The sequence below is a fragment of the Bacillota bacterium genome, assembly GCA_012837335.1.
In the GTDB taxonomy this organism is placed as follows: Bacteria; Bacillota; Limnochordia; order Darwinibacteriales; family DTU012; genus DTU012.
This window is the reverse complement of record DURM01000009.1, coordinates 1-57,671: the sequence shown is the minus strand read 5'-3', so window position 1 is coordinate 57,671 and position 57,671 is coordinate 1. Positions and strand designations below refer to the sequence as shown.

Annotated in this window: 46 protein-coding genes (1 of these 46 running past the window's edge); 5 read left to right on the top strand and 41 right to left on the bottom strand. The window is 43.6% G+C overall.

Features of this window, described 5'->3' with window-relative positions; translation table 11 throughout:
- The 3 genes from GX019_01380 to GX019_01370 all read right to left on the bottom strand — a co-directional run.
- Window positions 1-161, bottom strand: the 5' portion of a protein-coding gene (locus GX019_01380) for a DUF134 domain-containing protein (GenBank protein HHT35806.1). 220 nt of this gene lie to the left of the window's left edge; 161 of the gene's 381 nt are visible here — the first part of the coding sequence; it begins with the start codon at window positions 159-161; the stop codon falls past the left edge of the window.
- Window positions 162-221: 60 nt separating this feature from the next.
- Window positions 222-494 (bottom strand): DUF5320 domain-containing protein, encoded by a 273-nt coding sequence (locus GX019_01375; GenBank protein ID HHT35805.1) that lies wholly within the window; start codon window positions 492-494, stop codon window positions 222-224.
- Window positions 495-678: 184 nt separating this feature from the next.
- Window positions 679-1,443: an N-acetyltransferase gene (locus GX019_01370; GenBank protein ID HHT35804.1), complete on the bottom strand. Its 765-nt coding sequence runs from the start codon at window positions 1,441-1,443 to the stop codon at window positions 679-681.
- A gap of 339 nt (window positions 1,444-1,782) precedes the next feature.
- Here GX019_01370 and GX019_01365 point away from each other — a divergent pair, with 339 nt between their 5' ends.
- A complete protein-coding gene (locus GX019_01365; GenBank protein HHT35803.1) occupies window positions 1,783-3,024 on the top strand; it encodes an MFS transporter in 1,242 nt (413 codons plus the stop codon).
- Between the two features lie 96 nt (window positions 3,025-3,120).
- Here GX019_01365 and GX019_01360 read toward each other — a convergent pair whose 3' ends face one another.
- The 3 genes from GX019_01360 to GX019_01350 all read right to left on the bottom strand — a co-directional run bounded on the left by GX019_01360 (window position 3,121) and on the right by GX019_01350 (window position 5,030).
- A complete protein-coding gene (locus GX019_01360) occupies window positions 3,121-3,735 on the bottom strand; it encodes a hypothetical protein (GenBank protein HHT35802.1) in 615 nt (204 codons plus the stop codon).
- 123 nt (window positions 3,736-3,858) lie between these two features.
- Window positions 3,859-4,464, bottom strand: a complete 606-nt coding sequence (locus GX019_01355) for a nucleoside deaminase (protein ID HHT35801.1) — start codon at window positions 4,462-4,464, stop codon at window positions 3,859-3,861.
- A 116-nt stretch (window positions 4,465-4,580) separates the two neighbouring features.
- Entirely contained in the window at window positions 4,581-5,030 is a 450-nt protein-coding gene (locus GX019_01350; GenBank protein ID HHT35800.1) for an NUDIX domain-containing protein, read from the bottom strand.
- 258 nt (window positions 5,031-5,288) lie between these two features.
- Between GX019_01350 and GX019_01345 the strand changes: the two genes are divergently transcribed.
- The gene (locus GX019_01345; GenBank protein ID HHT35799.1) at window positions 5,289-5,669 is read left to right on the top strand and encodes a Uma2 family endonuclease; all 381 of its coding nucleotides are present in this window, start codon (window positions 5,289-5,291) and stop codon (window positions 5,667-5,669) included.
- Between the two features lie 5 nt (window positions 5,670-5,674).
- Here GX019_01345 and GX019_01340 read toward each other — a convergent pair whose 3' ends face one another.
- Both GX019_01340 and GX019_01335 read right to left on the bottom strand, forming a co-directional pair.
- Window positions 5,675-6,142 (bottom strand): GNAT family N-acetyltransferase, encoded by a 468-nt coding sequence (locus GX019_01340; GenBank protein HHT35798.1) that lies wholly within the window; start codon window positions 6,140-6,142, stop codon window positions 5,675-5,677.
- A 203-nt stretch (window positions 6,143-6,345) separates the two neighbouring features.
- Complete coding sequence (locus GX019_01335; GenBank protein ID HHT35797.1) at window positions 6,346-6,966, bottom strand: cyclase family protein; 621 nt, start codon at window positions 6,964-6,966, stop codon at window positions 6,346-6,348.
- 118 nt (window positions 6,967-7,084) lie between these two features.
- Between GX019_01335 and GX019_01330 the strand changes: the two genes are divergently transcribed.
- Window positions 7,085-8,329, top strand: a complete 1,245-nt coding sequence (locus GX019_01330; protein ID HHT35796.1) for a DUF1593 domain-containing protein — start codon at window positions 7,085-7,087, stop codon at window positions 8,327-8,329.
- A 47-nt stretch (window positions 8,330-8,376) separates the two neighbouring features.
- Here the strand turns inward: GX019_01330 and pelA are convergent, their stop codons facing one another.
- The 24 genes from pelA to GX019_01210 form a co-directional block, all read right to left on the bottom strand.
- Window positions 8,377-11,226 carry a pectate lyase gene (gene pelA / locus GX019_01325; GenBank protein HHT35795.1) on the bottom strand — a complete coding sequence of 950 codons (2,850 nt, stop codon included), beginning with the start codon at window positions 11,224-11,226 and terminating at the stop codon, window positions 8,377-8,379.
- Between the two features lie 104 nt (window positions 11,227-11,330).
- Complete coding sequence (locus tag GX019_01320) at window positions 11,331-12,578, bottom strand: radical SAM protein (GenBank protein HHT35794.1); 1,248 nt, start codon at window positions 12,576-12,578, stop codon at window positions 11,331-11,333.
- Between the two features lies 1 nt (window position 12,579).
- A complete protein-coding gene (locus GX019_01315) occupies window positions 12,580-12,858 on the bottom strand; it encodes an N-acetyltransferase (GenBank protein ID HHT35793.1) in 279 nt (92 codons plus the stop codon).
- Window positions 12,859-13,011: 153 nt separating this feature from the next.
- Complete coding sequence (gene uxuA / locus GX019_01310) at window positions 13,012-14,082, bottom strand: mannonate dehydratase (protein ID HHT35792.1); 1,071 nt, start codon at window positions 14,080-14,082, stop codon at window positions 13,012-13,014.
- Between the two features lie 23 nt (window positions 14,083-14,105).
- Window positions 14,106-15,371, bottom strand: a complete 1,266-nt coding sequence (locus GX019_01305) for an anaerobic sulfatase maturase (protein ID HHT35791.1) — start codon at window positions 15,369-15,371, stop codon at window positions 14,106-14,108.
- Between the two features lie 87 nt (window positions 15,372-15,458).
- A complete protein-coding gene (locus GX019_01300) occupies window positions 15,459-16,544 on the bottom strand; it encodes a Gfo/Idh/MocA family oxidoreductase (protein ID HHT35790.1) in 1,086 nt (361 codons plus the stop codon).
- 31 nt (window positions 16,545-16,575) lie between these two features.
- A complete protein-coding gene (locus GX019_01295; GenBank protein HHT35789.1) occupies window positions 16,576-17,727 on the bottom strand; it encodes a Gfo/Idh/MocA family oxidoreductase in 1,152 nt (383 codons plus the stop codon).
- 131 nt (window positions 17,728-17,858) lie between these two features.
- Window positions 17,859-19,145: a sulfatase gene (locus GX019_01290; protein ID HHT35788.1), complete on the bottom strand. Its 1,287-nt coding sequence runs from the start codon at window positions 19,143-19,145 to the stop codon at window positions 17,859-17,861.
- A 131-nt stretch (window positions 19,146-19,276) separates the two neighbouring features.
- Window positions 19,277-20,215, bottom strand: a complete 939-nt coding sequence (locus GX019_01285; protein HHT35787.1) for a family 43 glycosylhydrolase — start codon at window positions 20,213-20,215, stop codon at window positions 19,277-19,279.
- Between the two features lie 129 nt (window positions 20,216-20,344).
- Window positions 20,345-21,259 carry a LamG domain-containing protein gene (locus GX019_01280; protein HHT35786.1) on the bottom strand — a complete coding sequence of 305 codons (915 nt, stop codon included), beginning with the start codon at window positions 21,257-21,259 and terminating at the stop codon, window positions 20,345-20,347.
- Window positions 21,260-21,385: 126 nt separating this feature from the next.
- Window positions 21,386-22,453, bottom strand: a complete 1,068-nt coding sequence (locus GX019_01275; protein HHT35785.1) for a LamG domain-containing protein — start codon at window positions 22,451-22,453, stop codon at window positions 21,386-21,388.
- A 76-nt stretch (window positions 22,454-22,529) separates the two neighbouring features.
- Window positions 22,530-23,564, bottom strand: coding sequence for a LamG domain-containing protein (locus GX019_01270; GenBank protein ID HHT35784.1), 1,035 nt, complete (start codon window positions 23,562-23,564; stop codon window positions 22,530-22,532).
- Between the two features lie 82 nt (window positions 23,565-23,646).
- Window positions 23,647-27,624 carry a hypothetical protein gene (locus GX019_01265; protein HHT35783.1) on the bottom strand — a complete coding sequence of 1,326 codons (3,978 nt, stop codon included), beginning with the start codon at window positions 27,622-27,624 and terminating at the stop codon, window positions 23,647-23,649.
- Window positions 27,625-27,662: 38 nt separating this feature from the next.
- A complete protein-coding gene (locus GX019_01260) occupies window positions 27,663-28,934 on the bottom strand; it encodes a family 43 glycosylhydrolase (protein HHT35782.1) in 1,272 nt (423 codons plus the stop codon).
- A 109-nt stretch (window positions 28,935-29,043) separates the two neighbouring features.
- Entirely contained in the window at window positions 29,044-30,408 is a 1,365-nt protein-coding gene (locus GX019_01255; protein HHT35781.1) for a LamG domain-containing protein, read from the bottom strand.
- Between the two features lie 92 nt (window positions 30,409-30,500).
- On the bottom strand, window positions 30,501-31,853 hold the full coding sequence (locus GX019_01250) for an extracellular solute-binding protein (GenBank protein ID HHT35780.1): 1,353 nt from the start codon (window positions 31,851-31,853) through the stop codon (window positions 30,501-30,503).
- Window positions 31,854-31,957: 104 nt separating this feature from the next.
- Window positions 31,958-34,087: a DUF1282 family protein gene (locus tag GX019_01245; GenBank protein ID HHT35779.1), complete on the bottom strand. Its 2,130-nt coding sequence runs from the start codon at window positions 34,085-34,087 to the stop codon at window positions 31,958-31,960.
- Window positions 34,088-34,132: 45 nt separating this feature from the next.
- Entirely contained in the window at window positions 34,133-35,059 is a 927-nt protein-coding gene (locus tag GX019_01240; GenBank protein ID HHT35778.1) for a carbohydrate ABC transporter permease, read from the bottom strand.
- Between the two features lie 49 nt (window positions 35,060-35,108).
- Window positions 35,109-36,044, bottom strand: a complete 936-nt coding sequence (locus GX019_01235; protein ID HHT35777.1) for a sugar ABC transporter permease — start codon at window positions 36,042-36,044, stop codon at window positions 35,109-35,111.
- A complete protein-coding gene (locus GX019_01230; GenBank protein HHT35776.1) occupies window positions 36,041-38,863 on the bottom strand; it encodes a hypothetical protein in 2,823 nt (940 codons plus the stop codon). Before GX019_01230 ends, GX019_01235 begins: the two co-directional genes overlap by 4 nt.
- 36 nt (window positions 38,864-38,899) lie before the next feature.
- Window positions 38,900-41,206, bottom strand: coding sequence for a CehA/McbA family metallohydrolase (locus GX019_01225; GenBank protein ID HHT35775.1), 2,307 nt, complete (start codon window positions 41,204-41,206; stop codon window positions 38,900-38,902).
- Between the two features lie 347 nt (window positions 41,207-41,553).
- Window positions 41,554-42,390 carry an AraC family transcriptional regulator gene (locus GX019_01220; GenBank protein HHT35774.1) on the bottom strand — a complete coding sequence of 279 codons (837 nt, stop codon included), beginning with the start codon at window positions 42,388-42,390 and terminating at the stop codon, window positions 41,554-41,556.
- Between the two features lie 150 nt (window positions 42,391-42,540).
- A complete protein-coding gene (locus GX019_01215) occupies window positions 42,541-44,301 on the bottom strand; it encodes a glycoside hydrolase family 2 (GenBank protein HHT35773.1) in 1,761 nt (586 codons plus the stop codon).
- A gap of 141 nt (window positions 44,302-44,442) precedes the next feature.
- A complete protein-coding gene (locus GX019_01210; protein HHT35772.1) occupies window positions 44,443-44,769 on the bottom strand; it encodes a thioredoxin family protein in 327 nt (108 codons plus the stop codon).
- Window positions 44,770-44,885: 116 nt separating this feature from the next.
- Here GX019_01210 and GX019_01205 point away from each other — a divergent pair, with 116 nt between their 5' ends.
- Window positions 44,886-46,751, top strand: a complete 1,866-nt coding sequence (locus tag GX019_01205; protein ID HHT35771.1) for a hypothetical protein — start codon at window positions 44,886-44,888, stop codon at window positions 46,749-46,751.
- Entirely contained in the window at window positions 46,751-49,213 is a 2,463-nt protein-coding gene (locus tag GX019_01200; GenBank protein HHT35770.1) for a hypothetical protein, read from the top strand. The genes GX019_01205 and GX019_01200 overlap by 1 nt, the downstream gene beginning before the upstream one ends.
- A gap of 35 nt (window positions 49,214-49,248) precedes the next feature.
- Here the strand turns inward: GX019_01200 and GX019_01195 are convergent, their stop codons facing one another.
- The 9 genes from GX019_01195 to GX019_01155 all read right to left on the bottom strand — a co-directional run bounded on the left by GX019_01195 (window position 49,249) and on the right by GX019_01155 (window position 57,400).
- A complete protein-coding gene (locus tag GX019_01195; GenBank protein ID HHT35769.1) occupies window positions 49,249-49,998 on the bottom strand; it encodes a methyltransferase domain-containing protein in 750 nt (249 codons plus the stop codon).
- Window positions 49,999-50,141: 143 nt separating this feature from the next.
- The gene (locus tag GX019_01190) at window positions 50,142-50,591 is read right to left on the bottom strand and encodes a DUF386 domain-containing protein (GenBank protein HHT35768.1); all 450 of its coding nucleotides are present in this window, start codon (window positions 50,589-50,591) and stop codon (window positions 50,142-50,144) included.
- 61 nt (window positions 50,592-50,652) lie between these two features.
- The gene (locus GX019_01185; GenBank protein ID HHT35767.1) at window positions 50,653-51,912 is read right to left on the bottom strand and encodes a hypothetical protein; all 1,260 of its coding nucleotides are present in this window, start codon (window positions 51,910-51,912) and stop codon (window positions 50,653-50,655) included.
- Between the two features lie 167 nt (window positions 51,913-52,079).
- A complete protein-coding gene (locus GX019_01180; protein ID HHT35766.1) occupies window positions 52,080-52,703 on the bottom strand; it encodes a hypothetical protein in 624 nt (207 codons plus the stop codon).
- Window positions 52,704-52,724: 21 nt separating this feature from the next.
- Entirely contained in the window at window positions 52,725-53,576 is an 852-nt protein-coding gene (locus tag GX019_01175; protein HHT35765.1) for an AraC family transcriptional regulator, read from the bottom strand.
- A 146-nt stretch (window positions 53,577-53,722) separates the two neighbouring features.
- Window positions 53,723-54,085 carry a hypothetical protein gene (locus GX019_01170; GenBank protein HHT35764.1) on the bottom strand — a complete coding sequence of 121 codons (363 nt, stop codon included), beginning with the start codon at window positions 54,083-54,085 and terminating at the stop codon, window positions 53,723-53,725.
- 80 nt (window positions 54,086-54,165) lie between these two features.
- Window positions 54,166-54,975 carry an ABC transporter permease subunit gene (locus tag GX019_01165; protein ID HHT35763.1) on the bottom strand — a complete coding sequence of 270 codons (810 nt, stop codon included), beginning with the start codon at window positions 54,973-54,975 and terminating at the stop codon, window positions 54,166-54,168.
- A complete protein-coding gene (locus GX019_01160; GenBank protein ID HHT35762.1) occupies window positions 54,972-55,790 on the bottom strand; it encodes an ABC transporter ATP-binding protein in 819 nt (272 codons plus the stop codon). The genes GX019_01165 and GX019_01160 overlap by 4 nt, the downstream gene beginning before the upstream one ends.
- 218 nt (window positions 55,791-56,008) lie before the next feature.
- Window positions 56,009-57,400: an MATE family efflux transporter gene (locus GX019_01155; GenBank protein HHT35761.1), complete on the bottom strand. Its 1,392-nt coding sequence runs from the start codon at window positions 57,398-57,400 to the stop codon at window positions 56,009-56,011.
- Window positions 57,401-57,671 lie beyond the last annotated feature (271 nt).

Sequence of the window (57,671 nt, the reverse complement as noted above, 5' to 3'; positions counted from 1 at the left end):
TCTTCCTGAGTAAATCCCTCTAAGTCGATCAGTCTAATCGTTTCATACTCATCAACCGTCATCAATACAAGCTCCCGCCCAACATTAGGCACACCTAAAGGACCAAAACGGTTGGATTCAGGTAAACTACACACTCTTCTCCATTTCATAGGTCTGCCGATAATCACCACCCCCAAACATTTAAGGGCAATCGGAGCGTCCTCCGATCACCCCCGGTCCTGTTATAACCTTTTTAACTGTTTTTCAATGAGCTTAACCCGTTCTTGCAGGATGGTTTTTTGCTGTTCCAGCAATTCTTTTTGGAATCCGGGATCTGTGGGTGCTGAATTGGCAGCAAAGACTCCGCTGTAACCTAATCCAAATCCCCTCCCGAAACCGCAGCCAAAACGCGGTCTAAATCCAGATTCGTACCCTGCCCAGCCTGCGCAGTAACCCATGCCTCGTCCGGTAATGGGGCCGGCACCAAGCGGGCCAGTTCCATCTCTTCTTGGCACAGCAGTCACCTCCTTATGTTTTTGACATATGTCATTTACCTATAGTATACATTATTATTGACATATGTCAATAATTGCATGCAAAAATCCCTCGGTGCTTTAACTTGCTTAACCGAGGGATTCCACTAGCTATAGATAAAGCCCCACATGATGTGAGGCTTGAGTGAGTTATTATCAGCAAAATCTAGATACCTGCTGCGGCAGAAAAACGTGAACTCAGCACTATGGTACTTAAGGGCATTACATCAGACACTTTTGGGCTGACACCTGCTTCCATCAGAATCTGTTCATCGGGTTGAATCCGGACAAAACTGAATCCTGCGGCAGCATAATACTCTGCCAGACGGTTGAGGTCAGTAATGCAGTTGCTGTTTCCATTTTCATATTTACTGTCAATTGGATCTGCCAGCAGAAAGATCATGTCGGAACTGCATTTTGGCACTATTTCCAGAACATACCTGCACAAATGCATTCCGATGCGCTGTCCTCTAAACTTGGGGTGAACATCCAATCTGTCAAGGATGTAAACACTTCCTTCATTTAAAGCATTTCCATAAAGAGCATTGGCAGCAACTTCATCAGCTCGGATGCCGATTGCTTTACTGTCTTCATCAAACCGTGACAGCCATTCGCTCCAGCAGATGCCCATGTTTTGACGCCATCTAGCTGGATATTCCTTCACAAATATCTCGGCAATGATAACTACTGGCTCGCTCTCTCCACTGAGCAGATATCCAAGCTGCTTTAATTCTTCAATACTTAGGTTTGGGATTTGTTCGCTCAAAACCTTCCAAGAGATGACCAACCGCAGATTATGCTCGATGCGTCCGTATTCATAATCCGTCTCATATTGGACAAATCCCAGAAAACTTGAGTAGGTAGAATGTTCGATAGTTGGTTTAACCTCAAAGATACTACCTGCATAAGCAAATTTCACCGTTAACGGCATAAATTTCAATCTTCCTTTAATGAGGTATTCTCTACTCAACGTTTTTTTGTATTCAATTGTGGTACACGACTAGGCTGTTAGCTGCATTATCACTGCAGCAATCTGCTTGCCCGTCTCACCGCCCCTATCTTTATTCAGCTGCCTAAATCAAATATATCATGCTGTCAGCTATTATTCCACCTGGATATATCAGGCTAATACAAGAAATTTCCTGCAAAAGTATCCATTTAAACAAAATATACCTAACTTATGACAGCACAGCTCTTTATCTTGCGCTCCTTGACTAGGATCGGATTCTTAATTATGATTGAGTCATATTGGGAACGGAGGATGCTGTTTATGGGAACTTCTACATACAAAAATACTCTCTACGCCTGCTATCAAGGTTATATTACTCAGGCTATAGTTAATAACTTAGCTCCACTGTTGTTCGTAATTTTCCAGCAGCAGTTCCATCTCACCTACGAAATGGTCGGGCGGCTGATTCTGATTAACTTCACTACCCAGATCATCGCTGATATCGCCGCTGCAAGGTACAGTGACCGAATTGGCTACCGCAAAGCTGTTGTGTTAGCCCACCTTTTCTGCGGCACCGGTTTAATACTGCTGGGTCTTTTACCGCTGGTTATGCCTACTTCTTATTGGGCTTTGGCAATCGCAGTTGTTATCTACGCCATAGGCGGTGGTATTATTGAGGTATTAATCAGTCCGATCGTTGAATCGCTGCCGGGAGAGGCTAAAGCCTCTGCCATGAGCCTGCTGCATTCATTTTACTGCTGGGGTCAGGTAGGTGTTGTGCTGGTCACAACCGTCCTGTTAAAAATGATCGGACCACATTATTGGTATCTTCTGCCAATAATGTGGTCGATAATTCCCTTGATTAATATGTATAACTTTACCCGGGTACCCCTCCGTGACCCTGTTCCAGATACCGAACGCATCCCCGGAAACAAGCTTCTGAGAAACAGTGGTTTTTGGGTAGCACTGCTGTTAATGGCCTGCGCTGGAGCATCAGAATTAACGATGGTGCAGTGGTCATCCCTGTTTGCCGAGCAGGGCTTAGGTGTACCTAAGATCCTCGGCGACTTGGTGGGTCCCTGCTTATTTGCGGTGCTGATGGGAATCGGCCGCACTTTATATGGCTGGTACGGCCAGAAACTGCGGATTGAGCGGGCGCTGCTTGTCAGCAGTCTATTCTGTACATTCTGCTACGCTGTCACTATCTTCAGCCCTTATCCGCTGATCTCGCTGTTAGGATGCGCTTTATGCGGTCTCTCGGTCAGCCTGATGTGGCCGGGCACTCTCAGTTTAACCGCTGCTAGAATACCAAGGGGTGGAACTTTGATGTTCGGGTTGCTGGCAATATTCGGTGATGTAGGCGCTGCTATCGGACCTTGGACCGCCGGAATTGTTTCCGACTATGCCGCCCATTCAACAATTCTCAAATCGCCGGAACTGGGGCTAAAAGCGGGTTTAGGAGTTGTAATGATCTTTCCGATCCTGATGATTATCGGAATTTTATTGCTTAAAAAAGCCAACAACAATGAAAACGTTAAACAGATGACCTCACCAGCGATATAGATGACTCGAGTCGCTGGGTTTATAAGAACAAGCAAGATATCATGGACTCAATCAAAAAGAGCTGGGCGGTACCAGCTCTTTACTATGTGGGCAAATCTAGTAAGGAAATAAACCCTGTACTTCGGAAATAATTCGGGTGATAAAGTATCTATCCTGGTCTTTTCCTACAGCGAGAGTAACAATATACTCGCCGGCAGGACCTGCAGAAGTAGTCAACTTAAAGAGCAGATCAAACTCCATCTGGGTTTCACTTATCTTCCGTTCGCTTCGAACAGCACATTCACTTACCCAAGGGCTGGAGGTGCCAGTTACCCACATCAGTTCTTCGTATTGATTGCGGAGCCTAGACCTAAGCTCCGGCGATAACACTGCAAACTGCGCTGCTCCGTTTCTGGTTTTTACACCTTCAGCCCACTTGTCCGCAGCTTCCCGAAAAGAGCGAGGAGCGAAAGCCCCTTCCAAAAGCTTTAACTGTCTCTGCAAAAGTTGGAGACCGGATAGCTCACTATCTGCCTGAGCAGATCCAATAATGACTGTCGTCAAAACTATCAGCAACACTACCTTAATTACCGGTTTTGCTCTTAACAAGTCCTTCACCTCCGAATACTCTACTGCAGCGGCAATCAACTTATGATGCCGCAAGCCAGATCCCATCTGTCCATCATGACAATCGATAGAAAATGTGATATCCGGCAGAACCTCAAGAATCATGCGGTGAATGTTGAGATACAGCTCTACTAGAAAGAGATCCTAATCTGCAGGTACACTTATAATCCGTTCGTCAGAAGGTCTATCAAGTTGAGGTTGCTGATCATCTGAGATCATCATTTCACGTCATTCCAGAGCTTGGACTAACTCAGAAGTCTCAAGGGGCTTGTTTATTATCAGCCTGCCGGAATCTATCAACTTGTCCAGTTTTTCAGCATAAGCAGGATAGCGCTTGTGCATCCGAGCAAATGCAGGATGATTTGGTCTAAGGTCCCGTTTAATTGAAATGTAATGCAGCGAAAAACATAATTCTTCAACAATGCCGTCGGCAAATACGGCGACTACTCCTTTTTGTTTTAGGTAATCATCTTTCTCAAGCAATCCCACACTGCCCGCGTGAGGGTCGGCTGAACCAACCATTACTCGTCTAATCTTAGACATTACTATCGCACCAATACACATTGGACAGGGTTCGACTGTAGTATATAGAATCAGATCCTTATCCTTCTGCCTTTGTAGAGGCAGATTATTAAGAGCATTGATCTCTGCATGAGCAATTGGTGTCATCCTAATTGTGTTGCATGACTCCAGATTATCCCTAAGCTGATTTCTGCCGCGTGCCACTACATTGCCATTATCTTCCAAAATAACCGCAGCAATGCCAAAGGAACCAGCATTATACGCCTCCACCGCTAGATTAATGCATTCTGTCCAGCTACCTAAAGCTTTCACTGCATTCACATCCTTACCCTATTTTGTACCAAACCAATTATCATTCATCGCTCTATTCTTTTACTGAAGCCAGCTCGCGATGTAAGCCGCGTTTGCGTTTTCACCAGAAAACACCTTCATTTACTTCCCTCCTGCAGCCTAAATGTTTCTGCTTTTGTAATGGTTTGCTTCAGCCAGATCGGAGCGGTTGAGCTTCTGAGTATCTCATCACAGGACATCCACTGTACACCGGCAACTTCATCACCTGATAAAGGCATCGGTTCACCAGATTTATGCTTGCAGACAAATACTATATCAACAACGGGTTCATTTTTATCAGTTAAGAAGAATTTGCTCTCCAGGTAGTGCAGTTCATCCCCAACCTCGACACCCACTTCTTCAAGAACTTCCCGTCTCAAAGTTGATTCCAGCACACCATTGGCTGCATCATCTACCTCTACTTTACCTCCTACTAAAGACAGCAAACCCGGCGCATGTTCTTCTTTCTCACTTCGTTTGATAATCAGCCACCGATCTGCTTGATGTATTGCTGCTTCAACAATTACGATATAAAACATAGTTTCCATCACTTTACCCCCTTGACTGCTGCCTAATTCTCTGATTTAAAATAATATTCACGAAATCCGTGTCAGAATCCTTCGAGGACCGCTTTATCAATCTAGATGATTTCGTACTATCACTCAACACGATTCGTACGATTATTTGACACATTTTGTTCAAATTATTTATAATCGCATTAAGAGGTGAGTCTATGTCTAAGCAGAGGGAACCGAAAAAAACTATTACCGCTACAGAGTTTAAACAGAACCTGGGTATTTACTTAGATCTTTTACGCACCATTTGATGTCCTTTTGTACAAAGAAGGATTTAAAGATCCCGATGTGGTTCAGCCCGACCTCCTAATTGCCTGCGACATTGATGACACCACTCCCGACGACGAGCGCTATATGGGAACACCGACGTTGGTGGTAGAAATCCCTTCGTCCAGTACGCGCAGAAATGATATGGCTTATAAACTGAACAGCTATATGCTCGGTGGAGTCGAAGAATACTGGATTGTAGACCCTGAAGCAGAAACCGTAATGGTTTATACTTTTAATGATTTTGACATAATTGAGTTTAAAGTATACTCCTTAGAACAAGAAGTTCGGTCATTGGTATTTGACGGCTTAACCGTTCAAGCTAGTGAAATCTTTAAGCGCTGAAATAACTACAATACTTTTACCATGATTAAGCAGGGATTTTCAGGACCCCATATTTCTTTTATGGCCTCCACAGGAATAAATCCGACTTTCGTGTAGAAACGCCTGCTTTTTTCATATTCAGCTGATTCCCTAGTCTCGTCCAGCGTCTTAACCTGCAGCAGCTTATACCCCTGCAGCTTTAACTCTTTGCATATAAAACTGATTAGTCTTGTTCCTATTCCTAACCAGTGATACTTGGCCATTAACCCAATTAGATATAATTCGGCTGTGAACTTAGTAGTTTCTTTAATTGAGGCGAAACCAATTATATTCCCATCCAAAATCACGGCAACAAAAGGTTTTGCCCTTACTCCCTGCGCATAGTGCTCATTTGCTTCCGGAATACCAAACCAGAGGGGAAGATCAAACAAAACTTTTCTGCATATACTCTCTTTTAGTTCTGGATCGTCAATATAAGTAAACTTAATGTCCATAACCTGCTCCTTCCAGCATCTGTCTTTCAAATTCTCTCTGAGTTTAAAAAATCTCTGATTCTATCACCGGCATCTATTTCATCCAACCTTAACAAACCATCAACAGCATATGATTCGGCTTTGTCTAAAAGGTGCCACAGTTTAATTAGGAACGAGCATACTCCTTTGCTGTACCAAGATGAACCATAGGCAGAGGCATCCAATCACCCCTTTACTCTTGCCACTACTCTTGCAATGGACGAATCTGCTTTAATATTCAATGGCAGGGCAATTACTTCAAAAGACTTGTAATCCAGTAATTGATCGAGCCTGGTTAAATTCTCTATGATCAGAACTCCATGTTCAAATAGGTATTTATGAACATCAAAGGGATCTTTGTCTGGTGAAGGAGTGTCCAGACCAATCATTTTTACTTTGTTCTTCACAATTAGCTCAGCAATATCTAGGCTCAGCACTGGATATTCGCAGAAATAAGCAGGTTGGCCAAAAGTCTTACTGTGACCAGTATGAAAAAACACGATCTGCTTCCCGTTAATAATCTCCTCGTATTCACTCTTTCCGCGAATAACGTTTGGCTCTGCCGAAACATCGATCACACAACCCTCGCCAATAAACGTGCTTAAATCAATTTCGTTTAAATAGGTTTGGCTGGCTGTTAAATGCATCGGCCCATCAATGTGAGTGCCGGTATGCATATTGATGGACAGGTCATAATTGTTGTAGGAGTCTGAAGTAAAAACTCTCGCATGTGTAAGCCTGGTTGCAGAATCACCGGGATAAACCGGCATCTGGTCAGTAATTTCATGAGTAAGATCAATAATCATGCCTATCTCCTCTCTGGTAAACCATTTGCTAAAAACATGTTGAATTAGTACTCTAAAACTATATAATTAGAGACGAGTAGCTCTATTTATCGCTAGACACGAAAGGGGTGCTCTTTTAATGAACGATTACGAACCACTAAAGGGTGGTGCGCTTACCGGTGAGCGGTACCGTGTAATTGTCTCAACAGATATTGGCGGCAGTGACCCAGACGATTATCAATCAATAGTTCACTATCTGCTGTATTCTGATATATTTGACACCGAGGGTTTACTCTCCTCGCCATGGGGGGAAGGAACTGTCCAGGATATTCTCGATGTAATTGATGCTTATGATAAGGATTATCCGAACCTGATCCGCCACTCCAAGACTTATCCTACTCCAGAATACTTAAGGTCAATTACAAAACAAGGAGCAATCGATGCTGCTCCTTATAAAGGCTATTCCAAGCCAACCGAAGGTTCCGAATGGATTATCCAATGCGCGAAAAAAGACGATCCGCGCACCCTCTATATCCTTGTTTGGGGTCTCTTAGACGATGTAGCACAAGCACTGCATGATGATCCAAGCATTCAAGCTAAGCTCCGTGTATATTACATTGCTGGGCCGAATAAAAAATGGGGTGTTAACTCTCATGCTTATATAGAGCGCAACTTCCCCAACCTTTGGATGATCGAGAACAACTCAACCTACCGCGGCTGGTTTGTGGGCGGCGATCAGTCTGGAGATTTAGGCAACCAAACATTTGTGAATGAACATATCCAAGGACACGGCGCCTTAGGCGAATTCTTCTGCCGGTTCCTCGATAACACAATCAAAATGGGCGATACACCTTCTGTTGCCTATCTTTTAAGAGGCAATCCGGAGAATCCGGAAAGTCCAAGCTGGGGCGGACAGTTTATCCCGGTTCATTCCAGGCCAAATACTGTATTTCATGGCAATACCACTTTGGACGATGTCGTAGAGCTGTTTGGACTTGCCGAATTCGTTTTCAAAGGTCCACATATTGATATAGATCCGGACACCCCCGCTTTTACAATGACAATCGCCCGTCAGGACTTCATGGGATATTATACCGGTGATGGAGAGTATCGGATCCGCTTTATGCCAAAGAGTATCGGTGACTGGTCATACGTGGTTTCCAGTGATATTCCAGAATTAAACGGTCTAACAGGACAGTTCCGCTCGGTGGCGGAGTCACAGGTAAGCCGCGGCAGAGACCCGCTGCGGTTTGCTAATTGGTGGTCTGATATTCTTGATCCTGAGCTGAAAGACGGCGAGATCTCCGGGTCAAAAACAGTTAATAAGTGGCGCGATCAATTCCTCCGGGACTTCCAAAAACGGATGGATCGCTGTACAGGCTGAAAAAACCTCACCCTCTCCTAAGCGAGGGTGAGGTTCTTTATCACCTGCTATTCAGCTGTCAGATCATTTTTCCGCAGCCATGCCCGATATGCATCAGAGAGGTTGGCAGCGTAGCTGCCCACAAATTGATATCCATTGCGGCGTTCATGACTTAAGTTAGCATAGCTGGCTTTGATATCCATAACTGTTCCTTCCGGACGAATGAGTTCGCCTTGAGGACCAACAATAATTGGATGAAGATTGCCATCGGCATCCCTATAGAGGTTGCGTAAGTTTCCTCCACCAGGATAATGTTTACCCGGCATTGCGCCTCTCACGATCGGTCTATAGGTATCCACCTCGCGCGGATTGGGCCGGAAGGTTGGTTCTCTGCGGTCAAAGAACAGCGGTTCAAAAGTATCAATGTCAATAAACCTTGCCCACAGGCCCCTAGCGTTAGGACTTTCAACGAGCACCCGATCGCTTCCCCAAGGTGAGGAACCTGTTGTTAGCGCGTAGCCGCGAATTTCCACATGCTCGAAAAACTTAACCGCAGAATGGATCGCTCTCTGTACCCGCTCCCAAATAGTAAGCTCTTCACCCAAGACATTGTCCTGATCTAAGCTGATCAGAAACTCTTTATCAAGACCCATCAAGAAGTTAATAATCCCGATTGACTCCGAACCGCTGATTGAAGGCGGCTCATAATCTCTGGCCCATGATGGTTCCAGAGTTACCCGATCATGCTGTGCGCACCACGCAGTGAGCATTCCCTGCTTTTCAGAGTAAATTTGGGTATCAAGAATACAGTCAATACCCCGAATTAAGGAGTCTTCAATTTTGGCATATGTTTCTTCATCGATACTGAAGAATTGATCAGGATTGGAGTAAATATCCCACCACAGGCGCAGCACTTGGGTCATAGCATTATCATTATAAGTGATCTCGCCGTGATATGAACTTGGCTGGTTCATCCGCTGTGGAAATCCACCGTTCGGATACTGGGCCTTAAGCACACCGTTTATGCCGAGCAGATAAGCATCTCTATAGCGCTCGATCTTTGTTGCTTGATACATTCTGATCAGATAGCGGATCTCAGGAATGGTAACCCCATTATCCAGGGATGCATCAGTGTTATCTTTTTGCGAAAGCAGCTGGCGCTTCAAGGTTTCTGTCATCTGAACACTCATATCGATGTTCTCAACCCAGCCGCCGCTGTTCCTCTGGTATATCAAGAGATTATCAGCTAAGCGGATCGATTCGGCGGAACCATACCACGCTTCATTCTGACCATTCATCGCGCCGTGAGCAACTTTTCCAGGGAATACATAAGCACCGGTACTGATGATCAGTACACTGCTTTCCTCATCCCATCCGGCTGATACTCCCAGGGCTGATGCAACCGGCTGAGCAGGAATATACAGCACATCATCAATGATCACAGGCGCTGCCAGCATCGCAGTGCTTTTATCGCCTACCAGCAGTTCAGCGCTGCCAACACGCAAAGCAGCTGTGTTTTTGCCCCTTGTAGCTGCAATTGTTTGTAAATCTGCCGATAGCTCCCACTCCACATCTTCGCCAAAGATTGCTTCAGCTGTTTGATATGGTATCATCAGCACTCCGTTAACCAGAAACGGTGCGGCGGAGGTGTCTTCAGCCAGTACTGGTCTTAATTTGTCATTAAGATACATTTCCGGATTGTTCTCCATTAAGACTGCACGTTGGAATGGATATCTCCACTCGGTTTCATAATAGGCTCCCCACTCTTTTCGGCCGGCAGGATTGCGAACCGTTAATTTCACAACATTGGTCCGCACCGGGTCAACACCATCAGCAGAGATCTCGCAGAATAGATAATATGTACCGAGATCGATGTTCTCCGGTACAGCGTAGACCGGTCCCACTGCACCGCTGATGAGTTCCGCATCTGCACCGCTTACACTATTGGACCTATACCACTGATAGCTGAGTTCTGAATCGACTCCGATTCCTGTCGCAGTAACACTTAATCTAGTATTTTCGTCAATCATACCGGCTACAGCAGTGATATCACTCGGTTCTTCATCAATTCGAATTCTGCCAAAGCCGGCAAATTCACCAGCACCGGTATATATGCTGATGTTAGCAATCTGAGCAGTCCAGGATGAGCCGCCACCCTTGGTAATTCCACATACTGCCATTAAACCGACACCATTGTCTTCTCCGGGGAGATCAGCCGCAAAAGTGCGGGAGTACCCTGCGTTCGGGCCTTCAAGCAAGGTTAACGTTACAACTGCGGAGTTGGAGCTATAATCCAACACAGCAGAAACATTAATCCACTGATTGGCAGTGAAGTTAGGATCAGCAGCAGTCACAGCAACTGTATTTTCAAGATTAGCCGCAGTAATCTGCCACGAATCATCTTTTTCAACTATATTGGCAATGTTTTTCTTAAAATCAAGGTAAAGTCCGCCTTCTCTTCCATCTGCCGCATCGACTGATAGAATTCGGAATATATGGCGGTTATCGGAACGCCTCAAGTTTGTATCAATATTTACTCCGGTTTCGAAGAAAGCTACCGCGGCACCTCTTGTTGCATTGCCGAAATTGGAAGGCAGGTTTACATCGAATTCCAGCTTATACAGCCCTGCTCGGTCAGCACCTTGGAGCACTCTGCCTGCTGCGCGACCGGCAGTGCTGGATTTTCTCAGTGTAAGGGCTCTTCCCACCATCGGATCGTCACCAATAGATTGGTTTTCAACCGGAAATCCGTTGCCGCCAAACATTTCGGCAAACCAGATGTCCTCGTCAGCAAAATCTGTTCCATCAACTTTGGTCCAAACCACGTCAGAAGCATACACCGCTGCCTGGGTCAGAACACAAACTAGAAATACTGTCAGAATTATTCCTTGTCTCAGCCGTCTGCTCTTGCGTTTCATAAAGCTCCCCCTTGCTTAAAATTTGATTTTATTTCCGAAGCAATATTAAAGTTTACATTAAATTAATTTTTGACACCAACTGCTGTTTTCCTGCCTGCTTACTGCTAAAGTATTATTTCCTGGGGAAATGCTTCACAGCGAGCGATATGCCACATTTTATCGATGTAAGCGGTTGTGTAAATCTGCTCAAGATTATGATAATAATATGCAGCTTGATCTGTTAGTTTATAGAAATCTTCGTGTTTGTAAATCAGCCCGAGTTTTTCCAACAGCCAAAACTCAAACCCGTATATCTTCTCCAGGGGCTCACCAACAACCGAGTGGAACTGCTCCGGTGACAGGCTCATAGAATAAGCACTCCAGAACAAATAATAGGCCGCCCGCTGGTACCGAGTAAACTCAAGGGTGAGCATTGTGGGCAGCTGCCCGGATCTGACTCTCTCTATATACGCGGGAATTGAGAAGGTGTTAATTTTAAACTGATCCCGAAGCAGTGAAGCAGCAGACACCCCGAAGCCCAAGAAGAAGTCTCGTGTAATCGAAGAATACTTCGGAGTTCCCGGTGCGGCAAAAGTCCACACCGAAGTTCGCTCTCTGCCTGCAGCTCTGCAGTGCTCTACCAGTGCCTGGAGCATTTGTTTTTTACTCCGCTTTGAGAGCGGCTTATATTTGTTATCCGCAAAGGTAAAATCGATGAAAGGATAGGTTGAAACTTGGGTAGCCCCATACTTAAATGCAGTATCCACATCCTGCAGCAGGGATGCTGTTGTTTGTCCAGGAATGGCAAAAATCAAATCTACATCGACTGCTGCAAAACCGGCATTACCTGCTAATTCCAGTTCCGCCTCTGCACTCTTTCCCATCCGCCCTAGATTGGCTAAACACTGTTTATCAAAAGACTGCACACCCAAACATACCATATTCACACCTGCATCTTTGAGCTTAGAAAGATTGGATGGGGTCAGATCTTCCGGATGGAGTTCGATGCCGATGCCTTCAGTTATAACAAAATACCGCTGGATGGCATTAATGATCCGTTCCAGATCATCAATCAGCAGGGCAGGTGTGCCTCCACCGAAGTAGAGGCTGGTCACCTGCTTTTTCCCTGCTGAAGCTTTACCCACAAGCTCTATTTCTTGGAGCAGCGCCTTGAGATATAATTCCACAAGCTCTGATTGATACTTGACTCGGCAGTAAGGACAGAAGCTGCACAGTGAGCGGCAGAACGGGATGTGCACATACAAACCCAGATTGTCCAAACAATGGTAATCAAGGTGATTGCTGTATTCGCTCTGAAATCGGAAAGGTTCAAAGCTGCGGGTAAGATACATTCGGATCAGCGAGGTCAGCATTTTAACTGCTCAGCAAATCATGGTAATCGCTGTTTTTTTCCATCTGGTCCTTCACAAACGAACACTGAGGAATAACCTGAAGATTTTCCTCTCTTACCCATTCAATAAACCTTTCAAGCAGCAGCTTAGCAACACCTTGGCCTCTCAGCTCATTAGAAACATAAGTGTGATTGGCTATCACCCGATTGCGCTCCGAAGGCACCCAAGTGATTTCTGCCAGTGGATTTGCTTCTGAATCGCCGATATAGAATTTATTTGTACCTTTTTTTATCTCTAACATTGATCGTTCAACTCCTTTCACTTTCCTGTGTAGTTAATGAAATGTTCCCCGTGCCCATATCAGATCCCTTTCTCTCCAAGCTATGCATAAGTGCTAAAAAAAAGAAGATATCAGCCAGCTCCATCTGCTGTAAGCTGATATCTTCTAGAAAATCTACACCATTTTGCTCAGCGCTTCCCAGATTCCGGTTAAGTACATTGCTCCAAGCGCTCGATCGTATAAACCATATCCAGGCCTGCCCTTTTCGCCCCAAATCATTCTACCGTGATCTGGTCTGAGATAGCCATCAAAACCTATTTCATACAGGGCTTTCATAACTTCAAACATATCCAAAGAACCATCGCTGGATAAATGTGATGTCTCGTGGAAATCACCCGGAGCGTAGATCTTTAGATTCCGCACATGAACAAAATGAATCCTACCTCTTTTACCAAATTCCCTAATCATTGCCGGAAGGTCGTTATCCAAATTAGCTCCCAAGGAACCTGTGCATAATGTCAGTCCGTTGTGGGGAGAATCCACTAGGCTGAGCACCCTGGCTAAATTGTCTCTGTTAGTAATAATCCGAGGCAGACCAAATACAGACCACGGCGGATCATCCGGATGAATTGCCATCTTTACACCGGTTTCATCACAGACAGGCTTCAGCCTTTCCAAAAAGTATTTGAGGTTATCAAACAGCTTGTCCTCGTCCACTGCTGCATACTGGCTCAACACCTGCTTCAATTCCGCCAGTCTTTCCGGTTCCCATCCCGGCAGAGAAAATCCCTGCGAGCCTTCTCTGAACCGTTCAATAATTTCCACCGGATTGGTATCTATAATCTTATCCTCATGATATGCCATAGCATAGGAGCCATCCTCAAGCTGCATGGCCAAATCAGAGCGGAGCCAATCAAAGACAGGCATAAAATTATAGCAGATCACCTTTACACCTACACTGGCGAGATTTCTAATGGTCTGGATGTAATTGTCGATATATTGATCCCTGGTGGGCAGTCCCAGCTTAATATCTTCGTGAACATTTACGCTTTCCACGACTTCAAACTTAAGCCCGCTCTTTTTGACATCATCAGCTAAAGCGCGAATTTTATCCAGCGGCCACTCTTCTCCAACTGGCACATCAAAAAGGGCTCCAGCTATACCACTTACCCCAGGGATTTGGACGATATATTCCAAACTAACATGGTCGTCATCTCGGCCGAACCAGCGCAAAATCATTTTCATTACTATCACCTCATTTGTTGAATTTACAGTGATATGGTGCTTTCTATCCGATCAATGCAGCATTTTTTATACTTTTTACCGCTACCGCAAGGACAGGGATCGTTTCTGCCAACATCCCAGATTTCACGCTGCACCCATACCAATCTTTCTTTAATATGTGAAGGTGTCATTCGCCGCTTTAATCCAAACACTATTGTGTTCATGTAAGGAGCAATATAATTAAAAAACTGCTGATAGGCACCGCACAAGTAATTTAAACCCTTTTCGCCGTCGCTAGTTCGGATAGTCCTATTCTTAGGACAGCCGCCGTTACAGATAAATCTAACCGCGCACTCTAGACATTTCCGCGGGAGAGTTTCGAATTTATTTAGTCCAAATTGAATTTGCTGGTTCGAATTGGCCATTTCAACAAGAGATTTTTCTTTTATATTGCCTAATTTATATTCTGGAAAAACAAAGTGGTCGCAGGAATAAACGTCTCCATTGAACTCCACCACTTCAGCATTTCCACAGGTTTTCGAAAAAGTGCACAAGGCCGGTGGAAATCCGGCCCAGGCCCTTACTGCATCCTCAAAAATCTGCACAAATACTTGACCGTAATCTTTATTAATCCATTCATCAAAAATGGCAACCAGAAAATTACCATAATCTGCGGGATTCACAGAGAGCTCGTCAGTATTCCCCAGATTGTCATAATTTACGATGGGAATAAACTGAATAAAGTCGCCACCTAATTCTTTTATGGAAATATACACGTCCAAAGGAAACCTAGAATTCAAATTGTTGACAGTGCAGAGAACATTATACTCAACTTTGTGCTTTTGTAGAAGCCGAATTCCACTCACGACCTTGTCATATGTAGGGCGGTTGTGCTTATCTTTGCGACACAAATCATGCAGTTCCTTTGTGCCGTCCAAACTGATACCGACTAAAAAATTATTTTTCTTGAAAAAACTGCACCAATTATCATCTAAAAAAATCCCATTTGTCTGGAAGCTGTTTTGAATGTGCCAACCCGAAGGTAAATATTTCTTTTGCAATTCAACCGCTTTCTGAAAAAATTCAAGCCCCCGAATTGTCGGCTCTCCGCCCTGCCAGCCAAAATTTATTATAGGTCCGGACTGGATCTCAATATACTGTTTTATGTATTCCTCAAGCAGCTCGCAGTCCATCTGAAAGGATTTTTCTTCAGGATAATTCTTAACCTTACAGCGCGGGACATTGGGAAAGACCATGATTGAATGATTAAGATGATATGCATCGGCTGTTCTTCTGGATGTTTGACTCATTTCCAAACTCCTTTGCGGTCGAGGACTTACAGATTGTTAAATGCAAGTACAATATTTAACATATCATACTTGCATTTATAGTGTAGATTACTTGTCTGCTGATTCAACAACTACTGCTTGAGTTTGAGCTACGATGCAAAGACTGGCTGCTTTAAATGTATGTTCCTGAGTCATAGCATTTTCTGTTCCGTTTAAACAATCCAGGATGAACTGACCAAAAAACGGAAAGCCCACTTGACCGGAAACATGAAAATGCTTTTCGCCTTCATGGTTTACCAGATATACATGGTCGCCGCCCTGATCGCGAACTATGTCAATATATTTTCTAACTTCAATATAACCATCTGTTCCTAAAATCAGAACGCGGCCATCTCCCCAAGTTCTCAGTCCATCTGGAGTAAACCAATCGACTCTAAAGTAAAATGTTGCACCGTTATCAGCGATTAAGGTAGCATCGCCAAAATCTTGGAATTGAGGATAATCTTTGAAGTTATAGTTAGCAACCTTGCTGTGAACAACCTTTGCGTCTTTGGCTCCGGTGTAGTATAAAAACTGCTCGATTTGATGACTTCCTATATCGCAAAGAATTCCACCATAACATTCAGGATCGAAAAACCAATCCGGTCTCTGTGAAACATTAGCTCGATGCGGTCCGGTACCAATCACCTGGACGACGCGTCCAATAGCTCCTTCCTCAACTAACTGGCCCGCAAATACAGCTCCTTCGTTATGAATCCGTTCGCTGTAATAAATTCCCCACTTTAATCCGGTTTCCCGAACTTTCTTCTCAGCAGCTTCTACCTGCTCTAGTGTTGTAAAGCCTGGTTTGTCAGCAAAGAAATGCTTACCGCTGTCCAACGCCTTTAAACCCCATTTGTGCCTGTCTACCGGTATACTTGCACAGGCAATGAGATTAATAGACTCATCGCTCAAGATCTCTTCTGCTGTTTCAGCAGCTTTGGCTTGGGGATATCTTCTGCAGAAGGTTTCTACTTTCTTTGGATCAGGGTCATATACCGCAACCAAGTTTGCACCGGCTTCAATTAATCCATTGCACATGCCGTAGATGTGCCCATGGTCTAAGCCGATTGCTGCAATTAAAAACTCTCCATCCTGTACAACTTTGTTTGGTTTCCCCTTGGGAGCATAGTTCATTCCGTCTCGTCTATTCATAATATTTTCACCCCATGTATTTTTACATTGACTAATAATTACCGCCGGTTGTAATTTCGTTATCTGAGAAATTCTCAACGCTTACCTTCTTTTCATAAAATTTCACAGCATGTTTTAATATGCCTGCGTGGGTATAGAAAGGACTGTCCTTGCCAAGAGGTAGTTTTACAGTCTCTCCTAAACTTGCTGACTGGTAAATAGCTGTGATTAATTCCAGCGTTTGTCTGCCATCTTCCCCTGTAATCAGGACATCCTGTTTGCCCTCTACCGCCGATAATACATCCTCAATTTGACCTTTGTGGAACTGGTATTTAAGCGGTTCGCGTTGATCGAAAACCTTTTGGATCTCGGCTTCCAGCTCCAGGTTAGGCTCAGGAAATCCATTCCCTTTTGACTTTGATGCTACAACTTTCCAGGGTACAGAAACTCTAGCATCCTTACCTTGGAAAATCAGCTGCTGCTCCTCTCCGTGATGAATCACGGAACTGGTTATTTGAGCCAGGGCTCCGCTGGCATACTTGCAGATGGCAATTGAAATATCCTCAACTTCAGCATTGTCATGAGCTGCATTGCTCATAACGGCTGTAACTTCTTGCGGCATTCCATTCATCCAGCGGAAGATATCAATATGGTGCACAGCATGGTTTAAAGTCGGGCCTCCTCCTTCTTTTTCCCAGGTGCCTCTCCACCATAAGTCATAGTAACTGTAACCTCTCCACCAGAAAGAATCTACCTGCGCATGGACGATCGGGCCCATCGAACCGGAATCTAATACATCCTTTAACTTCATCATTGGAGTTGCGAAACGATTTTGGGAAATGATCGACAAAATCTTGCCGTTTTTAGCGGCCGCTTCATTCATGGCATCGCATTCTTCCAGTGAGGAAGCCATCGGTTTCTCGCAAAGCACATGCACTCCGGCATTCAGAAAATTAATTGAGATTTCTGCATGTGTATATGGTGGTGTACAAACAGATACTAAGTCAATGTCTTTTCTATCAAGCATTTTTTCGTGATCATCATAAATATCTACATCTAAATTGTACCTTTTGGCTGCTGCTTCTGCTTTTTCCGGGTAAATATCGCACAGGGCTACAATTTTACACCGATCCTTAAATTCTAAAAAAGCTTCAATATGCGTGGGAGCAATTGCACCCACCCCAATGATTGCTACATTAATCATTACCTCAACTCCTTAATATTGCTGTTGTTTGTGATCAAATTGAACTAGTGCACAATTGATTCCGATGAGAATAACTCAAAGCAGTCGGGAAAAGGGTTGCTGCTGATCGATAAAATTATCCTAGTTGGTTATCACAGGAACCTCTTCTCCCTTGTGCTCAAGCAGGTTCTGTCGTGGATTCTTGTGCCTTTGGGCTTTGGTATCGCTCCATCTAGCAGAGGATCATCTGTTTTTTCCATCCAAACCTGAAGCTTAACCGCAAGCGTTTGATACACATCTTGATAGCTGCTGTGGTTAACCAAATTTCTTTTTTCTAACGGATCTAAATATAAATCAAAGAGATACTCAGATTCCCGTTTGTGCTCTAACAAACCATTTTCCACTAAGAAATTCTTGGTAAGTCCATCGTCTATATTAACTGCAACGATGTCATTGTGGTCGTCAAAAAACTTGATATACTTGTATCTCTCAGTTCTAATGCATCGCATTGGCTCATAGGCGGCATGAAAATTGATTTCTGCATAAATCTCTTCCTGCACTGATTCGACTTTTTTCTCCATTAAAGGAAGTAGCGAATTACCTTTTACCCAAGGTGGCTTTTCGACACCAAGAAAATCACAAACCGTTGGATAAATATCGATATGAGACACTAAAGAATCGACAACTTCGCCCCTACTCGGATTTGCGGGGTACTTTATGATTAAAGAAACTCCGATGCCTACATCATATAAAGTGCATTTCATTCCCGGGAAGGCGATTCCGTGGTCTGTGGTGAAAAAGATCAACGTGTTTTCTTCCAATCCGGAATTTTTTACAGCCTCCATGACCATTCCGACGCATTCATCTACTCGATGCACACCCTTAATAAATCTTGCCATATCTTTTCGCGTTTCCGGATTATCATGAATGCCGAAGGGCGGGCATACATAATTGGGATTCACATCATCTTCTTCAAGTTGGGGAAAGGGACGATGAGCACTCATCATGCCAAAGGATAAAAAGAAGCTCTTGTTTGGCTCCCTGTTCTCAAGAAACTGGACAACCTTTTTGGCGTTGTTTAAATCGGAATCATTACCCAGATACCTGCTGTAGCCCAGCTGATCTAAATCTGATGATTCATGCTGGAAACCACACAGTACTGTCTCTATTCCATTTGCTCTAAGATAATGTGCCAAGTGCTTAGAATGATCGTTAATTTTAAACCCTCTGTGGGTCAATCCCAGCATTCCGATAGAATGGGGATATTCGCCCGTTAACATGCTCGCTCGGCTCGGTGAACAGGTAGGTGCGGTACAAAAAGCTTGGCGAAAAAGAGTTCCTTCTTTAGCTAGCTTAAATAGATTTGGAGTTCTGACATTGTGTCCGTAAGGTTCTATAAACCGCCCTACATCATGAGTGTGTATGTAAATGATGTTCAATACTTAAACCTCCACAGATACAGATTTCAGCAAGCTAAACACTGCGTCACCTTTACTTTATAAAAGTCATTGAATTTTAGTAATGCAAAATGTCAAGATAAACTTGCACTTATTTAAGGAGGCTCGGTTTCCTACCGCGGCAGAGGCTGCTCAGTTATGGTCGGACCGGCTACCCAAATCGTACCGTCTGGGTTAAACCCCATTCTATCAATGCATACCTGACGGTTGCCGCCACCTTTTTTGGGATCGGTATGGATATGGTAAACAATAAACATTTCACTGTTATCAGGCGATAAAGTGACGCTGTGATGGCCTGGTCCTGAAATTTGCTCATTGTTGCTCGCCAATATAGGATTTCCTTCGTATTTTACAAATGGACCCAGAGGATGCTCAGAAACTGCGTAACCGACCGAATAATCTCTTCCAGCATAGCAGTTAGCTGAGTACATCAAATAATACATTCCTTTATGCTTCAGAACAAAAGCACCCTCGTTCCATCGCCACTTTGGACCGGACTTAAGTTCCCACTCCTGCTCTGGTTTAGTCAATAAAATGGGCTGCCCGCTGACGCTGAGCATATCATCATCCAGCTTGATTCCGTAAATATGGCTCTCGTGCCGACCTTCAACAATATTTTCCGAACAATCCCTGGAGTAGTACAGGTATTTTTGATCATCATCATCAATAAAAACGTGGGCATCAATAGCAGCGTAGCCAAAATCAAATAATGGTTCCTCTAAAACATCAACAAAGGGACCCAGAGGGCTGTCAGACACGGCTATACCAATACGCAAACTGTCATTTTTACGCCAGCCAGCTGTATAATACATGTAAAACTTTCCCTGATATTCAACTACCTCAGGAGCCCAAAATCTGTTGTGGCCCCAGGTATCTTCATCTGCTTGGTAAACAACCCCCTTATCGACCCAGTTCACTAAATCAGTGGAAGTCCAGACCTTAAAACCGCGAACTCCACCGGAAGTCGGATAACAGTAATACCTGCTGTCGGAGGCCTTCAAAACAAAGGGATCTCCTATGTTGTTAATCGCTAGTGGATTTTTGTATGTCATTGCAGCAATCACCCTTCAGATATTTTGAACAATCTACGAACGAACTTTGCGTCTTTTCTGATAGTTAAACTGCTGATTTTGGTCTCTCCCGGTAATTACATGCATTACCGGGAGAGCACTGCAAATCGTTTAACGAAGCTTAGCAGCTTCTTTGATTTGAGCTTCGCTCAGAGCATAGTTCCAAATTCTAACTTCATCTAACACACCACCGAAGTATCTAAACGTCGGGGATTCAGTGCCCAAATAAATCTGGGGGAAGTTGGCTTGGAAATTGATATTATCAACAGGTGCATTTGCTCTGCGCACAACCAAATCGCCATCTAAGTAGACAAGAACATCGCTGCCATCATAGACCAAAGCAATGTGATGCCACTTATCTACTTCCCAGCCGATTGATTCCGGGCCAGCACTGCCATCCACTGCGATGTATGCTAATTGCTGCGCGAGGCCTTCTGCGTGTCCACCAATTAAAATCCTCACATTACCCGGTGCATTTCCGCCTGTTGAAATTAAAGCGTTCCATCCATCGGTTAGATATTCTGAATCAGCCATAAACCATAAATCGATTGAAAAGATATTGTCGGGGAAAACAAAATTTTCTGCGACAAAACCAGCATCTACTTCCAGATAACCTTTGCCGCTAAAACCTTCAAATTGAACTCCATCATTGACATATCCATAAACAAGATAAGCTTTGTTATAAGGAGTGATCTCTTCGGGGAAACCTTTATCGAAGGTCCAGTGGACAATCGGAGAACTGAAATGCTCGATGCGAATCTCCCAGGTTTCAACCCCTTCTTCACCGTGGATTTCGATAATCAAAGGTTCCTCGAAGTTATAGGAGGAAACGTAGTTTTCATGAACTTCGCCATTGTAATAGACAGCGTATCCTTCGGGAGTACCGAAAATCGGATTGTATTCTCTGCCTTCAAGACGTGTATTGGCACTGACATATGCGGTAATTGTCCCATTGACAGCATTGAGTTCGTAGTCATAGACTACGTTTTCGCCATTGGTATCAAGAAGCTCAAATGTCATGTTCATTAAAGGATTTCCGCATGCAGCCAAAAATAAAGCTGTTATTGCAACAAGCAATAAACCTGTCATACGTTTAATTTTTCTCGCTGCCATAGATAGACTACCTCCTTTTTTCTCCTTTACTAGAACTTTTTACTGCTTAGCTGTGTTAAAAGTTTCTAGGATCTGCTCATGGGTTAAGGCAATATCCCAAATTCTGACTTCATCAATCATACCGCCAAAAAACCGTTTCGATGATTCCTGGCCGGCATCAGGATACTGGGCACCTATAAATGACTCTTTAACAACACTAGTAAAATCGATTTCCTGTACATCAGCATCTGCATTTTCGTAAACCAATTCCCCATCAAGATACATTAACACGGAGTTGCCATCATATAACAGGGCGATATGGTGCCATTTGTCAGTTTCCCAGTTAATCTCTGCAGCTTCGCTTATACCGTCGACATGAATATGAGCTTTACCGATATTCTGTCCATCCAAAAGCAGGCGCACGTTTTTCCTTTGTTGACTTCCCGAGGAGAACAAGCCATTCCATTTCCCTGTATAAAAATAGTCACTGTCAGCATTGAACCATAAATCAACTGTAAAGATAGCTTCTTCGAACTGGAGGCTCGCGTTTGTAAACTCTTCAGAAATAACCAAGCATGCATTGTCTTTAAACAACATCGCATCGCCTGATACTCCGGGAACGAAATCAAGTTTTCCTTCTGCCGACGGGCTCAACTCTGAAGGCAGAGTTTTTCCATCAAAGGTCCAATGTACAAGAGGTTCAGGACCGGGTTCTACAGGATCGGTGTCGGAAACGATCTCCAGAATTACAGTCCATGTTTTAGTCTGAGACTTTTTACTGTCCTTAGTTACAGTAAACTCGACTGACTCACTGAAATCATAAACCGATTCTCCATTAACATGAGGTTCGCCATCATAGTAAATATCGTAGCCCTTGTTTACCGTAATCACAGGCTTGCCGTAAATGGCGTCAATTAAGTTTTCAGCCTTTACCGAACCTGTTACAACACCGTTTTTGACATCAATCACGACTTCCTGTTCCAAAACGCTGTTGCCCTCGTCATCTAAGATATCAAACGATAGAATATCTGCTAAATTTGAACCAAATCCAAGACAACCGCTCAAGACTAGTGACATAGACAAAATTATCAGCAATCCAAGATTAACTTTCATTCCATTCCGGTTCACTTATTTTCCTCCCCGCATAATATTTTGGAGTTGCCAAGTTGAAGCCATTTTGAGTTGGCTTCAACTTGAAACATATTTATTTGTTGCTTTCGTAGCTCGCTTTAATCTGTTCAGCGGAACGCGCATAGTCATAGATAACCATTTCGTCAATCATACCGCCGAAATTACGTCTGTTGCTGGTTGGATGCTGAGCACCGATGTAAAATCCTGGAGCTCCGCCAGTAAAATCAATATTTCCTACATTAGGATTTTCTTCGACCAATGCAAGCTCACCATCAAGATAAACCAACAGGTCGGTACCATCGTACACATAGGCAAAGTGGTGCCATGTATCGGGATGCCAATCAACAGACCGCTCCCCTTTGTGGTTGCCTACAGAAATATAGATTAATTGCTGCAGCAAACCTTCAGCATGGCCGCCAACCAACAATCTAACATTGCCAGGACCATCTCCACCGGTTGAAAACGCTGCATTCCAGCCATCCGTTTTCAAAGTGCTGTCCAGATAAAACCAGGTTTCGAGGGTAAATGTATTATCCGGAAAGACCAGATTTTCAGCTACAAATCCTTCATCCACAACCAAATATACATTTGGTCCAAAACCCTTGAAGTGGGGTGCTTTATCTCTTACCCCATCTACGAATTCTACTTCATTGTGCATGGTAAATTCTTTATGGAGACCATCTGCAAAATTCCACATTACAAGCGGACTGTAGGGGTCTTTAATCACAACCGTCCATTCTTTTGTCAGTTTAGGATCGTTGTCTTTGGTCACCGTAAAGATAACCGGTCCAGAAAAGTCATAAGCAGATTCACCATTAACATGCAGTTCTTCGCTGAAGTATACCTGGTATCTTTCGGTTACTTCGATATGCGGTTTCAAGTTTGTAATATCAACTGTTTTAAGATCACCGACCATTCCAATAATGGTTCTTCCTTTAGTGTCAATTAATGCTGCTCCCTCTAAAACTGAATTTCCATCATCATCCAGCAAATCAAAAGAAATGATATTTGCTTCATTAACCACTCGTCCAAAACAGCCAACTAGAGTAAAGGAAACGATTAAAACCGCTATCAACCCGAAGTTTAACTTGCCTTTAAGTGCGTTCATCACTTCACTCCACCTTTCTTTTTATGGTTGGTTCGCAGAGAATGGCTGCTTTTTGATACCAAGTAAAATATCACCCTCCCCTCTATTTTTCTCTCACAAATTCAGTGACCAATTTTGGTGGTCTGGCAGTATTACCGAGGTAAATCTGCTCAATAATAATCCCATCTTCCCTAGCCCAGAAATTTAAGTCATGATATCCGGCGCTGACGTTAGCTATCCTACCTACATTGATCCAAGCAAATTCCTTGGCTAAAGTATTCTCGTTTGTAAATCTGTGGATTCCATCCATGCCTACATGAATCGAATCCTTTTCTGAACTATTGGCCTTAACCAAAAGCCATACATTGTAAGTACCGGGTGTATTAAACTTGATTCTAAATGTCATCTGCGGACTGAAGTTGCGGATTACCCGCGTGTTGGTCCAGTGGGATCCTCTAGCCGGTATGACCTCCATGGCAAGGCCGTATTTGCCTTTCCTTACAGCCCAAGTATGACTGCTTTTACCTACAACAGAAGCATATTTAGAATTTTCTGCGGCTGCATCAGCGTTTATATAGACTTCTCCGTTTTGTTCAACAAAAGCACCCCAGCCAAATTCGGTAAGTTCTACGATCTGCAGTTTATCTAGTTTTGCACCTTTCTCCTGATTACTGCTGCCTTCAATTGTAATCACGTCACCAGGGTTAAGCCTGACAGCTTTTATTGTTCTAGTATTCGGTACATATCCTAAGTCAGCAGATCTTTCAATCCACGCTTTAACATTGTTATACCGTTCTAAACTTGCTCCGTCACCGGTCGTCACTCCCCGGCTGATCAGCACGCTTTCCCATTCATCTACTTTTTCATTGTTCACATACACGGTGTATTTGGAAAAATTGTCATCGAAGTAGTCTATTTTCATGTTGTAAATGCCGGCTGGACCGTCGTATTCTGCCGATACATTACCGCTGCCGCTGACGGAAACATATCTGCCCTGAGAAGCAGCAAAATTTTCATAAATGCTGTATCCCGATAAACTCATGTCTTCGGCTTCTACTAAAAAGACAGGGCTGACAACCTCAGGCACATCCCATTTCAGGTCAGTTACTGCGCTTAAATCTGCCGTCGGCTGACCGCTGTGTTTCGAAATAGAGTTGTAACTTTCCGGTGGACCAAGGTATGAATAAGCTAAACCACCTGTATTAATGACAATCTTGTCAATAATGACCCCCGGATCAACCTTCCAAACATTTAAGGTATGATAGCCAGGTGTCTCAATGGTGATCGTACTTCTGATTTTTTCTACTTGCTCTAGGACATTTTGTCTCCATTGTGACTCATTAACATTATTGGTACTAACCAGGACTTCAGGTTCACCATCATCAATACTGATTGCAAATCTTCCACTCATTGGTGCCAAAGTTGGAACACGATGAATTTCGATTGGGAATTCTCCGGTACTGAAGAAATAGACTTTGTACTGAAGCACTGGAGCTCTGTCTTTAATGTTCTCAGTGAAACTTTCAGACAGATCAGGAACAACTTTAACCGAATCCCCGCTTCGACCCAAACCTTTAAAAACTTGCCACTGGGACTGAGGTGTGTCTACTTTATTGTAAAAATTCTCGGCTTCGATGGAAACATATCCGTTGCTTTCAATATGGCCTTCTACTTCATCTCTTGCCGGATAGGCCGGGTTAAAGGCTTTTACTGCTACTGCTTTTGTTAAGCCTTCAGACTTGAGCACAATCTCGCCGGTGCTTGTGCCTGTGGGAACTGAACACCAGTCGATATCAACCCAAATTCTCTCCTGAATCTCCACCGTGCCCTCAGACTTACTTAATCTAATCCACTCATGACTGGTACTGGCTTTCCATTCCACCACTCCGTCTCCCATATTGAACAGATCGATAAAGCGGCAGTCTTGGCTGTAAACAGAAAATGTTAATTCACTGTCCTCATAGCGGGACACCTGTCCCTCAGCAATCACTCCGAGAACCGGTTTGTCAGATATCTCGGCAGCATGGCTGACAGAGGGCATTTTCTCCAGCCAAGCATAGTGAGGGAGATTATGGTTATTGACGTCAGTATACGGGTCAAGGAAATAACGCCATTTACCGTTAGACATTTGGAAGTTGTAATAGTTAATATCTCTCTCATGCATCTCTAAAGCCAGCTCAGATCTGGCTGCTTCCATATTTACTGCCTTACCCCTATTTTGGAGTGCATATAAAGCACTTCTGTCAGCAGCAATATACTGCTCAAGATTTAAAGTACTGGAGCGGACGGGATATAAAATCAGCTGAAAATAGGCATCTTTTAGATCCTCCGGAAGCTTTTTAAAAACGTCCTCCGCATCCCTCAGCATCGCTACAAAGTTATTTAAAACTCTTTGAGCCTCATCACCGTAGTTTACAAGACTGTACACGCCTTTTTCCATAAACTCTGGTCTGCGGGCAATATTGTATTGATAATACCGGATCATAACAGAAGCAATTTCTTCTTTGTACTGCTCTCCAAAGTGTTTTGCCGCAAAATCCTCTATATAACCGGTTACATCTGAAGCTTCCCAGCTATCGATATCCCAAGCCAGCCTCATCATAAAGTCAATCGGAATTTCACGGGTTTTGAAACTACCAACATTCAATACCCACAGTTTATCAATTCCGTACTCAATGGCTTTATTTAATTCAGAAGCCATTAATGACAGCGGCGTAGTTGCCTGCCAGAGATAGGTTTGTCCCGGAGGTCCCAAATAACTTTGATGGTAGTACAATCCGTGTCCGCCGCTTCTCTGCCTTTCTTCGTCATTGGGAACATTTCTAATATAGCCGTGGTTATCATTCGGCCAAATGATTGTCACATCATCCGGAACTTGAAGTCCAGCGTTATAGTAGTCCAGCACCTCTTTATAAGGTGTAAACAGCTGCAGTTCCTCGGTTACATCTTCATTGACCCATTTACGGATGATTTCCCGCTGATCGGTAAAGATTTTTTCTAAAAGCTCGATCCTGCCCTGCACGCCCTGAACATTAGCCGCAGGCATCGGTTCGTCGTGAATAGCTCTCATGCCGATTGAATAAGCATTTTCATAATCTTTAACTTCTTTTACCCGCTCTTCCCAATAGCGATAAACATATTCCGGATCAACCGAATAATCATATACCGGCAGAGAACCGTCAGGCTTGCGGTTGCGGGCTGCCCATGCGTGCCACTCGTGGTTGTTGTTTCTTAGAAGCATGTCAACATGTGTCGAACCAACTACAATACCATAGTCGTTGGCATTTTTTGCGTTTTGTGGATTGGCATAAAAGCTTTCCCCTACCTGGTTCATAGCCGGCCACAGGAAATTGGCCTTTAAACGCAGCAGGGTTTCAAAGATCCTTTTATAAGTTTCTGGGCCAATCCGCTTACCCGGGTCGTGTGTCTTATGGGACCACTGAGTCAGCATATATTCGTCATTGATAAAAATGCCTCTGTATCGAACAGTGGGCTCACCTTGAACATAGCTCCCGGGCTTGACGTACAAGCTGTCCTTTTTTTGGGGAGTAACGTCAGCCCACCAATACCAAGGTGATACTCCGATTTGCTCCGACAACTCATAAATCCCAAAAATTGTTCCTCTCTTATCGCTTCCTGCGATTACCAGAGCTTGTTCTACACCGGGAAGAGGGTTGTCCACCGTTTTGATCAAAAACGATTCCCATTTCCCCTTGATACCGGAAACATCAATTTTCCCCGTGTCTGCCAACTGCTTGATAAACTTGCTTTTATCAACAGAACCGACGATTATTACATGACTTGTTAGTCTAGAATCTCTGGTTTTTACTGCAGGTCTCGCATCAGTTACTTTATAGATATCATCCTGGAGATCATCAACTGCCCGAATCACTGACGGAAAATCATTTGAATCAATTAAAATATCTGCAGCGGCTGCATCGCTGAATAGTTTAAAGTATCCATCTTCATAAACAGCACTGACGAAATTCTCATAATCTGATTCACCGGCAGCAAAGGCTTTGTTTGTCGGCGCTGCGACAATTATAAGTGCTGCTAAAATTAGTACCATTACAAATTTCATCTTCCCTACCCCCTTAAGTCTCTTTTTCTGCATTTAGCTTATTGACCAAGCATTTTCTGTAAATAAGGTGGTATAATAATCTCGATTGTATAATACATCTTGTCCACCTGATTCTCAGCGGTGACTTCAATCTCAATAATATTCCCATCTACATGAAGCTCCACCTGTGCCCCCGGCAGAGTTGGTACAGCCGCTACCTCAGGCATGTCTGCGCTTCCAAAAGGAAGAGGAATTCTGTACTCTGTGATTGATGGATGAAAACCGGTCAGCATTCTATCGTTTAGTTTAATTTCATCTAAACTGGCAATGGCAGTTACATCTGCCGATGGATATGGTTGTGGAGACCTTGTTGGGCCAGCAACAACCAGTATTTCATCTTCAAATCTCACTCGGTCAATACACAGATTGCGATTTCCTCCTCGCTGCTGCACATCAGTGTGAGTATGGTAAACAATAAACAGCTCAGTGCCGTCAGGCGAAACTGTAAAACTATTGTGTCCCGGACCGGAGACACCTATAGAGAGATCACTCTGCAAAATTGGGTTGCCTTCATATTTAACCCACGGACCTAAAGGATGATCGGCAATCGCAAGCCCGACTGCATACGCAGACGAACCATAAAAGTTCGAAGAGTACGTCATATAATATTTTTCTTCATGCTTCAGCACATATGGCCCCTCGTTCCAGAGAGTAGATCCGGATTGAAACTCCCACCCCTGCTCCGGTGTAGCCGCAAGGACCGGTTCGCCAATCAGTTCTGTTAAGTCTTCGCTCATCTGCTGAACGTAAATTTGACTAGTTTTTCTGCCGCGAACGATATTATAGCCGACATCCACTGTATAAAAGAGATACGGAATACCATCATCATCTACAAAAATATGGCCATCTATGTACGACTTGCCGTAATCAAAAAGTGGTGCTTTTATATTCATAAAGGGACCTAGAGGATCATCGCTGACAGCCAGAGCTATCTTAAGGCGGCCGTCTTCGTCTTTAGCATTGTAGACCATGTAAAATTTACCTTTATACTCAATTACTTCCGGCGCCCAAAAAGAACCGGTGCCAAATTTGAGTTCCTGATTATCCTTATCTAAAGCAAGGGCATAGCGCAGCCGGTCTGTCCAATTGACTAGGTCCAGCGAAGTCCAGACTCTAAATCCTCGGTCACCAGCAGAAGTAGCATACAAATAGTACACATCATCAACTTTGAGAATATACGGATCGCCGATTGCATCAATACCGCCCACAGGGTTTACATAGTATCGATCATCTGAAGAATTGGTGTCAGCTGCAGCTGCTGCGGAAAGCAGAGTTAGAGTTATAACAAAAAAGATAATTGCTGTTGATATACGTCTCACTGAGATCCTCCTTTAAAAGAGCCTGGCGGAACCTCTTAAAACAAGAGGTTCCAGCAGGGGATTACTTGTAAAGCTCGTCAAACTTCCAATAACCGATCAACCCAGCTTCTGTTCCTGTTAACTCTTGATTCATATACTCGGCAATTTCCTCCTGAGTTCTCACAATATTCCACAGTCTTGCTTCATCTACCATTCCACCATAATAGCGAGTACCAATATTTTGAGCCCCAAAGAGAACCGTTCCGACACCATTGGAAATATCCACATTTGGACACCGCTCGGCAATTTTCTTTACACCATCAACATAGACAACCAATTCACTGGTGTCATAAGTCATCGCAATGTGATGCCAAGTATTATATTTCCAACCAATATCGATGGCTTTTCCAACTACCTTTGATGTTCCGTTGCCGAGATGTAGATAGATTTGTCCTTCAATGTCGTGCCTGATCAAAAGCCGGCTTACACCTCTTTCGGCGCCATGTTCTTCTGTACCGAAGGCAAAGGCTCCGCCCCAGTCCTTCAGCCCTGTCGGAACATAGATCCATGCCTCAAAGGTATAGATGTTTTCTGGCAGTCCCAAGGTTTCAGATGGTTCAACCTTTAAGTAGCCTATATTTTTGTTGAACTGAGCTGCACCGCCGGATTTACCTTCATCCCAGCTCGGACCGTCATAAGCAACTGCATGGTTTCCGTTTCCGGACAAATCCTGGAATGCAGAAGAAGTCCGAGTATCATTAAAGGCATTAAGAGCCCCTAAGAGCCTGTAAGTTGCTTCCAGTTTTTCACTTTCGAGAAGCACGCTCTCTTCAACTGATCCATAAGTGTCTAGTGCTGCTTTAAGAGCTTCAATAGACTCTGCCGAGTAGTAGTCAAGCAGGATTTCTCCCAAACGCGGCTGCGTTCTTGCTCTTCTGAATGCCTGCTGAGCATCGGCTAAAGTTTCGTTAAAGGTAGGTACGTATTCAAAAGCGTCAATAGTTACGTACGCCATTCTAGCTTCATCAGATTTCGTTCCTGTCGGTACAATCCGTACAGTGTATTCATCTTCAGCTAAGCCATCAATTGTATAAATCACTTGTTGGTATTCTTCAACCGGATTATAAAGATTGATATCTTTTCCGACCAGGTCATCATTTAAGTAGATATCAGCTTTACCCCTATTCACGCCTTCAGACCCAATCCAGCGAAATCCTGAACCGACAAAAGTAAACTCGGCATTAAATTTGCTGTGGTTAGCGATCCTTTCGGAGCCCCCAAAGGATTCGGGTGTCTCGCTCTCAAGCCATCGTCCTGAATACACAATAGAAGAATGGCTGTCATCCACTCTTTTCCAAGCGTGATCATCAGCCAATGCTGCATTGGATAGCGCAATCAACAAAACTAAGCTTAATATTAATGCTAATTTCTTGTTCTTAAAAGCCATAGCATCCATCTCCTTAGAGATTTTCTAAAGTGTGGTTAGATGGAAACTGGTCAGCATCGAACAGTTTCCATCGTCCATTTCACCTTCCTTGTCTACTGTCTGAGCAGATCATCAAGCAGCGCTTGTGCTTCAGGCTGCAGTGCTGACAGCACCGAAGCTGGGCTTTCACCGCCAATGATCACGTCATTTACCATCGCTGAAATAATTCCAGCATCCTTCAGGACCATCCGCACCATTACATCAGGAATTGTCTGCAGATTAGTATCCTGCCATTTCCACATCTCAAGCGATTCGCGATCATAAACAGCAACAGCTCTGTTGTCCCAGAATCTTTCGCGCCATGCTTCCATATCTTCAATGTAAGGCTCTTTAATCTGCATCAGCGCACCGACCAGCTCGACCAGCGCTCTTGGGTCGTGCTGGACTGTAATGGGAATGATTCCACCCCAGAGGTTACCTCGCTCGGTGGCTACAGGACCTTGAGCAGACGGACCGGTAGGCATAGGCATGATGCCCCATTCCATGTCATAGTTGTTTAGATTTGCGGCTAAACTTGAGAACTGAATAAAGTGTGTCGTATCGACATTAAAAGCTGTTGTCATGGTATCCATGGTAGTTCTCATAACGCCCTCGGCATACAAACCTTGGAGAAACTCGAGAGTCTCGATTACTTCATCTGTAACTAGATCAAGAACCACTCTGCCGTTTTCATACTTGACAAACTCTGCACCGTTGTTTGCCATCCAAACCAATGGAGGGAACCCGCCAAATCGCTCCTCGTCAATAGCCAATCCCCACTGATCGACCTGGCCATCGCCATTGGTATCTTTAGTTAATAATCTTGCATATTCAGCTAAAACATCCCATGTCCATAATCCCTGCTCAAATAATTCATAAGGCATAGGCAGCCCTTCGCGTTCCAGCAGTGTTTTGTTGACAGTCAGTCCAGCCGAACTGCTCCACAGCTCGGTCATAGCGGGGAATACAAATGTTGTCCCGTGCACTTTATACATATCGCCCGGCTGCAGCTCCGGAGGTAGTGTATCGTAATATTCCGGCTCAATAAAATCATCAAGTGGCATTAAGAAACCGTCTAGTGCCAGCGGTACATACTCGAGTGCCCTAGCATGAGCTACATCAAATGGTACGTCACCAGCCATTACACCTGTTCTCAGTACATTGGCGACGTTACCCTCACCATAAGGACCCACAAACTCAATTTTTACATTAAACATTTTTTCCACAGACTCAATGTGTTCTTGCAGTCTTGGGTCTGGATTGTACCAGTCATAAGTACGCCTCGGCCCAAGTGGAGTTAAACCCCAAAATCGAAATGACAACTTTACTGTTTCTCCACCAAAGTCATATTGGCTGCCATGGACAGCTGAGGATGCAGCTACCAAACCAACTATTAACAGCAGTAAAATTAACTTCCTAGCCTTCATGTTTCTACCTCCTGAACTTAGATTTATGAAGCAGCATATCCAACTTTATAACTAAACGACTGGCATACCACCCCCCAAATTCCAGATTGGTATTTTAAAACCGTTTAAAACCTAAATCGAATCTCTGAAGTAAGATTGTATGCTAAGTCAACTATCATCTCAAAAATGCTTATAAACAGCAGTACCCCAAAGATTACGATGCCCATTCCCACAAGTGTCGAGAAACTGATTATGATATTTTTGCCGAATGAATATTCGTGAATGGTCAGACTTCCGAAAAACAGCAGCGCAAGTGCCCAGATCAGCGATATCGTAACGATAAGTGTTACAAATGAACCTTCGCTCATAATCATGAAATTGCTGATCAAAGTTGTAGGAATCAGCATTAAAGGCAGTGGAGTTAGGGCATACGCTGTAGTAATGAATATCTCCTTTATCGTGCCTTTTCCATCAAATAAAGTAGTAATGGAATAACTCACTATACACCACAGAGCAAGCGGCACTATAATCGTTGCAGCTTCCAACCAGATATTAAGTCTCCGCAGATTTTCTGTGTTGAAAATAAAGCCAGTGTATTGTTTTTGAAAAACATAGGCAAACACTGTCAATACAGAAATCACAACGGCACCTATCAAATTACCCCGCCTCTCGTATTTCAGCTCCCAGAACCCGGCAAAAGGATGAAAAATCACCCTAAGTGAAAATCCCAAAGGTTTAATTACATCTTGCTTCAAGCGCCGATAAGCTTGAGAACTCGATGATAGATCCGTCTCCTTTGCTCTGAACCACTCCTTAATTTTTCCCGGAACCCCTGCTCTATTTAGGAAAATTCCGAGGAAGACTAGCACTACAAGTGCTGTCGATACTTTTGCGAAATTGTCGTTTACTTTTTCTCGGCGGTGCACTGCATAGGCACGGGAATACCCTTCACGGTCGTTAGCCAGCCGAAAGTATTCCAATGAATTTTCCACATCACCCTGCATTAATAGTGCGCGTCCGATTGAACTGTGGGCTAAGTCAAAGTTATTATTCAGTCGCAGAACCTCTTGCCAAATCTCTATTTCAGCATCATATTCACCTTGGTGGTAGAAATCTATTGCTTGGTGAATGAGTTCAGCATAGCGAGTAGGTTCAAAAACTGTAACCCTTTTTGCCTCCCGATCGAGCACCAGAATCTTATCCTCGAGAGCATCTATCGCAACCGGAACCCTAAATCTACCGCGCTGGTCTCCCGAACCGCCGAAAACATACAATAGCCTGCCTCGGTTATCGTAGGTAAATACCCGGCCGAGCTGATCATCCAATACACTGTAGATTTCATTTTCTCTTACAACAATATCCACAAAATTTGATTGGAAATTAGCTACAGCTGAACTGTCTTGCTCGAAAATTGCATAACCAATATCACCTGTCGGACTTTCATCAAGCAGGTCTTTTCCTACTTGGTTCAGCCTCCGAATTTTATTTTTATTCACTGTGTAAATCAGGCCAATTTCATCTAGTGTAATATTGGTAAATTCGGTTGGGAGTACCAAAGACATCCGCGACAACTGTTCCTGAGTAGCAATTTTACGCCAGAATATATCAACTAGGCTTGGGCTTACCCGGACTGCTGCAATAAAACCATCAAAATTACCATCGTTGTCAAATTTTAGAATCCCGTCATAAACATTGTTAGCCAAAACATACAGCTCGCCAAATTTACCCACTACCAGTTTCTTGGGCTGAAAGCGGATAGTTTCAGATAAAAACTCACCTTGATCATTTTCCGGGCGTCCTATTTCCCTTATCAAGCCGCCGTTTTGATCCAGCTCAACAATCCTGCTGTTCTGTGTGTCAGCGATAAAGATATGCTCACTTTCAGTTACAAAAATGCCTTCTGGTCGGTTAAATCTCTCTTTTTTTCCATCCTTTTCAAACTCATCGATAGTGCGGTAAAGCTTGAAATTCTGATCCATAACTACAATACGGTTATTCCCTGTGTCCAGAATATAGATTTTACCGGATGGGCTGACGAATAAATCCTGTGGATTTTGAAAACTGCCGATTCCTAAATCTTCCCCGGTTATGATCCTGGCTGGAAGGTAAGCTTGGGGACCGGCTACTCGTTCGTTCCAGTAGTTGTAGTTGTAGTTTGTATATGGTGCAGCCTCGACTGGCAGTACGATTATTACAATTGTCAGGAGCACTATCAGAAAGATCGCTGTTACCCCAGTTTTTCTATATCCGCTCAAAGTAACCCCACCTTATCTGCTCATTATAGCTGAGTTAAGAACGATTTAGCCGACAATACCTGTTCTTTCAATACCCTCAACAAAATACCGCTGTAAGAATCCGTACATAATCAGTAACGGAGCTAAAAACAGAACCATACCTGTATTTCTCACCACAGTAGCATACAGCTTATCAAAGTTATCAAAATCAAACTCATTAACTAGCCGGTTGAGCGTAAACGGCAGCAGTGTCGATGTATCACGCATATAAAGGGACGTTAGGAATGTATCATTCCACTGCCATACAAAAGAGAACAGGAACACTACAATCAGAACCGGTATAGCACCGGGAAGCATAATCTTGATAAAGGTTTTTAATGCTCCGGCTCCATCAATGTAGGCTGCTTCCTCTAAGGATTTGGGCATTCCGGCGAAATGCTGTCTCATAATGTATATGAACAAGCCATTTCTATAGCCTGTGCCCGTTAATGAGGTGAAAAGGAAAGGCCATACAGTACCGATTAAATTGAAACCGGGTTTACTTAAAAGCCCATAGAAGTCGAAGAACCGAAAATTCAAGAACAAAGGAATCATATTCATTTGCGGCGGAACAACTAAGGTTAATACTACGAAAGCGAACAGCAAACTATTGATTTTGAAATTAAACCTGGCAAATCCATATCCGATCAGGGTACTGGAAATAAGAGTGCATCCGCTCACCAGCAGGCACAATCCAAGGGAATTCAAAAATGCTTCCATATACTGCATTGTGTTAGCTACGGCCATATATGATCTAGCTATCCGTGCAATGCTGAAATTTCTAGTTAATAGATTTACCTGGGGATCAAACAGATCGGTCTCCGACATGAACGAAACGAGAACTTTAAAAATAACAGGATAGACGATGATCAAGCTGGTACCCCAGATCAGTGTTCCTCTAACAAAACTCCAAGTAAAACTTCTCAGCTTGGTAAACACCGCCCTAGACGACATCCGGTCTTTAAGTTCTACCCTTGAGGAATTAATCACGAATATGCCTCCCCTAGTCCATTGTGAAACTCTGCCTAGATACTAGCTTAACAACAACAACGAGTATTACAGAAATAACAACAAAGTAAACCCAACTCATGGCCACACTCACGCCGAATATTCCACGACCCCATGCAGTACTTTCAATATACCTGACCAGTCTATTATCCGGCGCGGTAAAAGAGTCAACGATAATAAAGACTATATTGGTAACTATCAGGGGTGAAATTAATGGAACTGTTATCTTCCAAAACTTTTCCCATCCATTAGCACCTTCAATATCAGCTGCCTCATAAATATGGGACGGTATTCCCTGCAGTCCAGCGAGGAAAACTACAATTGGAATTGCAGACTTACTGATAATGTCAGGAACGCGAGCTGTCGCCAGAACAATATAATTCAGCAGTTCTTTAGGCAGTCTCATTCTCAAGAAGAACGAGGTCAGACTTGAGCTAAACAGAAAAACATCCTGAGCCTGACCACTGATACCCGCTTCAATACCAGCACCGTACTGCAGGCCCTGAGTCTGTACCATAATATCTGCACCTTCCAGCTGCGCAATAATTCCTGCACCTAAAATAACGGGCAGAAAGAAAATTACCCGCGCTAATCCCCGCCCTTTAAACTCCTGATTTAAAAGCGCGGCTGCAATAAAGCTGAAGATAATAATCGCTGGAACGTTGACTAAAATTTGGCCTACTGTTTCTGTAAAAATCCGCATAAATTGGGGGTCGACCGTAAAGGCATATTTGTAATTCTCAAATCCAACAAAATCCAGCTCATAACCGGTTACTGTGATACTCAACTCGCTGAGTGAAAAAATCACAGACTGGATCGACGGACGTAGAAAAAACAAGATGAACCCAACTATAAAGGGAGAAACGAACAGCAAACCGGTTAGGGCTCTTTTGCCTTGTAACGAAAGCCGAAATCTTCTTCCTTGATTCATGGTCTATCTAACCCCTCTAGTTTTAAATAATCTTCCCCGCCAACGATCACGCCGTTTATTGTTACTGGATATGGATTATAGTTAACGACAATCGAAATTCCATTTTCGTAAGTGGTTGCGAACACATTGTCCATTAATTTCTCATGGGACACCATCCGCTGATCAGCTACATCGTGATACAGTTGATTTAACTCATGGTACAGCTCAGCAGCATAGTTCAACCAGTTTTGATAGTGAACTGAATAAAAATCACCATAATTTGAGTGTTTTAGCTCGAAAGCATTATCATAACTGAAAACAAACAGCGGATACGCACCAAATTCAATTAAACGCAGTACATCTCGACGGCTGGGATTTAAATTTATCGGCACTCCCGTGTACTTTACGAATCCGTGTACAACCATTTGATAAAACGGCACAGTTCTCTCAGTAATATTGAAATCATTGGAGCGCATAGGAGCGTTAATCACAGCCTCAACGTACGGCAGAGTATGGTCAAAGCCGCCTTCTACAAGCATCTTCAAGCCACGCTGCTCAGCCAAATCTTTCAATAATCCACTGATAATAGCTTTGGTCTGTTCTCGATCAATCAATTTCTCGACGATATCACTAAAGTCTGAGTTTAACTGATTTCCCAGGGCGGCAAATGCTAAACCGTTAATTTTATGCTTTGTTAAGTCATCTGCAAAAGAAATCACTGTTTCCTGGAAAACTGCAGGAGAAACTACCACTGTCCTGCGGTCGACTTTAGCGACACTGCCACTGATGGTTCGTGCAGCTTTAGAATTCGAAAATGCAGAATCATCGAGTGAAGCGTTCGCTACCGATATTTCAGGGTAAAACCCAACATTGTTCTCTTCTAAGTAAGCAACTAAACTACTAAAATCCTCAGAAGAACCAAGCGTTCTTTCTAACCTTAAGTCCCTCATGAAACTGCGCTCAATACCACCGTCATTCCAGCCTCTGTATCTCAACTCGATATTTGCGACACCCTTTTCAAGAAGTTCTGCAACAATCAGTTGGGTTTGTTTGAATGTCGATAATGGTTTTGTAATAGTCCGCGGAAATCCGAGTACAGGTTTCTCGATAGGTACTGCAGCTAGAATATCTAAATACAACGGAATTTCAGCATCTACCTTATTGGTCGGAAAACCATACTCATTTATTAGATGCTGCTGATATCTGCGCGCCATACCTGAATAATCTGCATCATCATCTGTCAAAAACGCATAGCGGATTACTATATCGCAATCGGTGAATCGAGGCTGATACTTGGAAATTGTTGTTCTGCCGATATCCAGCCTTTCCGATGGAAGAAGCTTGAATGATGCGTAAACCGTATTATACGCATGGTTTCTTCTTGCAAAATCGGCATTGATTGTCGCCATCGAACTTCCCGATTCAATTATGGCTACAAAGGCATTGTCATCGTCAGCTTTCATTCCAAATACTGGCATGTAAATAAGCTCGTTAATGGAGGTTGATATAACATCGGCACTAGAATAGTCAAAACCATATACTTTTTCACGGTAGAAAGTAGAATAATCTCTTTGATTGTTAAAATCGATTAAAGCGCCGGAACCATCTGGTACAAATATATAACCCTCTTGGTCGGGAGCGGCAGCACCAAAATATTTAAGCACATCAATATCGGTAATCGGAAAAGTATACTTCCTGCCAATCGTATCAGTAACACCAATGGGATAGTAAATTTCATCAACTGGAATTTTTACTACTAAACTGTCTCCATCGAGATAATATTCCAGCGGAATTGTAAACTCTTCCAAGTGCGGTATGGTCGGATCTAAGTTATTTGCCCTATGATCTGCGGCAACCTCATGAGGGTCATAGCCCACTGCTCGAATAATCTCGACCATATCTTCCAGCTGGAACCGCGGTATATCTTTCAGCAGGTAAGTTGGAGTGTCAACAAGCTGGGATATGTCAGCAAATCTGATATCCTCCATTCTTTCGATGTCCAGCCTATTTCTCAATACGGTGTTCAGCAGATGCCAAGTCAAATCCCGCCTTCTATCAAAAAGCTTATTGTTAGCCGCAGTTAATTTGGCTTCTAAAGCTTGTATTTCACTGTGGTTGGCAGAACTGGCGATTTGAGACTTCAGTTCGTCCAATTCCGCAATTAATTGTTCTCTTTCAGCCTCAGCTTTTTTATAGCTGTCATCTAACGGGAAAAGACCATAGCCGTTAAATAAGGCATCATGGTTTAAGCCCGACAGCCTAATTTCTTCGTCTTCCTTTACAGCTTTTAATAAGATTAAATCATACTGATCAGCTACAAATTTTTTATCACTCTGCTTATCAATCTTATTGAGAATATCCTGGAAGCGATCGTAGGAGATTAACCTAGGCACATATTCATTGACGCCCCATTCCTCAACGATCTGGTAGTTAATTCTCAGTCCATTTTCAAGTGGTTCGTATTCAAACTGCCCATACTTCACCCCGAATCGATAATTCTGCTTTTCTTTCTGACCAGGATCATGGTAAATGGCGAATTGAGCACTCTGTTCTTCGAAAATCAATCCACTGTTTTTTTCCCTGTCTACCGGATTAGAAAACCAGTAGTGATCGGTAGCTTTAACTCTTACAGCTATTTCTGTAGTCTCTTTATTAAAATACAGCTCTAAAAACTCATTCTCCGCAACTATTTCCATGCTATCCAGGGCTTGTTTTTCCCACTCTGCTGGTGTCGATGGTTTCTGAAAAAGCTGCAGCAGAAAACTCTGGGCATAAGTTACATGAGCTAAGAGTAATAGCACGACTATTGACAGTGACATACTTCTTTTAATCGCTTTCATTGGTAGTCCTCCTCCAATAAAACAAGACAATAGGAGTTAAGCTTTAATCCAAACCGGAGTAGTCCAAGCGATTCCTGGATAGTTCAGCTCTCCTTCGCTTTCCTGGATAACTTCAACAAAATAATAGCGGCAGGTCTCGGCCTGGTCCTCAAATTCATAGACTTTAGGCTCGCTGGTCCTTTCATCGCATACAGCAACAACTTCACCGTCTCTGATCAGTCTGACTTCATTCACCTCAGTAGTGGGGTATACTTTAACCTCTATTTTGTTCTTAGGGTGATTTACAGCTGTTTTTCCCATAAAAGTACCATTAACTTTGAGTAAGACAGCCAGGCGGGCACCATTGGTGCTGAAAGTGCTGCGCTCCTTTAGACCGGCAAAGACAGATTTCCGTGACAAGTCAGGTGCCCAAAGACCTGTTAATGCCTGCTCATAAATTCCTACACCGCCTTTAGGATGTCCGGGCGGCCTGTTGTGGTCGCTTCCCCCGACAAATGCAAACTTAAATCCTCGGGACAGCAGCTCTTTAATTGTTTTTGGCGCATAACCCCGGCCTTGGACAACTTCCATCGCAACATCAAATTCCGGATCAAAGAGTGCTGTTTCACTATCGAATATATCTTTGTATGGAAGTTTGTCTGCATGGAAATGCCGGATGGAATAAATCCTGTCTGTAAAACCAGCTGACCTTAAATTGGCGCAAATCTCCTTAAATGTTTTCATCTCACGAATTTGGTAAAATCCATACAGCGCACTCTCCCGATCCAAGAAATAGAAGTTTAAATGTCCCCGAACTGATGCAAGTGGACCTTCAAATCCATATAGGGTGACAAATTTTCCGTCTTGGTTTACACTGTCCATAAAACTCAAATAGTCCTTCCACTCGCGGGCCGTGATCTGATCATCGTGATCAATTATCGAATAGAAATCAAACTTGCGCGCTGCGACAGCGTACTTAATATGGTCGGCATAACTGCCATCATGCTCAGGTATGCATTTGGAAACCACCGAATGCCTGTGAATATCTCCCCAGTAACAGTTTAGTTCACGACCGTTAATGGCTTCCATCGGACGTTTATACAGAACTGGCCGGCTGTAAATCTTAAACTTTTTCTCAGCTATCGATTCCTGCAGGAGCATACTGCGAATCCCCCGGCTAATGGCAATGTTAATTCGTTCAGAGTGGATGTACTCTCTTTGCGAATCAAAACTACAGCTGTGGTAGATAAGAACTAGTCCTTCATCAACCAATGCTGCTTGTACCGATTCGTCCGGATAACTTACATCTAAACTGACAATTGCTGGCTGATACCAATTTCCATCGGCATCCCGAACCATTTCATATAGTTGATAACCCCAATCATTTACCATAAGTCCCCAGTCTTCGGCTTCCCTGCGGTCAATTTCAGTTCTAAAATATCTAAAGAAGACCCTAATATGATCACCATGCTGAACCGCAACAGGACTGGCCGGCAGCTTTTGCTTATCTACTTCCTCCGGCAGCGGCACAGGGATAAGCTCTGAGGCTTTGACACCATCTTCATCAATAAAAGCAATTTTGAGTTGGGTATCTCTCATGAAGTCATAAACCTGCTTACCCCAATCTTTTTCTTGACGCCAGACAACACATGCCCTGCCATCATTAAGCAGAGTGATTGTCGGCTCAGTTGCATAGCCCTCTGAAGGGAGAACAAAAAATCTACTTGCGTTCTCTCTAAAATCGCAGAACCCTCCAGCTACTGCAAATCTATCAGAATCGTACTTTTCAAAAGCAATCCACACCCTACCACTGTTTTCATCGGTTGTCATCGATAAAGACCAGACATCATCAATCTGGAGGTTCTCATACTTGTTAAGTTCTTTAGTAACCGGATCAAACCGAAAGAATTGGAGAACACTTTTTTTGCCGCGCAATGTTATTACTCCAAGCAGTATGCTTTCATCAAGCAGTTTGACTGCTTTAGTATCCCAAACACTGGCATCTATAGGGATGATGTAAGGTTCTGCGCCTGCTGATCCAACAACTAGGCAATTTATCCCACCAATAACCTGCGTCCAAAAAGCAATCGGCCTATTGGAAACAACACATAAGGCTCTCGCTTTTACTGAATCGCTGGAAATTTTATAGTTAACCTTATTCTCAATAATGCCTTTATTCAGCTGTGCTATGATAATTTCAGTTTCTTGAGACGAACTATCTTGCTGTTCTTGCACAGGAACGCCCCGTTTATTTAACAAATTAGTCCACATAAACCAAGCTTTATTGGTTAAGTCAACAGCTAATTGCGGCCTGGGATTGCCAGGAATTGCTTCTTTATTTGCGTTCCATTTGTACTTTAGCATGCATAATTGCTCCTTTATAAAATCTCTATTTTAATTAACAATAAAAACGCACACTAACCCAATGTTAACTAGATAATATAAAATAAACATCTAGTTAACAATGGATATAATAAATAAATGCATGTACTTTTTTAAGAACACCCAGATTGGAGATGGAATCGTATTTCTACCCGATAAACGTCAGCGTACAATGCCTAAACATAGAAAAACAGCCTACTACCCGCTGTTATTGTGGGTTATAGGCTGTTCCTTAAAACGTGATTAGAAATAAAATACGCTCGACCATCTATAGAACTATCGAAGCATTACCTGCACTTTTCAAACAATAAACCACAGCTGTTAGCAGATCAGTCACGCGTTCTATTCCTAGCAGTAAACTCCGAGGGAGGAATTCCTTTCATGCGTTTAAACACTTTTGAAAAATAAAAAGGATCGCTGAATCCGCATTGATAGGCAGTTTCAAAAACGGTCTCTCCAGAAGCCAGCAAATCGCAAGCTTTGTTGATCCTAATTCTGTTAATAAATTCATTGATTGTATATCCGACTTCATCCTTGAAAATCTTCCCAAGATAGCCAGGGTGCAAATGGACCAAATCGGCAAGTTCCTGGATTTTAATCTGTGTATGGAAGTTTTCAAGGATATATTTTTTGACATTATTGATTCTTTTACCATGAATCGTAGTGTTATTTATGTTTAAATAGTTCTCCATTAAACGATGGAGAATCAGCAGGAATAGCCCCCTCGCCTCCAAAATATAGCCTTCTTTTTTTTCAAGCCAAACAAACTTGAATCTCTCAAGCAGTTCAATGAGATTGTGTTCAATTCCGATATGGAATTTCCGCGGAAGGGGAAGCTCTCTAAAGCCCCCATCTACAAACCTATATTGAAAGTTAAAAGCAAAGCAGTGCATAGGATTGTCTGCATCAGTAAAAGCCCGCCGTTTAACTCCTTTCGGAACATAAATAACATCTCCGCTTTCTAAAATAATGTCTATATCGTCAACAACATATGTTGAGGTACCGTCTATTACATAGGTGATATCATAAAACGTAGTTATATCTTCCTTAATGTACCAAGTCGGCATGCACTCTCGTTCGTTGAAATATTCAATTGTTGGCAGGATATCAAGATAATCATTAATCATACCAAATCCTTCTTTCGGATAGGCATCATGCTTATACACCAGAAACAACCTGCATTAATTTAATATTTTGTGGATTCATTTATAATTTTAAACGAATATATTATATGTGTCAAGTTTTGCAGATATAATAGGAAAGCACGTCAGCCAGCCTAAAGAGTAATTATAGGCGGTCTAACGTGCTAGTGATTATTAACCTAAAATAATCTTTCTTATTATCTCGATATCTACCTTCATCTTGCGATCAATTGTCATTAGTCCATTTACTTCCTGCATTACATCAGTTAACTGTGTATAGCAGAAGCCTTTAATTAGTGGTATCGACTTGATAGCCTTAACTAATCCAGCAAATCTTCTTAGAAAATCTTCTTCATCCTTTACTGCGTATCCATATCCCCATTTTCTCTCACCGGAAGAACTTGCTGTATCTACCGCAAAAGCAATTCCTCCAAATTCAGTGATTAAAACAGGCTGGCCTTCATATTCTTCGCCGTATGCATATACCATACGTGAAGCTGCACTGCCATTAAAAAGTACCTCCGGATCTTGGAATTTCCGTGCCAGCTCACTTCCCTCTGCAGCATAATCGTGAATAGCGTTGATATCGGAAATAACCTGCTCCCAGCCATCATTGGTACTGACGAGGCGGGACGGGTCCTCTGCCTTCGACAGATAATAGAGCATCCGGCCAAAGTTCTGCTGTTTCGAATCGGAGATGATATTTCTGACACCCCAGGACTCATTCAGCGGAACCCACAAAATAATTGATGGATGGTTGTAATCTCGGTTGATAAAGTCCCGGTACTCTGTCGTAATGTTACCAATTTCCTCGGAATTGAAGTTGTAGGCGCTGGGCATTTCACCCCAGACCAAAAGCCCGAGTTTGTCCGCCCAATAATAAAATCGAGGGTCTTCAATTTTTTGATGCTTTCTGACTCCGTTAAAACCCATTTTCTTGGTCATTTCCAGATCATATTTAATAGCTTCATCACTGGGCGGCGTGAGCAGGGTCTCCGGCCAATAACCTTGGTCGAGGATTAATCTCTGATAAATCGGCTTGTTGTTGAGCAACACCATATCATCTTTGACGGAGATTTTTCGCATGCCAAAATAAGTTTTAACCACATCAACCACTTCGCCATCTTTATGCAGTGTGAATACAGCATCGTATAAATTAGGCTGCTGCGGGGTCCAGTAATGGATTTCATCAATTTCATCTTCCTCTTTGATATTAATTGTCTGCTTGGAAATCCGCTCGTTCAGCTGCCATTGTACAGAGTTGATGTGTCGACCGTTGTAATATAAATCAACTTTCAGGTTCATGTTTTCCGGCTTGCGATCTAAATACAGTTCCATATAAGCGCAGCTCTTATCAATATCCGGAGTAATCTTAATTAGATCGAGGGCTACTTCTCCCGCAGTCTCAAGCCAGACTGTCTGCCAAATGCCTGAGCTGGCGGTATACCAGCACCGATCAGGCTGTTCTTTCCAGTATTGTTTACCCCGCGGTTGACTTGTATCATAACGGTCGACTACCTTTACTACCACAGTATTGGTACCTATTTCAACAAATCTGGTTATATCAAACTTAAAGGGCAGATATCCCCCTTTATGGTCGCCTATATACTCTCCATTAATCCAAACCTTTGCATAATAATCCACAGCACCAAAATTGAGAAATATTCTTTTGCCGCTCCAGGGTGCGGGAATGTCAAACTCTCTTTTATACCACATAACCTCATGCAGTTCTTTAATTCCTAACCCGCTTTTCTCGCTTTGGAAAACAAAAGGTACTAAGATTTTCATGGAAAAATCCTTATCTTTGTACCAACCTTCTAATTCTCCAAGCTCCTGATCATCAAATTCAAATTCCCATTCACCGTTTAGATTCAACCACTCTTCTCTTTCAAAGTCTGGTCTGGGATACTCGGGTCTTGGAATGTTTGTTTTCATCTAACACCCTCTCTTTTTTTCATATGTTATATTTACTACCATAACAATTGTTTACATCGAGTTATATAATACATAATTTTTGGATCAAATTCCAGTATTAGGGTTAGAAAAGTTAAAAAACCGCGCAAACTCATCGTTTTCCTAACAAAACAGCAGATGATAATACCGCTCGATTCTGCTCTGCAGCTGCCTGAGACTGATATACCTGGCTTCTCTAATGACTTCTTTTCCTTCTATAAAAACGAGTACAGCCGGAATAGAAAAGATGCTGTGGAAAGCCGCCAGCTCCATAAATTCATTTGTATCAATATATGCAGATCTTATCTGCGGATATTGTTCAAGCAGAGTTTCCACTTTCGGTTTCAGATCACGGCATACACCGCAGTCCTGGCTGCCAAAAAAGAGCAGGACCAGTTTCTGTTCTTTAATAAGCTTCTCAACGCCTTCTAAGTTGGTTATAAGTTCCATAAAACATCACCTCCTTTGCTATACAAGTGCAGAGCAATATTCTTATATTTTACAGCAATAAGTCTTAGTGACTTTGTTGACAATCTCCGATACCATTGATACTAAGGAGGGATCTCATGAAAAATAAATATCGATTATTTATTACTGCAGTTGTAGTCTGTTGGGCAGTCTTTCTTTGCTTACCTTTTGCCCAGGCTCAGGAATTAGGAAAGGACGGCGCAGTGGCGGCTAACAAAGTCTTTTATTATCAGCTAGGAAATGAACCTATTACTCTGACCAGTGATACCGGCTTTGAGTTTGCAGTTGAACTGCCAAATGGCAGCTATAATGTAACTGTAACCGCTCCAAAATCGGATTCACCACAGGTAATGGAAATCAGAGCTGAAGACCAAGTCCGCTATTACACAAGTTCAGAGCATCTAGTAAACTCCGTTGAAGCAGCGTTTGAGGTTGAAGTTGCCGATGGAGAACTCAATCTCACCTTCAGCGGTTTCGCCCCTGAGACAACTAATCTGGAAGTCTCCGAAATCCTAAAGTTTGATTTTGGTCACGCTGTCCGCGCACCCGGGTACATTAAAATGCCGGCTGACTTCGGATTTGATCCTGAGCTCGGCTATGGGTTTGCACAGCCTACCATCGACAAAGTTCAGAACCGGCTCAATCGAGCCTCGACCGATCCGCTCTATCAGGATGCGGTCAGATTTTCTGACCATGGACGTTTAAGTTCTAACTCCTTTGATATTGTTCTTGTTCCGGGTCGGTACAGCTTTAAGTATGCAGTGGGAACAATTGCCCGGATGAGCATTTATGTAAACGGACTTCCGGGAGTGCTGAACATTACCGGAGCCTTCACGGTCGACCAATTTGAAATGGAGATTCCTGACGGAATTGCAAAGATTACAGTTACCGGAAAAGAAGGTACCTCCTACGAATTGGCTTGGTTAGAAGTTAAAAAGATCGGTGATGAGGTTTCTACCAAACCCACGATCTGGCTGGGCGGCGACTCAACTGTCTGCAACTATTATCCTTTAGAGCCCGCTAACAAAGGTGCCATCACCGGCTGGGGACAAGTTCTGCCTTTCTATCTAACTAATGATATCAACATCCGCAACTATGCCACCAGCGGCCAAACCACCCAGTGGTTCAGAGAAGATGGCGCTTTCGATGGAATTGTTGAGCAGATCAAACCGGGAGAATATTTCATCTGCCAGCTGGGAATTAACGACCGGAACAAAATCCTTAACTCCCAGTTTAAAGCCAACCTTGAATACTTTGTCGATCAGATCCGATCCAAGGGCGGCATTCCAATTCTAGTAATTCCCCAAGGCAGAGCAGATGGATTTAGTGTAGATCCACAAGGCAATCTGACCCATGGAGTATCTGGATGGGCATCTCTCTATGGAACGATACGCCTCGTGGCCTTTGAAAAAGACGTGCTGCTGATCGACAACGCAGCATTAAGCTCCGCGTATTTTGTCAGCATCGGCGAAGCAGAAACCAGAAAACTTTATGCAGATAACACCCATCCCAACTATTATGGCGCTTTAGAGCTGGCCCGCATCATTACCGAAGATATTAAGCGGCAGGAGATTCCGGGTATCTATACTACACCTCAAAAAACAAACTATGCATCAGATCAAACACTGAAGCTCTACACTCCAGAATTAAAGAACGCTTCTGGTGAATACATCTACAACTTAGACCAATCTCCGGTTAGGATTTCGATGCTGGCGAAAAACACTGGCACTGAATCGAAAACAGTAACCATGATTGTTGAGCTTGTTGATCAGGCTGGAAATGTAATCGATACAGCGGTCACAACCCAGCAGATCGATGCACACAGCTCTAAACCCTTGGAAGTTCAGATCAGCACTGACCAAGCTGGCAGCGGTGCACATTTACGAATTGCAGCTGCTAATGGCGATTACGGCAATCATGTCGTGATAAACGGCAGTGAAATCACAATGGGAGGTAATCACTAATGAGTAAAAGAGCTTTATATCTTTTCTTGCCCTGTCTGATTATCTTAGCGCTGATCAGTACCTCAGCATTCGCTGCTCAGTATTTGATTCCTGCTGATGGCATCGAAGGTTTTGAATACGACTATCCCGTCGGAACTGAAATTGCCCAGGAACCGGACCCAAATTTTGATGGCTGGGCTATCCTGGGTTCAAATGCTACCCGCAGCGCTTCCTTAGAATATAACAGTCTTCGGAAAAACCACTACATTAAGGTCTACTCGGAGCTGGGAATGCGCGGCGACGGAGTAACCAAAGGCTCAACTGTACTCTCGCGCGATCTCAACATTTCTGGCGTAGCAATGATCGAATTTGATGTCTGCTTCTGGGACGGTGTAGGTACCATTACCTTAAAAAGCACTGCTCCGACCAACTGGAACGCTGGCCACACTGCAGTATCCATCGGCCGCGAAGACCGCAATATTGTTGCAGCACACGGTTCCGGTACCGTAACTCTAGTAGAAAATAGTTCTAACTTGAAATGGTACAGCTTTAAGCTGGTGGTTAATACCGATACTAGAAAATATTCCGTTCAAGTCTATGATGGAAGTAAATTAATCAGCGAAGCTGTAGATTTAGACTTTGGCATCAGCAGCGGCGTGCAGGCATCAGGAATTAGAAACATCAATGTTTTCCTTCCAGATCAAGCTGTGGATAAGACGGTTTATATTGACAATGTCAAAGCTTACATTCCCCAGGTAGCCAGCATCAGCGTTTATCAAGCCGGGAATGGACTGCAAATACCGAAACAAGACAGCACACAGCTGAAACTTACAGCCCGCGCTTACAACGAGCAGAACATGATTATTCCAGGATCATCATTTAAATGGGCGCTTAAGGAACAATATCCGGGGCTGGAAATTGAAGCAATTGTCGATGAAGCCGACTCAGCATGGCTCAAAGCAGATCCTAGTGCTCAGCCCGGAGTGATTATTGTTACAGCCACTGCCGGTGGTGTGACCACTGAGCAGGAGATCCAGCTTACTGCCACAGACCTGAACATTGAGATATCAGGCAGCGACAGCATCCTGATTCCCTTTACTGACCCAAAAACTGAGACATTTGCAGTGACAGTAAACCGCAGTGATGGTACAATAGTAGCTGACGAGTCTGTTACATGGCAGCTCTATGATGAAGATAATCTCTTCCCTCTGTCCCATCCGGGGCTGACAGTTGACAGCGCAGCCGGTACTCTTACCATCGAACCAAGTACTCAACCGGTTAACGCATCTGTAAGAGCTGTTTTAAATTCGGATCCCATAATTACACAAGCAAAAAAGGTTGTGATTCATCCAATGCGTTACGATTTAGGCACCGGTGCAGCCGAAGCAGGATATATTAAGATTACGCCCGACGCAGTTTACAGTGATGCTACAGGATTTGGAATTGATCCAAGTACCCCTGTCCAAGCAGCTGTTATTGACGCTGACAGTCCGGTTGAGGGAGATTACCTCTATTCACCCAATGGATTCTTCCGCTTCCAGCAGAAGCTTGATCCCGGTAACTACAGAGTAAAACTGACATTTAATGATCCCGATTCTAACTACCTGACAATCGGTGTTGAGAATGTGCCGACCCAGCGCTTCCGCTCGAATGATAAATACGATAACCTCATCGTCAAAGGAAATGTCAACCGGAGCGGCAGTTCTGAGCTTGTCTTCGATGTTGCCCTTGTCGACGGTATTCTAGATATCGACTTTATTGGCGAAAAGCGCGGTGAAGTTCAGTACAAAGCTTTTGTCAACAGCATCGAGATTACTAAACTTGAACAGGAACAACCTGGCAGCACACCGACAGTCCATTTAATCGGCGATTCTACTGTGCAGAGCTATGCGGCCAATGATGTGATGGCCGGTTGGGGACAGAAGATCGGTAAGTTCTTAGGTTCCGGTTACACTGTCAACAACAGAGCCATCGGCGGCAGAAGTACTGCCAGCTTCTATCGGGAGGCAAGGCTGGAAAGCGTTCTGCTGAGCATAAAACCCGGTGACATCGTGCTGATCCAGTTAGGCCATAACGACGGAACGTACAACAAAGAAGAACGCTATACATCCAACGCCGACTATGAGATGCTGCTCTCTGAGTACTATATTAAAGGTGTTAAGCAGCGAGGAGCTGTCCCGGTAATCGTGACACCAGTGCCGATGCACGGATTCACTTCTACAGCTACCCTCGGCTCTTATGCAGCGAGTGCAAGAAAAGTGGCAGAAACTACCGGTACATTGATGATCGACGCTCACAATCTCGCGTTAGCCCACTACAATAGTCTGCCCGGTACCCAGCAGGAAAAACAGGCGGTACTTGACACTTACTATGTGCTCAACAAAAAAGGCGGCAGTGACTATACCCACTTTACGAAACCGGGTGCCGAAAAGATGGCAGAGATTATCTATGGTGAACTGGTAAGATTAGAAGTAGTCAAATAATCTAAAAGGCAGGTCGCGCACCTGCCTTTTTCTAATTAAGATTCTGTTTTCCTGGAGATATAAAACACATAGCTGTAATAGTCCTTAAAACGATGATACAGCTCTGCTTCCTCTACAGTCTCCTCAACAAACACTTTTACCTCATCTGCATAGTCATACTTTTTCAGAAATGCTTCTGCATATGCCAGCAGCGGGCGATAATAATCCATCCAGCATCTTTCCTCTAAAACAAAATTAGCTATAGGCGTGTACCCTGATTTTTCTATCACAGATAGTTTAGCGTCAATCGTATCAATTTCCCCATAGGCGCTGATCCAGTACTCCTCGATTTCTCTTGGTCTTGAGTCAGTCAGCCACGATATTTCTGAAACAGCAATATACCCGTTATCTTTTAAATGCTTTCTCCAAAGGGATAGCCCCTTGGCAAAGCCGATGTTGTAAATCGCCCCTTCTGACCAAATCACGTCAAAAGTGTTTTCTTCAAACTCTAAGTTATCCATGGACATTCTTATTGCCGATATGCGGCTGGAGACATTGTTTTCCTCGGCCCTCTGCCAAAGTTTTCCTAAAAACTCGGGCAGTATATCCACAGCAGTGATCTGGGCTTTGGTGTTCTTAGCCAGAGTAAGTGTCTGCCCGCCGGTGCCGCAGCCTATATCCAAAATCTTAGTATTTACATCTAAATGCGGAAGATAGCTCAGAGCTTTTAAGGTTGCTTCCTCACTGCCGGGTCCCTGCCGGTCATTATCCTTATGGTACTCAATAATCAGTTCCAGCAGATCCATTTTTTCTCTCTCCTCTTAAACGTAGTTTTGGACTAGGCGTGCGAACTACTCTTTCCTCCCCTGCACCGCTCCTAAGCAAAAATGCTGGTTATCTAAACCCCATCCCTCCATTGAAAAAAGGAACAAGGCCCAGCAGCCTGTTCCTACAATTTGATCTTAACTACAACTTTCTTGATTAACTCTGGTTCGCCGGCCATTACTCCCGGACGGTGTGCGTCTTCAGGAAAGAAAACAGCAAACGAGCCTGCCTTGGCCAGAACCATGCTGCCCTCTCCGGCATAATATAAACAATCCTTTGCTTCCAAAGCGTCTTGGATAACATCCATGTCGCTGACATGGGCATAACCCATAAGTTCAGTGCCCGAGAGTATATATTGGATATCGAGATACTTTTGGTGGGATTCCCATTTAGCCGCTTCCGGCTGTTTGCTCTGATACTCCTGCACAAGATAGTAAATATTATCTCCGTCTAACTCATAGCGCCCCGGTTCAGCCCCGGAAAGATCATTGTTCAGCAAAAACTCCAGGGCAGTATCTATCCGCAGATTGATTCCATAATACATTGCGGCATTGTGCAGTCGATCAAAAATCATTTGGACTTCCTCCTTGATATCATTTGGAATCATACTACCACAGATCTATTGTTTCCTAGATTTAAGCTTTTACTAAGGTTTCAAGCTCTGCTGTAACCACTGTCAATTTCTCCGCTGCTGCAGATAAACTTTGAACAGCCAAGTCCTGCTGTTGAGTTGATGCAGCGATTTCTTCACTTCCGGCGGTAAGCTGCTCAGTTGCTGTGGCGATAGCCTGAATTTCCACCGCAACCTGTCCGATTCTCTCCACAATTGTTTTTAACATAGTTTCAGTTTCATTGATAGAAGCATATCCGGCTTTTGTTTGCGTATTGCTGTTGATAAAAGTATTCCTGACAATCGCGGTTTGTTGAGTAAACTCCTGAATGAGATTGCGAATGCTGGCTGTTGAATGCTGAGTTTCTTCCGCTAAATGCCGGATCTCTTCCGCAACCACTGCAAACCCTCGGCCCTGTTCACCAGCACGCGCAGACTCTATGGCAGCATTAAGTGCGAGTAAGTTAGTTTGCTCAGCAACGTCCGCGATAATATCGATAATTCCTGCCATCTCTCCAGCTGCTTTTGATAATGATTCTACAACAGCTTGAGACTGCTCAGATGAGTTAATCACGCCAGTCATTACTGTCTGCGTGCTCTCCATCTGCTTTAGACCCTGGTTTGCGAGCTCATCAACCGCTCTTGCTGTTTGAGCAATTGATTGGGATTTGGTGTTCATAGAATCAGCAGCAGCCGCAAACTCCTGAACTGCAGCCGCAACATGTCCAATCGAGCTGGCAGTCTCAGAAGTAGAGCTAGAGAAGTCGGTTCCAATCAGCGATACCTCTTTCACAACTGCCTTAATTGTCTCATGCAGTCCAACCATATCATCATTCTGTTTTTGAACTTCCTGCTCTTTCTGCTCGGCATAAGTAACCAAATTATGCGCTGTTCTAGCTAAGCTCCAAGCTAATACTGTACCCAACAGGAATAATCCTGCCAGAAACACCCAATTTTGAGCTGAATAGTTGTGGATATACACCTCTGGATTAAAATAAGCATAAAGGCCATTAGCTGCTAGAAGCGCGCCCGCATAAACCACGACTAACCGCTGATTAAAATACATGGCAATCGCTATTAGAGATATGGCAATTGCAAAGGGAATTCCGGTGTTGTACTCCTTAAGAATGGCGATCAAGGCTGTTAGAACAGCTGCCAGCACAACCGCAAACAAGTATTTACAGACAGAAGCGTACCGTGTTCTCCTCAATCCCCCTACTGCTAAGGTAAAAAGCGCACCTATCAGCAGAAACGAACCCTGCACAAATCCAACCTTGAAAACCAATGTCAGCAGTACGTAAAAAACAAGGAATGCAGCTGTAAGAATTTGCATTAAGGCCCTATTCACCCGGGATTCATGGTCACTTAATAAGTTACTCAATCCAAACACCTTCTTATTAATATTTAACCGCAATTGTGATGATATTCACAATAAAGGCGTGCCGAAAACGGCTACTGTTTTTTGACAGGAAACCTGAGTACGGTTTTAAGCTTAGCTGATTCAGTTCTGCGGGGATCGGAAAGATAAATCTCGCGATGGATTTTGCTGGCGCGGACATAACCGTGCTCCTCACAGTATGCTTCCATCCTCGCAAAACTTCGCGGCTCTTCATCAAAGCTTCCTAGATGCATCATCTGACAGCTTAATCCGTCAGCAGCCTCCTCAAAGCGCACTTTCTCAAGATATGGGTTAGGCTTCTTCTTACTCACCTGCTCCAAGAAATACTCGAACCACTCGGATGTAAGGAAATCAGGCTGACGGATCATGAGCGTATACTTAAAGTTGCTTTTATCGGTAGCTGGTTTCGTGTAATCAAGCAGGTCCCATACTCCCTCAAGGGGAAAAACTGTATACTGATAATATCCACTCGGTACGTTTGCGCTTTTATAAGACATTCTCACCGCATAGCTGAGACTGTACAACGCCTCCACCGCTTTGCTGAATTCGTCACCATTGGGATCTCCGGAACCGCTGACCATCAAAAACTGCATCACAGGTACATCTATAATTTCAGGCTCATTTTTTGGTACATACAAATGCTTAAAATCCTTTTTGTAGTCAATTTTCTTGCTCAAGTAAAATCACCTCGATTTATACTAATTCCACATCCTGCGAAAGCGAAGCGGAGTTACTCCCTCAGATTTCTTAAAAGTTTGAATAAAATGACTCACACTTTCAAATCCAACTCGGTGCGAAACTACTTCGACCGATAGATTTGTGTTTTTCAACAGAATTTTACTCTCCTGTATGCGCTGTTTAATTAAATATTCGTGGGGACTGAAGCCGGTATGGCGCTTAAACTGTCTGGCAAAGTGATACTTGCTCATGCCAACGACATCAGCTAACTGATCCAGTGTCAGCGGTTTTTCATAGTTCCCCTTAATATATCTAATTGCGTGAGTGGTCGATGGCGGCAGCTGCTGTAAATCCTGCTGTTCCTCGCTGGACCTTAACAGCAGTTCTGTGATAATCTGATTCAAAAGCAGTGATGCAACAATATTGGCTTGGTAATTATGCGATCTGATCAGCTGGTGAATCTGCAGCAGTTTTGGGAGAATCGTATTGTTTGGTTCTGCGCTCAGATCAAATACCGGGCCATTGTTTTTAAGAATCTGCTGGACGTAAAGGCGGCTGCTGTTCCCGTTAAAATGAATCCAGACCATCTCCCATAAATCTGTTTTGGAACTGCCGTAATAGTGGGGCGCCATACAGTCGATAATAAAGAGCTGATGGCGGCGCACCGTATAAGAAACGTCATTGTATTTCAGATAACCGGTTCCGTCCAAAGTGTATTTTATCAGGAGGGAATCAAGTCCCTCGCGGCGGCAGCAGTAGATTGGTTTAGAATAATAATGACCGGCACTCTGCACATAATAGAGAGCCGCCTTTTCTGCTTCGCTGTTATAGTGTTCATATGTCCATGATTGATCCATTACTTTGCGGGTCATTACTTAATCTCCCTACCCCGGAAGTCTCCAGCTTGAAGTTCGCTTCCGATAATCACATTCAATAACTTCCCCACCAGTTCCTTGGAAACCTTCCTCCTCATCAACAAAAAAAGCCCCATTAAAGGGCTTATTCCTTGTTCCACAGTTCACTCTTCAAGATCTTCCAGACGATCTTCTAAATCACTTACCTCATCTTCCAGGCGACTAAACTCATATTCTAGATCATCAATTCGTTCTTCCAACTGTTCAAGGTCAAGGTCATCGATCTTTTCAAGTTCTGACTCTGCATCGTCAAGACGATCCTCAATAACATCAACTCTGCTGTCAACATCATCGATGCGGTCTTCCAGATCAGCAATCTCATCTATATCCTCAAGCTGCCGCTGAATTTCCGCAAGTAGTTCTTCTAACTTTTCTACCCGCGTTTCCAACTCCGCAACAAGGTCCATCCTGCGCTCAAGTTCTGCAACTCGCTGCCCCAAATCAGCGATAATCAAGTCCGGCTTCATCAATCTCAGCCTTTCTAAAATATTCTCGCCAATATATTCCGCTCCTGGATAGAAATTCCTTTCAAAAAAACCGAGTTTTTTTACAGCCGCAGGTCTCTTTTCTGGTAAATTCCATGGGCGGCTGCAAAACTGACTACTATCACTGCGATGCCAATCAGCCATTCAACCGGAAGGATTCCTTCTTTCAGCAATTTTTGGATCTTAATCCATTCCATAGGAGAGAAATAGCGCAAAAAGCTCAGCCTCTCCACGACAATACTGGTAATCCCTAAAATATAGGTTCCAAATACAGCCGCTAAAACCACACCAGAAGTAGATTTGCTGCTTTTCAACACTGCTGATAAAAGCATCCCGACAGCAAGATAAATCAAGCCCACATAGAGCATCGAACCGTAGAGAATCCCCGCTTCCTTAACGCTGGCAGTCAACGTATAGTCAGTAAACAGCAGGTATCCCGCGATGGTTGTGATGCTCAGCACTGCCAGAAGCGCAGCGAAGACGGATATATTGGCAGCTGCTTTCTGGATAAAGATATGGCTGCGGCTGATCGGTCTGCTGTACAGCAGTTCGATAGTTCCGTCAGTTTCCTCTTTTACTAAGGAATTAACCGCAAACTGCATGATAAAGATCATGACGGCAATCGTCAGATACTGCAGCACATAGCCGAAAAAGTTAGTAATTAATGTGAAATCAAAAAGTTCTCCAAGACCAAATGCTGCCAAAAGCACCGGATCAATTCCTTCCAGTTTTGCTCCAGCAAGCTGCTGCATCGCATCAGTCTGCATCGAAGGGAAGAATGCCAAGATAAAAAATGTCAAACCACAGAACACAATGGTCCCGATCATAACACTCTTCCAAGTATTGCGCAGTTCCAGCATGAAAGTATTCATCGGCTTTCCTCCTGCTCATAAAGGTCCATAAAGTAATCATCCAGGCTTTCGTTTTCAATAGTAAAATCATCTGGCTCAGCCTGTTTCAATATATCCAGCAGTATTTCTCCTTCACCCTGATAGCGATAAACTCGTTTCTTGCCGACTTCCTCCAATAGTTGTAAACCTGCACTATTCATTGCCTTTCCTCCCCACACCGTCACAATTTTACGCGGTTGGCTCAGTAAACCTAAATCTGCGGTCGTAACAATCTCTCCCTGCTTTATAAAAACCACACGATCGCAGTATTCCTGCACTTCACTGAGATTATGGCTGGAAAGCAGTATCGCAGTACCTTTCTCTGCCTGACTCGTCAGCTCGCGAAACAATCGCTTCTGCATCATGGGATCAAGTCCGCTGGTGGGTTCATCTAAAATCAAAACCTTCGGTTTTACAGCCAGTGCGCACACAATCGCGGCTTTTTTCTTATTACCGGTAGAAAGCTCGCCAAAACGCTTAGTCAAATCAACTTCAAACAGCTCGCATAACCGCTTCGTCTCCTGATCAAAGCCTGCGCCGTGGAAACCATTACTGATTTCAATTAGTTTCTTGATCGTTAGGTTACGGTAGTAGCGGACATCACTGGGCACATAACCGGTGAACTTTTTAATTGCTTTGCTTTCAGTTACTACATCCTTCCCGCAGATGGAAGCGGTGCCGCTGGTGGGAAAGATAAAGTTCAGCAGAATCCTAATTGTTGTAGATTTTCCGGCCCCATTTGGACCCACAAAACCGAGAATTTCCCCTTCCCTTACCGAAAACGATACATTCTCGATTCCGCGGTGCCTGCCGTAATATTCTTCAGATTTTGTATGCGAATTACATCCATAACAGCTGCCTCCTAAACCTCTTTATGATTGATAATTTCACTATTCAGAAGGCATCCCTTGCCGATGGGTTAGTTAGTTTCTCTTCCATTCCATTCTGTTTATTAGAGGAGCAGTTAGAAAAGCCGTCTCTCCATGATCGAGAGACGGTCTCTGTGTCTTCTAAATTATACAGATGCACCCATTTCAGCTGTAAGCCCCGCTGCCAGCGCAGCCTTTTTGCGTACCTGCTTGCGGGCGTAGAAGAAACTGATCACCTGACCAATTCCCGCCAGTGCCCAGGTAACCGGATAGCAGATAAACAGCACATTTGGTGTCGGATACCACCTGAATACTGTTACCAGCCACACTATCCGCATCAGACATGCCCCCACTAAAGTGCAGAGCATCGGCAGAATCGAGTAGCCCATGCCGCGGGTTAATCCCGGATAGACATTCATGATGCCGCAGGTAAAATATGCGACCATCATAATCTTCAAGCGCATCATGCCGAGCTCAATCACCTCAGGGTTCTTCGTATAGAGAGCCAGTAATGTTTCGCCAAATACAAGCATTGCTCCGCTTAACACAAACCAAGTGGCAAAAACTAGTACTGTGCAGATCTTAGCTACTGAGTCGATCCGATCATAATTCTTTGCTCCCATATTCTGCCCGGTAAATGTAATGGCCGCGTTGTAATAGGCGTTCATGGTCGTACCCACCAAGCCTTCCACATTACCTGCTGCCGAGCTGGCTGCAACCATGGTAGAACCAAATGAATTAACTGCTGATTGAACTAAGACATTTGAGATTGAAAAGAGCAGACTCTGCAGACCGGCAGGAAGTCCAATTCGGACAATATCTTTTAGCTTCTGCTTATCGATGCGTATTTGACGCGGGAACAGACGAATCGCCCTATCAGTTTTGATTAAACAGCGGAGAATTAAGTATACAGCAAGGTACTGAGAAATGACGGTCGCTAAAGCCACTCCCGCCACACTCATCTTTAATACGATTACAAAAAACATGTTAAAAATCACATTGACGATGCCGCTGATAATTAAGTAGTTCATTGGACGGCGAGAGTCGCCAACCGCACGCAGGATGGCTGCGCCAAAGTTATAAACCATACTTGCCGGTATCCCCAGGAAATAAATCCGCATGTATAATTCCGAAAGGTGAATGATATCGTGAGGTGTACCCATCATGGCAAGCATGGGACCGCAGAGGATAAGTCCCAACACCATTACAATAAATCCTGAGACTATACTGACTGCAATTGAAGTATGGACCGACCTGCTGATCGGTTGGGGCTTACCAACACCATAGTCTTGGGCTACCACCACACTCGTGCCTACAGACAGTCCCATGAACACGTTTACGATTAAGTTGATCAGCGATCCGGTGGCACCAACTGCAGCCAAGGCTTCGCTGCCAGAAAACCTCCCCACCACAACCATATCTGCAGCGTTAAATAACAGCTGCAGAAGATTCATTGCCATAATCGGCACTGCAAATATTAGGATCTGCCCAAAGAGCGACCCCTTAGTCATATCCATTTCATGTTTACTTACTGCCATAAGTACACTCTTCCTTTACATTTTTTCCTAAATATTTATAAAACTCCAGACAGATCCTCACTGGTGTTGGACTTATCTGTTTAAAATATCATTACATTAATGATATCATATTGAAACAGACTTTGCTATAAACCCAAAACAAAAAGATCGTGTCAAGCAACTGTAGGATGAAATAGGACCCACCAACCCTAAGGGAACGAGTCAACTGGTATTTAGTTATAAATGCAATGATGCATTGGATATTTGCCGTAGCAATGGCCGATATGATCTT

What these genes read in the sequence shown, in the direction of transcription:
- GX019_01370 (HHT35804.1), bottom strand. Translation starts at nt 1,443, where the DNA reads ATGCCGTTAACGGTGAAATTTGCTTATGCAGGTAGTATCTTTGAGGTT.
- GX019_01365 (HHT35803.1), top strand. Translation starts at nt 1,783, where the DNA reads ATGGGAACTTCTACATACAAAAATACTCTCTACGCCTGCTATCAAGGT.
- GX019_01360 (HHT35802.1), bottom strand. Translation starts at nt 3,735, where the DNA reads ATGATTCTTGAGGTTCTGCCGGATATCACATTTTCTATCGATTGTCAT.
- GX019_01350 (HHT35800.1), bottom strand. Translation starts at nt 5,030, where the DNA reads ATGGAAACTATGTTTTATATCGTAATTGTTGAAGCAGCAATACATCAA.
- GX019_01340 (HHT35798.1), bottom strand. Translation starts at nt 6,142, where the DNA reads ATGGACATTAAGTTTACTTATATTGACGATCCAGAACTAAAAGAGAGT.
- GX019_01335 (HHT35797.1), bottom strand. Translation starts at nt 6,966, where the DNA reads ATGATTATTGATCTTACTCATGAAATTACTGACCAGATGCCGGTTTAT.
- GX019_01330 (HHT35796.1), top strand. Translation starts at nt 7,085, where the DNA reads ATGAACGATTACGAACCACTAAAGGGTGGTGCGCTTACCGGTGAGCGG.
- pelA (HHT35795.1), bottom strand. Translation starts at nt 11,226, where the DNA reads ATGAAACGCAAGAGCAGACGGCTGAGACAAGGAATAATTCTGACAGTA.
- GX019_01320 (HHT35794.1), bottom strand. Translation starts at nt 12,578, where the DNA reads ATGCTGACCTCGCTGATCCGAATGTATCTTACCCGCAGCTTTGAACCT.
- GX019_01315 (HHT35793.1), bottom strand. Translation starts at nt 12,858, where the DNA reads ATGTTAGAGATAAAAAAAGGTACAAATAAATTCTATATCGGCGATTCA.
- uxuA (HHT35792.1), bottom strand. Translation starts at nt 14,082, where the DNA reads ATGAAAATGATTTTGCGCTGGTTCGGCCGAGATGACGACCATGTTAGT.
- GX019_01305 (HHT35791.1), bottom strand. Translation starts at nt 15,371, where the DNA reads ATGAGTCAAACATCCAGAAGAACAGCCGATGCATATCATCTTAATCAT.
- GX019_01300 (HHT35790.1), bottom strand. Translation starts at nt 16,544, where the DNA reads ATGAATAGACGAGACGGAATGAACTATGCTCCCAAGGGGAAACCAAAC.
- GX019_01295 (HHT35789.1), bottom strand. Translation starts at nt 17,727, where the DNA reads ATGATTAATGTAGCAATCATTGGGGTGGGTGCAATTGCTCCCACGCAT.
- GX019_01285 (HHT35787.1), bottom strand. Translation starts at nt 20,215, where the DNA reads ATGACATACAAAAATCCACTAGCGATTAACAACATAGGAGATCCCTTT.
- GX019_01280 (HHT35786.1), bottom strand. Translation starts at nt 21,259, where the DNA reads ATGAACATGACATTTGAGCTTCTTGATACCAATGGCGAAAACGTAGTC.
- GX019_01270 (HHT35784.1), bottom strand. Translation starts at nt 23,564, where the DNA reads ATGAACGCACTTAAAGGCAAGTTAAACTTCGGGTTGATAGCGGTTTTA.
- GX019_01265 (HHT35783.1), bottom strand. Translation starts at nt 27,624, where the DNA reads ATGAAATTTGTAATGGTACTAATTTTAGCAGCACTTATAATTGTCGCA.
- GX019_01255 (HHT35781.1), bottom strand. Translation starts at nt 30,408, where the DNA reads ATGGCTTTTAAGAACAAGAAATTAGCATTAATATTAAGCTTAGTTTTG.
- GX019_01250 (HHT35780.1), bottom strand. Translation starts at nt 31,853, where the DNA reads ATGAAGGCTAGGAAGTTAATTTTACTGCTGTTAATAGTTGGTTTGGTA.
- GX019_01240 (HHT35778.1), bottom strand. Translation starts at nt 35,059, where the DNA reads ATGTCGTCTAGGGCGGTGTTTACCAAGCTGAGAAGTTTTACTTGGAGT.
- GX019_01235 (HHT35777.1), bottom strand. Translation starts at nt 36,044, where the DNA reads ATGAATCAAGGAAGAAGATTTCGGCTTTCGTTACAAGGCAAAAGAGCC.
- GX019_01230 (HHT35776.1), bottom strand. Translation starts at nt 38,863, where the DNA reads ATGAAAGCGATTAAAAGAAGTATGTCACTGTCAATAGTCGTGCTATTA.
- GX019_01225 (HHT35775.1), bottom strand. Translation starts at nt 41,206, where the DNA reads ATGCTAAAGTACAAATGGAACGCAAATAAAGAAGCAATTCCTGGCAAT.
- GX019_01215 (HHT35773.1), bottom strand. Translation starts at nt 44,301, where the DNA reads ATGAAAACAAACATTCCAAGACCCGAGTATCCCAGACCAGACTTTGAA.
- GX019_01210 (HHT35772.1), bottom strand. Translation starts at nt 44,769, where the DNA reads ATGGAACTTATAACCAACTTAGAAGGCGTTGAGAAGCTTATTAAAGAA.
- GX019_01205 (HHT35771.1), top strand. Translation starts at nt 44,886, where the DNA reads ATGAAAAATAAATATCGATTATTTATTACTGCAGTTGTAGTCTGTTGG.
- GX019_01200 (HHT35770.1), top strand. Translation starts at nt 46,751, where the DNA reads ATGAGTAAAAGAGCTTTATATCTTTTCTTGCCCTGTCTGATTATCTTA.
- GX019_01195 (HHT35769.1), bottom strand. Translation starts at nt 49,998, where the DNA reads ATGGATCTGCTGGAACTGATTATTGAGTACCATAAGGATAATGACCGG.
- GX019_01190 (HHT35768.1), bottom strand. Translation starts at nt 50,591, where the DNA reads ATGATTTTTGATCGACTGCACAATGCCGCAATGTATTATGGAATCAAT.
- GX019_01175 (HHT35765.1), bottom strand. Translation starts at nt 53,576, where the DNA reads ATGACCCGCAAAGTAATGGATCAATCATGGACATATGAACACTATAAC.
- GX019_01170 (HHT35764.1), bottom strand. Translation starts at nt 54,085, where the DNA reads ATGAAGCCGGACTTGATTATCGCTGATTTGGGGCAGCGAGTTGCAGAA.
- GX019_01165 (HHT35763.1), bottom strand. Translation starts at nt 54,975, where the DNA reads ATGAATACTTTCATGCTGGAACTGCGCAATACTTGGAAGAGTGTTATG.
- GX019_01155 (HHT35761.1), bottom strand. Translation starts at nt 57,400, where the DNA reads ATGGCAGTAAGTAAACATGAAATGGATATGACTAAGGGGTCGCTCTTT.